Annotated in this window: 51 protein-coding genes and 2 tRNA genes (2 of these 53 only partly in view); 34 read left to right on the plus strand and 19 right to left on the minus strand. The window is 71.2% G+C overall.

The features are described 5' to 3' along the window. The 5 genes from msrA to ITJ68_RS07835 form a co-directional block, all read left to right on the plus strand. On the plus strand, positions 1-70 hold the 3' end of the coding sequence (msrA, locus tag ITJ68_RS07815) for a peptide-methionine (S)-S-oxide reductase MsrA (protein ID WP_194628988.1). The gene continues 458 nt to the left of window position 1, outside the view; 70 of the gene's 528 nt are visible here — the last part of the coding sequence; the start codon falls outside the window, past its left edge; the stop codon is at positions 68-70. Between the two features lie 37 nt (positions 71-107). Then, positions 108-344: a methyltransferase gene (locus ITJ68_RS07820; protein WP_194660671.1), complete on the plus strand. Its 237-nt coding sequence runs from the start codon at positions 108-110 to the stop codon at positions 342-344. Between the two features lie 120 nt (positions 345-464). Further along, positions 465-1,082, plus strand: coding sequence for a single-stranded DNA-binding protein (locus tag ITJ68_RS07825; RefSeq protein WP_194660672.1), 618 nt, complete (start codon positions 465-467; stop codon positions 1,080-1,082). A 52-nt stretch (positions 1,083-1,134) separates the two neighbouring features. Continuing rightward, positions 1,135-2,820 (plus strand): energy-dependent translational throttle protein EttA, encoded by a 1,686-nt coding sequence (gene ettA, locus ITJ68_RS07830; RefSeq protein WP_194660673.1) that lies wholly within the window; start codon positions 1,135-1,137, stop codon positions 2,818-2,820. 6 nt (positions 2,821-2,826) lie between these two features. Next, a complete protein-coding gene (locus tag ITJ68_RS07835) occupies positions 2,827-3,309 on the plus strand; it encodes an acyl-CoA thioesterase (RefSeq protein ID WP_194660674.1) in 483 nt (160 codons plus the stop codon). A gap of 13 nt (positions 3,310-3,322) precedes the next feature. Here ITJ68_RS07835 and ITJ68_RS07840 read toward each other — a convergent pair whose 3' ends face one another. Continuing rightward, positions 3,323-4,183 carry an acyl-CoA thioesterase gene (locus ITJ68_RS07840; protein WP_416354643.1) on the minus strand — a complete coding sequence of 287 codons (861 nt, stop codon included), beginning with the start codon at positions 4,181-4,183 and terminating at the stop codon, positions 3,323-3,325. A gap of 51 nt (positions 4,184-4,234) precedes the next feature. Here ITJ68_RS07840 and ITJ68_RS07845 point away from each other — a divergent pair, with 51 nt between their 5' ends. Next, the gene (locus ITJ68_RS07845) at positions 4,235-4,933 is read left to right on the plus strand and encodes a hypothetical protein (RefSeq protein ID WP_194660675.1); all 699 of its coding nucleotides are present in this window, start codon (positions 4,235-4,237) and stop codon (positions 4,931-4,933) included. A gap of 100 nt (positions 4,934-5,033) precedes the next feature. Then, positions 5,034-5,867, plus strand: a complete 834-nt coding sequence (locus ITJ68_RS07850) for an NAD-dependent epimerase/dehydratase family protein (RefSeq protein WP_194660676.1) — start codon at positions 5,034-5,036, stop codon at positions 5,865-5,867. 86 nt (positions 5,868-5,953) lie between these two features. Here ITJ68_RS07850 and ITJ68_RS07855 read toward each other — a convergent pair whose 3' ends face one another. The 3 genes from ITJ68_RS07855 to pepN form a co-directional block, all read right to left on the minus strand. After that, complete coding sequence (locus tag ITJ68_RS07855; protein ID WP_194660677.1) at positions 5,954-6,448, minus strand: globin; 495 nt, start codon at positions 6,446-6,448, stop codon at positions 5,954-5,956. Further along, on the minus strand, positions 6,445-7,515 hold the full coding sequence (locus tag ITJ68_RS07860; protein ID WP_194660678.1) for a mechanosensitive ion channel family protein: 1,071 nt from the start codon (positions 7,513-7,515) through the stop codon (positions 6,445-6,447). Before ITJ68_RS07860 ends, ITJ68_RS07855 begins: the two co-directional genes overlap by 4 nt. Positions 7,516-7,624: 109 nt before the next feature. After that, on the minus strand, positions 7,625-10,204 hold the full coding sequence (pepN, locus tag ITJ68_RS07865) for an aminopeptidase N (protein WP_194660679.1): 2,580 nt from the start codon (positions 10,202-10,204) through the stop codon (positions 7,625-7,627). Between the two features lie 207 nt (positions 10,205-10,411). Here pepN and ITJ68_RS07870 point away from each other — a divergent pair, with 207 nt between their 5' ends. After that, positions 10,412-10,978, plus strand: coding sequence for a disulfide bond formation protein DsbA (locus ITJ68_RS07870; RefSeq protein ID WP_228505141.1), 567 nt, complete (start codon positions 10,412-10,414; stop codon positions 10,976-10,978). 148 nt (positions 10,979-11,126) lie between these two features. Here the strand turns inward: ITJ68_RS07870 and ITJ68_RS07875 are convergent, their stop codons facing one another. Then, positions 11,127-11,654: a GNAT family N-acetyltransferase gene (locus ITJ68_RS07875; RefSeq protein ID WP_194660680.1), complete on the minus strand. Its 528-nt coding sequence runs from the start codon at positions 11,652-11,654 to the stop codon at positions 11,127-11,129. Here ITJ68_RS07875 and ITJ68_RS07880 point away from each other — a divergent pair. The 3 genes from ITJ68_RS07880 to ITJ68_RS07890 are packed head-to-tail and all read left to right on the plus strand — an operon-like array spanning position 11,653 to position 13,848. After that, a complete protein-coding gene (locus ITJ68_RS07880) occupies positions 11,653-12,369 on the plus strand; it encodes a helix-turn-helix domain-containing protein (protein WP_194660681.1) in 717 nt (238 codons plus the stop codon). The two genes, ITJ68_RS07875 and ITJ68_RS07880, sit on opposite strands and share 2 nt — an antisense overlap. A gap of 9 nt (positions 12,370-12,378) precedes the next feature. Further along, positions 12,379-12,867 carry a ribose-5-phosphate isomerase gene (locus ITJ68_RS07885; RefSeq protein ID WP_194660682.1) on the plus strand — a complete coding sequence of 163 codons (489 nt, stop codon included), beginning with the start codon at positions 12,379-12,381 and terminating at the stop codon, positions 12,865-12,867. 51 nt (positions 12,868-12,918) lie between these two features. Then, positions 12,919-13,848, plus strand: coding sequence for an Fpg/Nei family DNA glycosylase (locus tag ITJ68_RS07890; RefSeq protein WP_194660683.1), 930 nt, complete (start codon positions 12,919-12,921; stop codon positions 13,846-13,848). 9 nt (positions 13,849-13,857) lie between these two features. On the opposite strand, the gene ITJ68_RS07895 is transcribed toward ITJ68_RS07890, so the two are convergent. Beyond that, the gene (locus ITJ68_RS07895) at positions 13,858-15,327 is read right to left on the minus strand and encodes an amidohydrolase (protein ID WP_194660684.1); all 1,470 of its coding nucleotides are present in this window, start codon (positions 15,325-15,327) and stop codon (positions 13,858-13,860) included. Then, positions 15,324-16,001 (minus strand): FMN-binding negative transcriptional regulator, encoded by a 678-nt coding sequence (locus ITJ68_RS07900; RefSeq protein ID WP_194660685.1) that lies wholly within the window; start codon positions 15,999-16,001, stop codon positions 15,324-15,326. The genes ITJ68_RS07895 and ITJ68_RS07900 overlap by 4 nt, the downstream gene beginning before the upstream one ends. A gap of 183 nt (positions 16,002-16,184) precedes the next feature. Between ITJ68_RS07900 and ITJ68_RS07905 the strand changes: the two genes are divergently transcribed. The 9 genes from ITJ68_RS07905 to ITJ68_RS07945 all read left to right on the plus strand — a co-directional run bounded on the left by ITJ68_RS07905 (position 16,185) and on the right by ITJ68_RS07945 (position 25,459). Further along, complete coding sequence (locus ITJ68_RS07905) at positions 16,185-17,771, plus strand: peptide ABC transporter substrate-binding protein (protein WP_194660686.1); 1,587 nt, start codon at positions 16,185-16,187, stop codon at positions 17,769-17,771. Positions 17,772-17,778: 7 nt separating this feature from the next. Beyond that, a complete protein-coding gene (locus ITJ68_RS07910) occupies positions 17,779-19,182 on the plus strand; it encodes a M14 family zinc carboxypeptidase (protein ID WP_194660687.1) in 1,404 nt (467 codons plus the stop codon). Then, positions 19,182-20,123 (plus strand): ABC transporter permease, encoded by a 942-nt coding sequence (locus ITJ68_RS07915; RefSeq protein ID WP_194629019.1) that lies wholly within the window; start codon positions 19,182-19,184, stop codon positions 20,121-20,123. The genes ITJ68_RS07910 and ITJ68_RS07915 overlap by 1 nt, the downstream gene beginning before the upstream one ends. Then, positions 20,120-21,010, plus strand: coding sequence for an ABC transporter permease (locus ITJ68_RS07920; protein ID WP_194660688.1), 891 nt, complete (start codon positions 20,120-20,122; stop codon positions 21,008-21,010). The genes ITJ68_RS07915 and ITJ68_RS07920 overlap by 4 nt, the downstream gene beginning before the upstream one ends. Before the next feature lie 40 nt (positions 21,011-21,050). Beyond that, positions 21,051-22,466, plus strand: a complete 1,416-nt coding sequence (locus tag ITJ68_RS07925) for a serine hydrolase (protein WP_323743249.1) — start codon at positions 21,051-21,053, stop codon at positions 22,464-22,466. A 35-nt stretch (positions 22,467-22,501) separates the two neighbouring features. Further along, entirely contained in the window at positions 22,502-23,068 is a 567-nt protein-coding gene (locus ITJ68_RS07930; RefSeq protein WP_194660689.1) for a GbsR/MarR family transcriptional regulator, read from the plus strand. Continuing rightward, positions 23,065-24,729: a dipeptide ABC transporter ATP-binding protein gene (locus tag ITJ68_RS07935; RefSeq protein WP_194660690.1), complete on the plus strand. Its 1,665-nt coding sequence runs from the start codon at positions 23,065-23,067 to the stop codon at positions 24,727-24,729. The genes ITJ68_RS07930 and ITJ68_RS07935 overlap by 4 nt, the downstream gene beginning before the upstream one ends. A 137-nt stretch (positions 24,730-24,866) precedes the next feature. Continuing rightward, positions 24,867-25,190 carry a hypothetical protein gene (locus ITJ68_RS07940; protein ID WP_194660691.1) on the plus strand — a complete coding sequence of 108 codons (324 nt, stop codon included), beginning with the start codon at positions 24,867-24,869 and terminating at the stop codon, positions 25,188-25,190. Between the two features lie 116 nt (positions 25,191-25,306). Next, the gene (locus tag ITJ68_RS07945; protein ID WP_194660692.1) at positions 25,307-25,459 is read left to right on the plus strand and encodes a hypothetical protein; all 153 of its coding nucleotides are present in this window, start codon (positions 25,307-25,309) and stop codon (positions 25,457-25,459) included. Here the strand turns inward: ITJ68_RS07945 and ITJ68_RS07950 are convergent. The 3 genes from ITJ68_RS07950 to ITJ68_RS07960 are packed head-to-tail and all read right to left on the minus strand — an operon-like array spanning position 25,432 to position 28,450. Continuing rightward, positions 25,432-26,280 carry an EamA family transporter gene (locus ITJ68_RS07950; protein ID WP_194660693.1) on the minus strand — a complete coding sequence of 283 codons (849 nt, stop codon included), beginning with the start codon at positions 26,278-26,280 and terminating at the stop codon, positions 25,432-25,434. The genes ITJ68_RS07945 and ITJ68_RS07950 overlap by 28 nt on opposite strands. Beyond that, positions 26,277-26,939 carry a response regulator transcription factor gene (locus tag ITJ68_RS07955; RefSeq protein WP_194660694.1) on the minus strand — a complete coding sequence of 221 codons (663 nt, stop codon included), beginning with the start codon at positions 26,937-26,939 and terminating at the stop codon, positions 26,277-26,279. Before ITJ68_RS07955 ends, ITJ68_RS07950 begins: the two co-directional genes overlap by 4 nt. Before the next feature lie 53 nt (positions 26,940-26,992). Then, the gene (locus ITJ68_RS07960; RefSeq protein ID WP_194660695.1) at positions 26,993-28,450 is read right to left on the minus strand and encodes a sensor histidine kinase; all 1,458 of its coding nucleotides are present in this window, start codon (positions 28,448-28,450) and stop codon (positions 26,993-26,995) included. Positions 28,451-28,533: 83 nt separating this feature from the next. On the opposite strand from ITJ68_RS07960, the gene ITJ68_RS07965 reads away from it, so the two are divergent. Further along, positions 28,534-29,136, plus strand: coding sequence for a hypothetical protein (locus tag ITJ68_RS07965; protein ID WP_194660696.1), 603 nt, complete (start codon positions 28,534-28,536; stop codon positions 29,134-29,136). A 63-nt stretch (positions 29,137-29,199) separates the two neighbouring features. Beyond that, positions 29,200-30,078 (plus strand): AraC family transcriptional regulator, encoded by an 879-nt coding sequence (locus tag ITJ68_RS07970; RefSeq protein WP_194660697.1) that lies wholly within the window; start codon positions 29,200-29,202, stop codon positions 30,076-30,078. A gap of 399 nt (positions 30,079-30,477) precedes the next feature. Here the strand turns inward: ITJ68_RS07970 and ITJ68_RS07975 are convergent, their stop codons facing one another. Next, positions 30,478-31,509 (minus strand): LacI family DNA-binding transcriptional regulator, encoded by a 1,032-nt coding sequence (locus tag ITJ68_RS07975; protein WP_194660698.1) that lies wholly within the window; start codon positions 31,507-31,509, stop codon positions 30,478-30,480. 138 nt (positions 31,510-31,647) lie between these two features. On the opposite strand from ITJ68_RS07975, the gene ITJ68_RS07980 reads away from it, so the two are divergent. The 7 genes from ITJ68_RS07980 (at position 31,648) to ITJ68_RS08010 (ending at position 41,328) form a co-directional block, all read left to right on the plus strand. Further along, positions 31,648-32,940, plus strand: a complete 1,293-nt coding sequence (locus ITJ68_RS07980; protein ID WP_194660699.1) for an ABC transporter substrate-binding protein — start codon at positions 31,648-31,650, stop codon at positions 32,938-32,940. Positions 32,941-32,976: 36 nt separating this feature from the next. After that, positions 32,977-33,855 (plus strand): carbohydrate ABC transporter permease, encoded by an 879-nt coding sequence (locus ITJ68_RS07985; RefSeq protein ID WP_194660700.1) that lies wholly within the window; start codon positions 32,977-32,979, stop codon positions 33,853-33,855. Beyond that, positions 33,852-34,811 carry a carbohydrate ABC transporter permease gene (locus ITJ68_RS07990; RefSeq protein ID WP_228504857.1) on the plus strand — a complete coding sequence of 320 codons (960 nt, stop codon included), beginning with the start codon at positions 33,852-33,854 and terminating at the stop codon, positions 34,809-34,811. The genes ITJ68_RS07985 and ITJ68_RS07990 overlap by 4 nt, the downstream gene beginning before the upstream one ends. Beyond that, positions 34,811-36,184, plus strand: a complete 1,374-nt coding sequence (locus tag ITJ68_RS07995) for a glycoside hydrolase 5 family protein (RefSeq protein WP_194660701.1) — start codon at positions 34,811-34,813, stop codon at positions 36,182-36,184. Before ITJ68_RS07990 ends, ITJ68_RS07995 begins: the two co-directional genes overlap by 1 nt. Positions 36,185-36,208: 24 nt before the next feature. Further along, entirely contained in the window at positions 36,209-39,232 is a 3,024-nt protein-coding gene (locus ITJ68_RS08000) for an alpha-mannosidase (RefSeq protein ID WP_194660702.1), read from the plus strand. A 105-nt stretch (positions 39,233-39,337) separates the two neighbouring features. Beyond that, positions 39,338-40,318: an endo-beta-N-acetylglucosaminidase H gene (locus tag ITJ68_RS08005; RefSeq protein WP_228504858.1), complete on the plus strand. Its 981-nt coding sequence runs from the start codon at positions 39,338-39,340 to the stop codon at positions 40,316-40,318. A gap of 92 nt (positions 40,319-40,410) precedes the next feature. Further along, a complete protein-coding gene (locus ITJ68_RS08010; protein WP_194660703.1) occupies positions 40,411-41,328 on the plus strand; it encodes a hypothetical protein in 918 nt (305 codons plus the stop codon). A gap of 9 nt (positions 41,329-41,337) precedes the next feature. Here ITJ68_RS08010 and ITJ68_RS08015 read toward each other — a convergent pair whose 3' ends face one another. Then, the gene (locus ITJ68_RS08015; RefSeq protein ID WP_194660704.1) at positions 41,338-43,230 is read right to left on the minus strand and encodes a glycoside hydrolase family 2 protein; all 1,893 of its coding nucleotides are present in this window, start codon (positions 43,228-43,230) and stop codon (positions 41,338-41,340) included. 50 nt (positions 43,231-43,280) lie between these two features. Here ITJ68_RS08015 and ITJ68_RS08020 point away from each other — a divergent pair, with 50 nt between their 5' ends. Further along, positions 43,281-44,306 (plus strand): LacI family DNA-binding transcriptional regulator, encoded by a 1,026-nt coding sequence (locus tag ITJ68_RS08020; RefSeq protein ID WP_194660705.1) that lies wholly within the window; start codon positions 43,281-43,283, stop codon positions 44,304-44,306. Positions 44,307-44,435: 129 nt separating this feature from the next. Here the strand turns inward: ITJ68_RS08020 and ITJ68_RS08025 are convergent, their stop codons facing one another. The 6 genes from ITJ68_RS08025 to ITJ68_RS08050 form a co-directional block, all read right to left on the minus strand. Next, entirely contained in the window at positions 44,436-46,838 is a 2,403-nt protein-coding gene (locus ITJ68_RS08025; RefSeq protein ID WP_194660706.1) for a TIM-barrel domain-containing protein, read from the minus strand. Then, on the minus strand, positions 46,838-47,746 hold the full coding sequence (locus tag ITJ68_RS08030; protein ID WP_194660707.1) for a carbohydrate ABC transporter permease: 909 nt from the start codon (positions 47,744-47,746) through the stop codon (positions 46,838-46,840). The genes ITJ68_RS08025 and ITJ68_RS08030 overlap by 1 nt, the downstream gene beginning before the upstream one ends. Then, entirely contained in the window at positions 47,743-48,699 is a 957-nt protein-coding gene (locus tag ITJ68_RS08035) for a carbohydrate ABC transporter permease (protein ID WP_194660708.1), read from the minus strand. Before ITJ68_RS08035 ends, ITJ68_RS08030 begins: the two co-directional genes overlap by 4 nt. A gap of 32 nt (positions 48,700-48,731) precedes the next feature. Beyond that, the gene (locus ITJ68_RS08040; protein WP_194660709.1) at positions 48,732-50,042 is read right to left on the minus strand and encodes an ABC transporter substrate-binding protein; all 1,311 of its coding nucleotides are present in this window, start codon (positions 50,040-50,042) and stop codon (positions 48,732-48,734) included. A gap of 425 nt (positions 50,043-50,467) precedes the next feature. Next, a complete protein-coding gene (locus ITJ68_RS08045) occupies positions 50,468-50,875 on the minus strand; it encodes a DUF3566 domain-containing protein (RefSeq protein ID WP_194660710.1) in 408 nt (135 codons plus the stop codon). A gap of 212 nt (positions 50,876-51,087) precedes the next feature. After that, entirely contained in the window at positions 51,088-51,912 is an 825-nt protein-coding gene (locus tag ITJ68_RS08050) for an alpha/beta fold hydrolase (protein ID WP_194660711.1), read from the minus strand. A 208-nt stretch (positions 51,913-52,120) separates the two neighbouring features. On the opposite strand from ITJ68_RS08050, the gene ITJ68_RS08055 reads away from it, so the two are divergent. After that, a complete protein-coding gene (locus ITJ68_RS08055) occupies positions 52,121-53,347 on the plus strand; it encodes an endo-1,4-beta-xylanase (RefSeq protein WP_194660712.1) in 1,227 nt (408 codons plus the stop codon). Positions 53,348-53,437: 90 nt separating this feature from the next. Here ITJ68_RS08055 and ITJ68_RS08060 read toward each other — a convergent pair. Beyond that, a tRNA-Gly gene (locus ITJ68_RS08060) sits at positions 53,438-53,511 on the minus strand. Between the two features lie 49 nt (positions 53,512-53,560). On the opposite strand from ITJ68_RS08060, the gene ITJ68_RS08065 reads away from it, so the two are divergent. The 3 genes from ITJ68_RS08065 to tig all read left to right on the plus strand — a co-directional run. Further along, a complete protein-coding gene (locus ITJ68_RS08065) occupies positions 53,561-53,917 on the plus strand; it encodes a hypothetical protein (RefSeq protein ID WP_194660713.1) in 357 nt (118 codons plus the stop codon). A gap of 57 nt (positions 53,918-53,974) precedes the next feature. Continuing rightward, positions 53,975-54,051 (plus strand) — tRNA-Pro (locus ITJ68_RS08070). A 35-nt stretch (positions 54,052-54,086) separates the two neighbouring features. Beyond that, on the plus strand, positions 54,087-55,277 hold the 5' portion of the coding sequence (tig, locus tag ITJ68_RS08075; RefSeq protein WP_194660714.1) for a trigger factor. The gene runs 117 nt beyond the window's last position; only the first 1,191 of its 1,308 coding nucleotides appear in the window; the start codon lies at positions 54,087-54,089; its stop codon lies beyond the right edge, outside the window.

Below are 55,277 nucleotides of genomic sequence, written 5' to 3' on the forward strand. Positions count from 1 at the left end.
CCTCGCAGTCGCACTGCCGAAGGTGAACAAGGTCCGCAAGGCCTACAGTCAGTACATCCTGGCGTCCTGAACGACGGGCGTCGGGGCCACGAGGAGGTGGTCGAACGATGACGAACGACACGACGACGAACGACGCGACGACGCGTGACACCGCGACCTGGGTCGCAGTGGGGCCGGCGGGAGCGGTGGGCGCGATCCACCGCGCCGACGACGGCTTCCGGGTCGAGCTCTACGGACTCCGAGCGGGTCGGAGCGGGACGTACCCGTCCCTCGAGACCGCGAAGGGTGCCGTGCACAAGGCGCTCGGGCCGCTCGCGTCACGCCCGGAGTTCCACGCCCACTGATCGGTGATCCGGTCGGGAGGCCCGGGGGACTTCTCCTCCACAGGTCGCCTTCTCGGATCCCACTGCACACATCGAGCCCCGGCCCGCCACGGCGGACCGGGGCTCGATGACGATCGGTGCATGAACGACACCATCACCGTCTGCGGCATCGTCGCGACCGAGCCCCGCCACCTCGTCACCGAGACCGGCATCGCCATCACGAGCATGCGCCTGGCATCCCCGTCCCGACGCTGGGACCGCGCCAACGCCACCTGGACCAACGGACCGACGAACTGGTTCACCGTCACCGCGTTCCGTTCCCTCGCGGCGAACGTCCACAAGTCCGTCAAGAAGGGCGACCGGATCATCGTGACCGGCCGGGTCCGCATCCGGACGTGGGAACGGGACGGCCGCGGCGGCACGTCGGTGGAGATCGACGCCGAGGGCATCGGCCAGGACCTCGCGTGGGGCATCAGCAACTGGATCAAGGTCCCTCGGCACGCGTCCGAAGGGTCGGCGGCGCCCGGGGGCGGACCGTCCGTGGACCCGAAGACGGGGGAGGTCCACGAGCCGCACCACGACGACCCCCACGACGGAGACCACGAGCACGTCGACGAGCCGCGCGGGGACGACCAGCAGCACGGACCGGGGAGCCACGGGTCGGTCGGCGGCGCGGACGACGAGCTCCCCGACCCCGCGACCGCGGCCCGCGCGGCGGCGATGGTCCAGGGCGACGCTGAGCACCGCGATGCCGCCTGACGTGCTCGCCCCCGCACGGTCCGGCGATCGGGTCACTACACTTGGGCGAGATATGGCCGAGTACATCTATTCCATGGTCCGTGCCCGCAAGGCAGTGGGCGACAAGCTGATCCTCGACGACGTCACGATGTCGTTCCTCCCCGGCGCCAAGATCGGCGTCGTGGGGCCCAACGGTGCCGGCAAGTCCACGATCCTCAAGATCATGGCCGGTCTCGACCAGCCGTCGAACGGCGAGGCCAAGCTCACGCCCGGCTTCAGCGTCGGCATCCTGATGCAGGAGCCCGAGCTCGACGAGACGAAGACCGTCCTCGAGAACGTGCAGGAAGGCGTCGGTGAGATCCACGGCAAGCTGACCCGCTTCAACGAGATCTCCGCCCTGATGGCCGAGCCGGACGCCGACTTCGACACGCTGCTCGCCGAGATGGGCACCCTGCAGGAGGAGATCGACGCGGCAGACGCGTGGGACCTCGACTCGCAGCTCGAGCAGGCCATGGCCGCGCTCCAGTGCCCCCCGGGGGACGAGCTCGTCACGCACCTGTCCGGCGGTGAGAAGCGTCGCGTCGCACTCTGCAAGCTCCTGCTGCAGAAGCCCGACCTGCTCCTCCTCGACGAGCCCACCAACCACCTCGACGCCGAGAGCGTGCAGTGGCTCGAGCAGCACCTGCAGCAGTACCACGGTGCCGTCCTCGCCGTGACCCACGACCGGTACTTCCTGGACCACGTCGCCCAGTGGATCGCCGAGGTCGACCGCGGCCGTCTCTACCCGTACGAGGGCAACTACTCGACCTACCTCGAGAAGAAGCGCGCTCGTCTCGAGGTCCAGGGCAAGAAGGACGCCAAGCTCGCCAAGCGTCTGACCTCGGAGCTCGACTGGGTCCGGAGCAACACGAAGGGCCGCCAGGCGAAGTCCAAGGCCCGTCTCGCCCGGTACGAGGAGATGGTCACGGAGGCCGAGCGCACGCGCAAGCTCGACTTCGAGGAGATCGTCATCCCCGTCGGCCCGCGCCTGGGCTCGCAGGTCATCGACGCCGAGAAGCTGCACAAGCAGTTCGGCGACCGTGTCCTGATCGGCGACCTCTCGTTCACGCTGCCCCGCAACGGCATCGTCGGCGTCATCGGCCCGAACGGCGTCGGCAAGACCACGCTCTTCAAGACGATCGTCGGTCTCGAGCCCCTCGACGGCGGCACGCTGAAGATCGGTGAGACGGTCGACATCTCCTACGTCGACCAGAGCCGTGGCGGCATCGACCCGAACAAGAACCTGTGGGAGGTCGTCTCCGACGGTCTGGACTACATCCAGGTCGGCAAGACGGAGATCCCGTCCCGCGCGTACGTGTCGCAGTTCGGCTTCAAGGGCCCGGACCAGCAGAAGCGTGCCGGCATCCTCTCCGGTGGTGAGCGCAACCGTCTCAACCTGGCGCTGACGCTGAAGCAGGGCGGCAACCTCCTGCTCCTCGACGAACCGACCAACGACCTGGACGTCGAGACCCTCGGCAGCCTCGAGAACGCGCTGCTCGAGTACCCCGGCTGTGCCGTGGTCATCACGCACGACCGGTGGTTCCTCGACCGCATCGCGACGCACATCCTGGCGTGGGAAGGCCTCAACGAGGACGGCACGCCGAACTGGTACTGGTTCGAGGGCAACTTCGAGGCGTACGAGGAGAACAAGATCGAGCGCCTCGGTGCCGACGCGGCCAAGCCGGGCCGGGCCACCTACCGCAAGCTCACGCGGGACTGACCCCGCATGGCGCGGCTGCACACGCCGGTCCGCATCCGCTGGAGTGACATCGACGCCTACGGGCACGTGAACAACTCGGCGATGCTCCGGCTGCTCGAGGAGGCACGCGTGCTGGCGTTCTGGGCGCCGGATCCCGACGAGGTCGACGAGTCGGGGTCCGCGCCGCAGCCGGTCATCGACGGCCGACCCGGGTCCGGCACGATGACCGTCATCGCGGCGCAGCGGCTCGAGTACCTCGCGTCCACGCCGTACTACCGACGCCCGCTCGACATCCAGCTGTGGATCGGGCGGCTCGGTGGTGCGAGCCTCGACATCTCCTACGAGGTCTGGTCGCCCGTCGGGCAGGAACCTGCCGAGCTCTACACGCGGGCGACCACCACGCTCGTGATGGTCGACGCCGCGACGAACCGGCCGAGGCGTCTCACCGCGGACGAGCGGGCCGCGTGTGAGCAGTACGTCGAGCCTCCGGTGGTCTTCTCCCGGCCCTGAGCGGCCGCGGACCTCAGCGCCCGCGAGGCAGGCGCATCATGCCCTCCTGCGCGACGCTCGCCAGCAGACGCCCGTCGCGGGAGAACATCCGACCGAACGCCAGACCCCGGCCACCCTGCGCGCTCGGCGACTCCTGCGTGTACAGGATCCAGTCGTCCGCACGGCCGTCCCGGTGCCACCACATGGCGTGGTCGAGGCTCGCGCTCTTCACCCCGGGCGTTCCCCACGCCACCCCGTGCCGGCGCATGATCGGCTCGAGGATCGACAGGTCGCTCGCGTACGCCAGCACCGCGCGGTGCAGCGCCGGGTCGTCCGGCAGCGCACCCTGCACCCGGAACCACACGGCCTGGTGCGGGACGTGCTCGCCCTCGACGTCGACGAACAGCGGGCCGTCCACGTGGCGCAGGTCGATCGCCCGCTCGGCCCATGCCCGAGCGACGGGGTGGTCGATCGCCGACAGCACCGACGCGGCCGACGGCAGGGACTCCGGCTCAGGGACGTCCTCGGGGAACGGGTCCTGGTGCTCGACACCGTCGTCCTCGGTCTGGAACGACGCGATCATCGAGAAGATCGGCACGCCGTTCTGGTACGCCTGCGCCCGGCGGGTCGCGAAGGAGCGCCCGTCGTGGATGCGCTCGACCCCGAACGTGATGGGCACCTCGATGTCGCCGGGGCGCAGGAAGTACCCGTGGATCGAGTGGATGGCCCGCCCCTCGATCGTCGACTGTGCCGCGACGACGCACTGGGCGAGCACCTGGCCGCCGAACACGCGGCCGTTCGCCGACCAGTGGCTCGCACCCGTCAGGATCGTCTCACGCGTGCTCGCGCCCGTGTCCTCGAGTCGCAGGGTCTGCAGGAAGTCCGGTTCACCGATCACCACCCCTGCAGTCTACGAACGGCGGGGTCCCGGTAGGATCAGCACGACATGAGCACCTCGTTCACGCTGCCCGACGCCGCCTCGCTCGGGGACCTCCGCACGTACCTCGCACGTGCCGCCCGCGTCGAGGACGGCTCCGTCCGCCTGATCGCCGACTCCGGCGTGCTGGCCGTCTACACGGCGATCATGTACCCCCTCGGGCTGCTCGACGAGCTCCCCACGGTCCTCGGCCTCCGCACGTTCTCGCTGACCCAGCCCGTGACGATCGACGTCGTCGTGCCGCTCGCGTCGTTCCAGGAGCGCCTCCGGGTCCTCGGCGAGACGCAGGACGCCGAACACGCCGACGGGGCCGACCCCACCCGCGCCACCCCGATCGAGGTCGAGCTCCCGCACGAGGTCCACACGGTCACCTGGGCCGCCATCTCCCCGCCGCGCGGTGGCTGGGTCCCGCTGCCGGACGTCTCGCCGGAGCTCCTCCGCCGGGCCGCCAAGGCCGGGATCGCCGAGGTCGCGGACGCCGTCCCCACGAACTCGGGCGAAGCCGTCGTCCGCAAGGTCCGCTCCGAGGTCTGGGGCCGACCGGTGCCGGGCATCGAGCACCTGCCGGCAGCGGCTGGCTTCGCGGGGGAGAGCCTCGGGTTCCTCGGGCACGACCCGGTGCGCCTGTTCGAGACCGGCCCCTGGAGCCGTCTCACCACGTCCCGCGGCCACGTGCTCGTCAAGCGCCGCGCGTGGACCCTGAACTGAGCCGAACCACCGAGACGCACGTCCGGACCGAGACCGAGACCGAGACCCACGCCCGGCGTGCACCCACCGTGCTGACCGGCACGCGTGGTTGTCTGGACCGATGCACGTCTTCCTCACCGGTGCGTCCGGCTACATCGGCTCCTCCGTCCTCCGCGCCCTGATCAGCCACGGGCACCGCGTCACCGCGATCGTCCGCTCCGACGAGAAGGCCCAGGTCGTCCGCGAGGCCGGCGGCACTGCCCTCGTCGGCGACGTCACGGACACCGAGGTCGTCGAACGGCTCGTGCACGAGGCCGACGGCGTCGTCCACACCGCCAGTGCGGCCGAGGTCGACCCGGACTTCGTGCGCACGGTCCTCCGTGCGATCGAGGGCACCCCGAAGCCCTTCGTGCACACCGGCGGCATCTTCACCTTCGGCAACTCGACGGACATCTCCGAGCAGTCGCCGGTCTCCCCGCCGGCGCTCACCGCCTGGCGCGGCCCGAACGAGGCCCTCGTCCGGGCCAGCAGCGCGCGCACGACGATCGTCGCCCCGGGCATCGTGTACGGCCGAGGCGCCGGCATCCCGCAGATGTTCGTCGGGGACGGCGAGCACGAGGTGCGCCTGGTCGGCGACGGCTCGCAGCGCTGGACGACCGTGCACGTGGACGACCTCGCGGAGCTCTACGTCCTCGCGCTCGAACGGGGCGAGCAGGACGGGTACGTCCTCGCGGCGACCGGGGACAACCCCACGATGCGCGAGATCGCCGAGGCGGGGGCGCACGGGTCCCCGGTCGTCGCCGAGAGCGTCGACGCGTCCCGCGAGCGACTCGGCGCCGACTTCGCGGACGCCCTGCTCATGCACCAGGAGTGCTCGGGTGCGCACGCGCGCTCGGCCTACGGCTGGGCGCCGACGCGCCCCACGCTGCTGCAGGACCTGGCAGCGACCCACTGACGGACGGGAGGCCCGGTGCCAGCTGGCACCGAGCCTCCTGTCTGAACGGTGGTCGCGGCCGCAACGACGACCGCAACCACGACCGATCAGTCGAACGTGTTCGTCATCGCGTGGGCGGCGCGGTCCAGGTAGCCCCACAGCTCGGCCTCGTCGAGGGGCGCGAGCCCGAGCGACTCGACCGCGTCGCGCATGTGGAGCAGCCAGTGCTCGCGGGCCTCGGACGTGATGCGGAACGGGTTGTGCCGCATGCGGAGCCTGGGGTGGCCGCGTTCCTCGCTGTACGTGCCGGGGCCGCCCCAGTACTGCTGCAGGAACAGTGACAGGCGGCTGATCGCGCCCTCGAGGTCGTCCTGCGGGTACATCGGCCAGATGACGTCGTCGGTCTGCACGCCGTCGTAGAAGCGGCGCACCAACCGGTCGAACGTCGGGGCGCCGCCGATGCGGTCGAAGAACGACCCGGTCGCGGACGACCCGCCGAGCCCGACCCGCAGCGTGATCGGCTGGCCGGCAACAGGTACGCCACCGGCAGTGCCGACGGGCAACCCGCCGGGGGCACCGCTCGGGGAGGGCAGGTCGGTCATCGGTCGTCCTTCCGGGGCTGCGGCCGATCGGTGTCGATCGGCTGCCCGTACACGTTCGTCTTCCGAGAGCGACGGGGCTTCGTGGGCGGCACGGGCGTCGGCTGCGTCCGCACGGTCCGCAGTCCGTTGATCGAGGTGGCGTTCTCCCAGCCCTCCGGCATGATCATCGCCATCGCCGGCAGGGTCACGCCGAGCTCGTCGACCCCGCGCTTGAGCCGGATGCGGAGCTCGCGCCCGACGACGTCGAGCTCCGACGCACGGGTCTTCACGACGAGGCGGAACACCATGCCGTCCTCGCTGATCGACTGCAGGCCCCAGATCTCCGGCTTCTCGACGATGCGCTGGCGCCAGCGGGGCTCCTGCGACATCCGCACGGCGGCGGCGAGCAGGGCGTCCTGCACGGCGTCGATGTCGGTGTCGTACGGCACGGTGATGTCGACGAGCACCCGGGACCACCCCTGCGACAGGTTGCCCACGCGCAGGATCTGTCCGTTGGGGACGAACCAGAGGATGCCGTTCACGTCGCGGATCTGCATCACGCGCAGTCCGACGTTCTCGACGACCCCGGTGGCCGGCCCGGTGTCGACGACGTCACCGACGCCCGCCTGGTCCTCGAGGATCATGAAGACGCCGGAGAGCAGGTCCTTCACGATGGACTGCGCGCCGACGGCCAGTCCCGCCGCGACGAGCGACGCGCCACCGACGATCCCGACGGCAGCGCCCTGCCAGACCGCTGTCACGATGATGATCAACGCGATGACCACCACGACGACGGTGGCGAGGTTCTCGAGCACACTGCCGAGCGTCCGGGTGCGCTGGACGACCCGGGCGGTCTGGATCGGGGAGGCGATGAGCGCCTGGGTGTCGTCGGCGCCCTGGCGCTTCTTGACGCCGTTGACGATGCGGTTCACGACCTGGTTGATCATCCGACGGAGGATCAACCGGAGCAGGATCGCCGCGACGATCGTGATGACGATCGTGATCGGCGCTTGCCACACGTCGACGAACTGGGTGAATGCGTTGGACGCCCACTTGGAGACGTCGCTGTTGTCTGCAGCCGAGATCATGTCCGGTCGATGGTAAACGGACGGGGTGTGGCGTCCCTGGAGGAACACCACACCCCGTCCTGGTTCAGCGGGTCAGCCGGTCAGCGGTTCCGCGCTTTCGGGCTGGGACTCAGGCGTCCGCGGCCTGCACCCGCAGCGCACGCTCGGTGCCCGCGAGGTTCTCGGTCACGATGCGGCGGAGCGCCGGGGTCTCCGGGTGGGCTTCGAGCCACGCGGCCGCGGCGTCACGGAGTTCGACCGAGGCGAGCGGCGCCGGGTACAGCCCGGTGACGATCGTGTCGGCCATGTGGTAGCTCCGCTCGGCCCAGATGCGGGTCAGCACGTCGAAGTACCGGGGGACCAGGCCCTCGAGCACGACGGGCGCGTTGGTGTGCTGGAACCCGACCGTGATCTGGCGGACGATCGCGTTCGGCAGGGCGTCCGAGTCGACGAGCGACGAGAACGCGGCGAGCTTGCCCTCGGCGGTGGGGATCGTCGCGCGGGCACGTGCGGCCGCCTGTTCGCCCGACGCGGTGCGGTCGGCGGCGAGTTCGGCGTCCACCTCGGCGTCACCGGCAGCGCCCGCGAGGACCAGGCCCTCGAGGAGCTCCCACCGCAGGTCGGTGTCGATCTCGAGCCCGCTCAGCGTGACGGAACCGTCCCGCAGGCCGGAGAGCGTCGCGACGTGCTCCGGCGTCGAGGCGATCTGCGCGAAGAACTTCACGAACTGGAACTGGGCGTCCGAGCCGGCCTCGGCCGAGGAGGCGAGCTGCCAGAGCGTGTCGCCGACGGTGCGGACGGTCGTGTCGGACGTGGCCGGGGCGACGTAGTTCCGCGCGGTCAGCAGCAGCTGCGAGAGCGTGGTGCGGATCGTGGTGGACTCGGTCTCCGTAGCGATGTTGCCGAGGACCAGGCGGACGTAGTCGATTGCGGGGGACTCGGCGTCACGGGTGGCGTCCCACATCGCACCCCAGACGATCGAGCGGGCGAGCGGGTTCGCGATCGAGGCGAGGTGCTCGATCGCGGTGCGCCGGGACTGCTCGTCGAGGCGGATCTTGGCGTACGCCAGGTCGTCGTCGTTGAGCAGCACGAGGTCACCGCGGTGCGTGCCGACGAGCTCGGGGACCTCGGTGCGGGCGCCGTCGACGTCGATCTCGACGCGGGCGGCACGCTCGAGCTTGCCGCCCGCCGACGCGGTGTCCGCGCCGAACGGTGCCGAGCCGTCGGTGCTGAACGCATAGACGCCGATCGCCAGGCGGTGCGGTCGGAGCGTCGGGTAGTCGGATGGGGCTTCCTGCAGCACGGCGAAGGACGTGATGACGCCGTCGGCGTCGGTCTCGATCTCGGGGCGCAGGGTGTTCACGCCGGCGGTCTCGAGCCAGAGCTTCGACCACTCGCCGAGTTCACGACCGCTGGTGGCCTCGAGCTCCACGAGCAGGTCGGCCAGCTCGGTGTTGGAGTGGTGGTGCTTCTTGAAGTACGCGGAGACACCGGCGAAGAAGGCGTCGATGCCGACCCACGCGACGAGCTGCTTCAGGACGGAGCCGCCCTTGGCGTAGGTGATGCCGTCGAAGTTGACCTGGACGTCCTCGAGGTCGTTGATCGTCGCGACGATCGGGTGCGTCGAGGGGAGCTGGTCCTGGCGGTAGGCCCAGGACTTCTCCATCGCCTGGAACGTGGTCCAGGCCTCGGTCCACTCGGTGGCCTCTGCGGTGGCGATCGTCGACGCCCACTCCGCGAAGGACTCGTTGAGCCAGAGGTCGTTCCACCACTTCATCGTGACGAGGTCGCCGAACCACATGTGCGCGAGTTCGTGCAGGATCGTGACGACCCGACGCTCCTTGATGGCGTCCGTGACCTTCGAGCGGAACACGTAGGTCTCGGTGAAGGTCACCGCGCCGGCGTTCTCCATCGCGCCCGCGTTGAACTCGGGCACGAAGAGCTGGTCGTACTTCTCGAAGGGGTACGGGACGTCGAACTTGTCCTCGTAGTACGCGAAGCCCTTGCGGGTGGTCTCGAAGACGTAGTCCGCGTCGAGGTACTCGGCGAGCGACTTGCGGGCGAAGACCCCGAGCGGGATCGTGCGGCCGTCGCTGGAGGTCAACTCGCTGCGGACCACCTCGTACGGACCGGCGATGAGCGCGGTGATGTAGCTCGAGATCCGGGTGGTCGGCGGGAACGCCCACGTGGCGACGTCACCGTCGACGCGGGGCTCGGGCGTGGGGGAGTTCGAGACGACCTGCCAGCGCGACGGCGCGGTGACGGTGAAGGTGAACTCGGCCTTGAGGTCGGGCTGCTCGAACACGGCGAACATCCGGCGGGAGTCCGGGACCTCGAACTGGGAGTACAGGTAGACCTCGTCGTCGACGGGGTCGACGAAGCGGTGCAGGCCCTCGCCGGTGTTCGTGTAGAGCGCGTCGCTGACGACGACGAGCTCGTTGGTCTCCTGCAGGTCGGCGAGCTGGATGCGGACGCCGTCGTTGACCGCGGCGACGTCGAGCTCGGTGCCGTTCAGCGTGACCGAGTGCACGGTCCTGGTGATCGCGTCGATGAACGTCGACGCACCGGGCGTCGCGGTGAAGCGCACGCGGGTGGTGCTGCCGAAGGACTCGGCGCCGCGCGTGAGGTCGAGCTCGACGTCGTACGACTGGACGTCGACGATCGTGGCGCGTTCCTGGGCTTCGATTCGGGTGAGGTTCTCTCCGGGCACGGACGCTCCATCTTCGATGCGGGCACGGACGATCGATGTCCGCGCAGCTGTGTCCCACTTGCGCGTCGTGCACCCGCGGGACGTGTCGGAACCACCCTAGCGAGCGCGCGTACGCTCGCACCCGTGACCGAGACGACTGTGGACAAGACCGAGACGACCCGTACGGCTGTGGACTTCTGGTTCGACCCGAACTGCCCGTGGGCCTGGATGACGAGCCGGTGGGTGGAGGAAGTGGAGCGACACCGCGACCTCGACGTCACCTGGCACGTGATGAGCCTGTTCGTGCTGAACGAGCACCAGGACGTCCCGCCCGAGTACAAGGAACGCCTCGAGCAGGGGCAGGTCTACCCGCGCCTGGTCACGGCAGCGCGGCTCCGCCTCGGCGACCAGGTCGTCAAGCCCCTCTACGACGCCCTCGGGGAGCACATCCACCACCGCCAGGAGCACGACCCCGCCCAGGTGGTCCCCGCCGTCCTGGCGGAGCTCGGCCTCGACGCCGACCTCGCCGACGCAGCCTGGTCGGACGAGGCCGACGCCGCCACCCGTGCGAGCCACCGCGACGGCATCGAGCGCGTCGGCCAGGACGTCGGCACCCCGGTGATCGCCGTCGAGGGCACCGCGTTCTTCGGCCCCGTCATCTCCCCGGCGCCGAAGGGCCAGCAGGCACTCGACCTCTGGGACGGCATCGTCGCAGCAGCCCGGTACCCGGGCTTCTTCGAGCTCAAGCGCTCGCGCACGGTCGGTCCGATCTTCGACACGGCCACCACGGACTGACGGGAGGCCCGGCTCGGCTCCGCCCCGCGGCGCGCGTCCGGCGAGACTCGGCTCGGCGGACACCGCACGGGTTCCGGAGGCCGCAGGGTGTCCGCCGGGCCGAGACTCGGGCGCGCGGCGGCGGTGCGCGCGGCGGTGCCGCGCGGCGTCAGGCCAGGGGCAGGCGCATCAGGGTGAGGTCCCACCAGCGGTCGAACTTGCGCCCGACCTCGGGGAGCACGGCCGCGACCTCGAACCCGAGGCGCTCGTGCAGCGCGATCGACCCCGTGTTCGAGCTGCAGATGCCGGCCATCATCACGTGCAGGTCCTGCTCCCGGGCGTGGGCCACCAGTGCGCGCATGAGCGTCGACGCGATGCCACGGCCCCGGAACGCCGGCACCACGTACACGCTGTGCTCGACCGTGAACCGGTAGCCCTCGAGCGGCCGGAACGGTGCGTACGACACGTAACCGGCGACCGCCCCGTCGACCTCGGCCACGAAGACCGGCAGCCCGGCCGCCCGACGCTCGGCGAGCCACCCGTCGAACCACGTCCGCGGGTTCGGCCGGTCCTGCCAGACGGCCGTCGTGTGCAGGACCGCGTCGACGTGCAGCGCGTGGACGACGTCGAGGTCGTCCGGCTGGCAGTCCCGGACCGTGACCGCCCCCGGCTCACCCGTCGCATATGCTGTCGTCATGTCTCAGATCGTAGACGACTCGGCACCGGAAGCGGAACCCGACGCCGGAGCCGGACCGGAACCCGACGCCGGACTGGAACCCGCTACTGGAACCGGACCGGAACCCGCGGACGCCGCCGACCAGCGCCGCCTCGGGGCTCGGCTGCACGCGCTGCGGGACGACCGGCGGTGGAGTCTCACCGAGCTCGCCGAGGCGTCCGGCGTCTCCCGCGCGATGATCAACCGCGTCGAGCGCGGGGTGTCCAGTCCGACGGCCACCATCCTCGGGCGGCTGTCCGGCGCGTTCGGGCTCACGGTCTCCCAGCTGCTCGACGGGTCCCACGAGACGCACGCGCACGACGAGCCGGAGCCCGGCAGCCCCGACGACGCGACCGGCGTGCAGCGCGCCGCGACCGCCGACCACTGGACGGACCCCGAGACCGGGTACCGCCGTCGTCCGCTCGCCAGTGCGGACTTCCCCGTGGACGTGACCGAGGTGCGTCTCCCGGCCGGGGCTGCCGTGACCTACCCGGCGGCCGCGTACGCCTTCGTCCGGCACTGCATCTGGGTCGTCGACGGCGAGCTCCAGCTCGTCGTCGGCGGCGAGCCGGTCGTGCTCGCGGCCGGCGACCGGATCGAGCTCGGCGACCCCGCCGAGGTGACCTACCGGAACGACGGCGAGACCGCGTGCCGGTACGTGGTGGTGGTGGCGAGGGTCGCTCGCGGCCGGGAATAGGATCAGTCCATGCGCATCCACCTCGGAACGGACCACGCCGGCCTCGAGTTCGCCAAGACCCTCGCCTCGCACCTCGCCGAGGCCGGACACGAGGTCGTCGACCACGGTCCGACCGCGTACGACGCGCTCGACGACTACCCCTCGTTCTGCATCAACGCCGCACACGCGGTCGTCGCGGACCAGCGCGCGGGCGTCCAGGCGCTCGGCGTCGTCTTCGGCGGGTCGGGCAACGGCGAGGCGATGGCCGCGAACAAGGTCGAGGGCGTCCGGGCAGCGCTCGTGTGGAACGAGTCCACCGCGCTCCTGGCCCGGCAGCACAACGACGCCAACGTCATCTCGCTCGGTGCCCGCCAGCACACCGAGGCCGAGGTCATCGAATTCGTGGACCTGTTCATCGCCGAGCCGTTCTCCGGCGAGGAACGCCACGCCCGCCGCATCGCGCAGCTCGCCGAGTACGAGCAGACCGGCACCATCGCCGGCAAGCAGGTCGACGCGTAGCAGGCCGTCGGGGGACACCGACCGTCAGCGGCACCGGGTAGAACAGGACCCATGCCCGAGGGTCACTCCGTCCACCGAATCGCCAACCAGTTCACCCGGCACTTCGTCGGCAAGCGCTGCGAGGTCTCCAGCCCCCAGGGCCGCTTCGCCGCGGGGGCCGAGCAGCTCGACGGCAAGACGCTCGTCGCGGCGCGGGCCGTCGGCAAGCAGATGTTCCTCGAGTTCGAGGACGACCTGTTCCTCCGCGTCCACCTCGGCCTGTACGGCGCGTGGGACTTCGCCGGCGTGATCTCCACCGCCGAGGCCCTGTCGGACGACGACGACCGGGAGGAGTCGTTGTCCTCCATCGGCGCCCCGCGGCTCGCCCGCTACCGGATGGCCGAGCAGGAGAAGACCGAGGACCCGATCGAGGCCTTCCCGCCGGACCCCGTCGGCCAGGTGCGCGTGCGGCTGTTGACCGAGGACACCGTCGCCGACCTCCGCGGCCCGACGAAGTGCGTCGTGGAGACTCCGACCGAGGTCCAGCAGGCCCTCGACAAGCTCGGCCCAGACCCGATGAACGACGACGGCCCCGAGGCCGAGAAGGTCTTCGTGGAGAACGTCCGGAAGCGCAACGTCGCGATCGGGCAGCTCCTGATGGACCAGTCCGTGGTGAGCGGCATCGGCAACATCTACCGCGCTGAGCTGCTGTTCCGACAGCGCATCGACCCGTACAAGGTGGGCAAGAAGATCACCGTCAAGCAGGCCGAGGCGCTCTGGGCCGACTGGTCGAAGCTGCTGCACGACGGTGTCCGCGACGGTCTGATGATGACGATGGACGGCCTGTCCGCCGCCGACCACAAGAAGGCCCTGCGGTCCCGGAAGGACCGCCACTGGGTGTACCACCGTCAGGGTGAGCCCTGCCGGGTGTGCGGCACCGAGATCCGGATCGCGGACATGGCCGGCCGCAAGCTCTACTGGTGCCCGAAGGACCAGAAGTAGGGCCTGCCGTCACAGGTCCAGGTGCGTCCACCGCCCGGCGATCGCGGTGCCGAGCACTCGCATGGACCGCAGCGCGGCCGAGGACGCGGCGAGCGGGTCCGCCTCGGTGAGCACGAGGTCCGCGACGTCCCCGACAGCCACGGAGACCCGTCCGTCGGTCGACCCCCGCCAAGCGGCGAGCGCCGACATCCGCTCGGCGGGGTGCCACGGCTCGCGGCCGTCACGGTCCCGCCCGACGGCCGCGGCGAGCGACACCCACGGGTCGAGCGGCGCCACCGGGGCGTCCGACCCGAGGAGCACCTGGGCTCCCGCACGGACCAGGGACGCGAACGCGAAGGCCCGGTCGGTGTCGCCCGCCCAGTGCCGGTCGGCGATGTCCCGGTCGTCCATCGCGTGCTCCGGCTGCACCGACGCGGCGACGCCGAGGCGGGCGAACCGCTCGACGTCGGTGTCCACGAGCAGCTGGGCGTGTTCGATCGTGCCGCGGGCGCCGACGGCTTCGAAGACGTCGAGCGCCAGGGTGTTCGCCCGGTCGCCGATGGCGTGGACCGCCGGCGTGAGTCCGGCGTCGACGGCCCGGCGGGTGATCGCGACGAGGTCGTCGAAGGCCCAGGCGAGCGAGCCCGACCCGTCCACGAGCGCTGCCGTCCGCGTCCCGAGGGAGCCGTCGGTGATCACCTTGAACGGCCCCATCGTGAGCAGGCCGCGGGTGCCCTCGACGACGTCGCCGGTGCGGAGCCCGCGGGCGATGACGTCGGACAGCTCCGTCGCGTACACGCCAGACGCCACCCGGAGTGCGTCCGTCCCGCCGTGGATGCGGCGCACCCAGCGGTCCAGCCCGAAGCGCATCTCGAGGTCGACGACCCGGGTCACGCCGCGGGCGGCAGCGGCCTCGGCGGCGTCCGCGACGTAGCCGTCGAGCACGGCGTCCGGCACGGTGGAGAGCGCGCCGGTGACGTCGAACGCGTCCTGCTCGCGCAGGACGCCGTCCTCGCCGGCATCGAGCGGCCGTCCGAGGACCTGGCCGAAGTGGGCGAGTGCGCTGGTGCTGCACCAGACGGCGTGCAGGTCCGCGCTGATGACGACGGTCGGGAGGCTCGGTGCGGCCGCGTCGAGCAGCGCGCGTCGGGCGGGGCGCGGCCAGAGACCGTCCCGGTAGCCGTGGCCGACGAGGACCGGGTCCGCCACCCCGGTGCAGGCGACGTCGGCGAGGAGGTCGGCAGTCGCCTCGGCGGAGTCGCAGCCGGTGACGTCGACGCGCCGCCGGACGAGCGCCCACTGGTCGAAGTGCGTGTGGTGGTCGACGAGCCCGGGGCCGAGCCAGGCCCCGCCGGCGTCGACGACCTCGGTGTCGGGACCCGACGGTGCCAGCGTGCCGGCGGGGGTGATCGTGGTGACGACACCGTCGGCGACCAGCACGTCGGCCGGGGTGCCGGAGGTGCCCACGCGGCGGACGGAACGGAGCAGGACGGCGCTCATCGTGCCTCCCGTCCGGCGACCGTGACGGCGGGCGACTCGGCACCGACGCCGGGCCGGACCCGCTCCATCTCGTCGGCGAGCGCCGGCGAGGCGTAGGGCCCGTCGCCGCGCAGTCCCGCGATGACGTCGTCGACCACGGCCGGGGCCTTGTTCTGGGACAGCTTGGCGCGGGCGTCGAAGCGGGTGACCCGGATGCGGATGCCCACGGTGCCCTTCGCCATGCGCCTGGCGGTGTCCTCGTCGACCTGCAGGGAGACGGGGTCGGACATCACCCGTTCGAAGTGGTCGACGAGTTCGCCGAGGACGCGGAAGTTCTCCTCGTCGGACAGGATCTCCGGTGTCCCCCAGAGGTGCGCGGTGACGTGGTTCCACGTCGGGACGAACTGGGCTGCCGGGTACCAGGCGGGGGAGACGTAGCCGTGGGGGCCCTGCACGATGACGAGCACCTCGTGCTGCCCGAGTTCGTGGGCCTGTTCGTCGGGACGTCCGACGTGCGAGACGAGCACGAGCTGGTCGGGGTCCTCGTCGGGACCGGGTGCCTCGAGCACGAAGGGGTAGTGCGAGGCCACGAGTCCGGCGTCCGTGTGCGACACGATCGTCGCCCACGGGTTGTCGTCGACGAGCCGCTTCACCTCGGCGACGTCGGTCATCAGGAAGTGCGGTGTGTGGCGCATGTCCCGAGCGTGGCACACCGGCCCAGGCTCGCGCGACAGGTGTCGTTTCGCGGGTGTTTCTGCCTGGTAAAAGTTTCAGAGTCGATTGAAAGAAGCCTTGCGGTCGGGATTCGACCGGGCCTAGCTTTCCGGACAACGACGACCGGGCAGTGGACCGGACGCACCCGATCGAAGGAGTTGTCCATGCGACGCAGGACGATCGCCGCGCTCGCCGCGGCTGCCACGGTGGCCCTGGTCGCGACCGGCTGCTCGGCGAGCGGCACCGCCGACCCCGCCGCGGACGCGAGCCTGGTGTACGCCACCGGTGAGCCCGACCACCTGACGCCCGGGCGGCAGACGGTGGCCTTCGACCAGGTGATGAGCCTGTTCGCCCCGCTGACCCAGACGGACGCGAAGGGCGAACTCCACGACGTCGCCGCGAAGAGCGTCGAGAGCGACGACGCCACCACGTGGACGATCACGCTCCGCGACGGGTGGGAGTTCCAGAACGGCGAGGCCGTCACCCCCGAGAGCTACGTCAAGGCCTGGAACCACGTCGCCTACGGCCCGAACGCCTGGGAGAACAGCGGCCAGCTCGCGTCGATCGTCGGGTACTCGGACCTGAACCCGGCGAAGGGCACCCCGACGACGAAGGAGATGTCGGGGCTGAAGGTCACCGGCAAGGACACCTTCACGGTCACCCTGACCCACGCGGACAGTCAGTTCCCACTGCAGCTCAGCCAGGCGCAGACGGCGTTCTACCCGATGCCGTCCGCCGCGTACGACGACCTGAAGGCGTACGACAAGAAGCCGATCGGCAACGGCCCCTACAAGATGTCGAAGGCCTGGAAGGCGAACCAGGAGTTCACCGTCACGGCCTGGAAGGGCTACGAGGGCGCGAAGCCCGCGACCCCGAACGTCACCTTCCGCAGCTACTCCGACATGAACACCGCGTACACCGACGTCCTCGCCGGGAACGCCGACGTGCTCTTCCTGCCGACGGACAAGATGACGAGCGCGAAGGACGACTTCGGCGACCGGCTGCACTCCTTCGACGCCCCCGGCATCGACTACCTCGGCTTCCCGCTGTGGGACGAGCGCTACTCCGACCCCGACGTCCGCCGCGCGATCTCGATGTCGATCGACCGCGACCAGGTCAACAAGGCCATCTACGGCGGCCTGTACGACCCGGCGACCGCGCTCACCCCGCCGTCGATGTCCGGGACGAAGGAGGGCATCTGCGGCGAGGCCTGCGAGTTCGACCCGGCAGCGGCCAAGCAGCTCCTGGCGAAGGCCGGCGGGTTCGACGGCAGCATCGAGATCGTCTACCCGGGCGGCAACGGCCTCGACTCGCTCTACCAGGCGTACGCGAACCAGATCCGGCAGAACCTCGGGGTCGACGCCGAGGCGAAGGCCACCACCGACTGGGCCTCGTACTACTCCGAGCTGACGGACAAGACCGTCAAGGGCCCGCACTTCGGCCACTGGGGCGCGCTCTACATCAGCCAGCAGAACACCCTCCGCGCCCTGTTCACCACGGCTGGCGGCTGCGCACCCTGCACGGGCTACTACCAGGACGACGAGGTCGACTCGCTGCTCGCGAAGGCCGACTCCGCCGGCACCCAGGCCGAGGCGAACGAGTACTACACGAAGACGCAGGAGGCCGTGCTCGAGGACTTCCCGGTCGTCCCCACCTTCTTCGACAAGTACTCCTACGTCACCAGCGACAAGATCGCGGAGCTCCCCGCGGTCGCCGGCAGCCCGGTGGTCGCGAAGATCGCCGTGAAGTAGGGCCCGCATGGACAGCGACACCATCCTGCGGCTCGTCCGCGAGGTCCCCGACCACGACGGCTTCCCGCTCGTCGACGACCTGCACGCCCGGTTCGACGCGCTCGCCGCGGCCCACCCGGACCGGGTCACGGTCACCAGGATCGGCACCAGCCGCCTCGGCGAACCCCTGCACAGCTACCGCATCGGCACCGGGTCGCACGCCGCCGTCATCGTCGGCGGCGTGCACCCGAACGAACCGATCGGCTCGTGGACGGCGCTGCACCTCGCCGAGACGATGCTCGGCGACGACGCGGAGGCCACGGCGCTCGACGTCACCTGGCACATCGTCCCGACGATCGACCCGGACGGCATGCGGCTCAACGAGGCCTGGTTCCACGACCCGTACGACCGGGTCTTCTACTCGCGGCACTTCTACCGGCCGGCTCCGGACAGCCAGGTGGAGTGGACGTTCCCGAACAACCACAAGTCGGTGTACTTCGACCAGGTGCTGCCGGAGACGCTCGCGTTCATGCGGCTCATCGACGACACCGAACCGGAGCTGCTGGTGTCGTTGCACAACGGGGAGATGGGCGGCGTCTACTACTACCTCTCCGAGGACCTGCCCGACGTGATCGACGTGCTGCACGCGGTGCCCCGGGCGCTCGGGCTGCCGCTCGACACCGGGGAGCCGGAGTCGCCACACCTGCGAGAGCTCGCCCCGGCGGTGTTCGCGATGGACGGGGTGGAGGAGGTCCACGACTACCTCGAGGGCCTCGGTGTCGACCCCGCCGAGCACATCCACGGGGCGTCCAGCGCCGCGTGGGCCCTCCGTCACGGCGCACTGTGCATGGTGGCCGAGCTGCCGTACTGGAGCCACCCCGACGCCGACGACCAGACCCCGACCGACGAGTCCTACGCGGACCTGCTCCGGCGGTGCGCGGACGACCTCGGCGGCTCCGGGGCCGAGCTCCAGCGGGTCCTCGACGCCGCGTCGCCGATGCTGACGATCGAGACGCCCTTCCTGCAGGGCTCGCGGGCCTTCATCCCGATGCTCACCGCGACCCCGGAGACCGACCGTGCCCGGGCCGAGCGCGAACCGGCGGACCGGATGGCCACCGTCGCCGAGCGCTTCGGCTGCGAGGACCTGGTGCGCTGCTTCCGGCTCCGCTACGGCGGCATGCTGCTCCGCGCGCTCGAGGCGGAGACCACCGCCGGCACGGCGTCCGCGCCGCTCCGGCGGCTCCGCGACGACCTCGCGGAGCGGTACGCGCTCTGGCAGGCGGGCGCGGTGACCGACGCCGCGCCGATCCCGGTGGGGACGCTGGTGGGGGTGCAGTACGGGGCGATCCTCGCCTGCGCGAGCCACGTGGCGGACCCGGCACGCGCCTCCCGTCCGGCCATGGTCGCCACACAGCGGTCGGGAGGCGCGTGATGCGTCCGACGCTCGCCGTCGGCCGGCGACTCGGCGGCCTGGTCATCGTCTTCCTCGGGGTGACCTTCCTGATCTACGCGATGACCTTCGCGCTGCCCGGTGACCCGATCCGGGCGCTCGGCGGCGACCGGCCGCTCAGCGAGTCGGTCGTGCGGGCGCTCCGTGCCGAGTACCACCTGGACCAGCCGCTGTGGCTGCAGTACGTGCAGTACGTCGGCGGGCTGTTCCGCGGCGACTTCGGCACCGACTTCACCGGGCAGCCCGTCGCGGCACAGATGGCCTCGCGCTGGCCGGTGACGATCACGCTCGCCCTCACCGCGTGGGCGCTGGAGATCGTCCTGGGCATCGGGCTCGGGGTGTTGTCGGCGCTCAAGCGCGGCACGGTGCTCGACAAGACCGTCCTCGTCGGCACGATCGTCGTCGGAGCCGTCCCGGTCTTCGTGCTCGGCGTCGCCCTGCAGCTCGTGTTCTCGGTCCGGCTGCACTGGTTCCCCGTCGCGGGCGCCACCGCCGGCTGGCCGACCGCGTACGTGCTGCCCGCGTTCGTCATCGCGCTGTTCGGCCTGGCCGCGGTGTCCCGGCTCACCAGGACCTCGATGATCGAGACCCTCGACGCCGACTACGTCCGGACCGCCCGCGCGAAGGGCCTGACGCCCGGCCGGGTCGTCGGGGTGCACGTGATGCGCAACTCGCTCATCCCGACCGCGACGTACCTGGCGACCGACCTCGGCTACCTGATGGGCGGCACGGTGATCATCGAGGGCATCTTCAACCTGCCCGGCGTCGGGAACCTGCTGTTCCAGGGCATCCGCTCGCACGAGGGTGCCGTCGTCGTCGGGATCTCCACCGCCCTCATCCTGGTGTTCCTCGTCACGAGCGTGCTCGTCGACCTGCTGCACGCCGCCCTCGACCCGCGCGTCCGATCGGGAGCCGCCGCATGACCACCTCCGCCCTCGCCGCGACCGTCGACCCCGTCGTCGGGGTCAAGCGCCGCCCCCTCGCCGCCGCGGCCCGCACCCCGGGGTTCTGGGTGCCCGCGTCGGTCCTCGTCCTCGTGCTGGCGATCGCCGCGTTCCCGCAGCTGTTCGCCGGGCTGTTCGGCCACGGCGACCCCCGCGTCTGCGACCTCGGCCGGAGCGGGGACGGCTCCGCCGCCGGGCACCCGTTCGGCTTCGACCTGCAGGGCTGCGACGTGTACGCCAACGTCGTGTACGGCACCCGCTCGTCGATCGCCGTCGCGGTGCTCACCACCGTGCTCGCGGGCATGGTCGCCGTCGTCGTGGGGACCGTCGCGGGCATGGTCGGCGGCTGGGTCGACGCCGTGCTCGCCCGCCTGACCGACGTGTTCCTCGGCTTCCCGTTCCTGCTCGGCGCCGTCGTGGTGCTCAACAGCGTCGGGGAGCGGTCGGTGCTCACCGTGTCGCTCGTGCTCGCGCTGTTCGGGTGGCCGACGATGGCCCGGCTCGTCCGGTCGAGCGTCCGCGGGGTCCGGAACGCCGAGTTCGTCCTGGCCGCCCGCACGATGGGGCTCTCCACGTGGCGGATCACCACCCGGTACGTGCTGCCGTCGTCGATCTCGCCGCTGCTCGTCCTCGCCACGATCACCGTCGGCGGCGTCATCGTGTCCGAGTCGTCGCTGACCTACCTCGGCATCGGCCTCGAGAGCCCGGCGATCTCGTGGGGGCTGCAGCTCTCCGCCGCCACCAGCCAGTTCCTGCGCGCCCCGCACATGCTCGTCGCACCCGCGGCGTTCCTCGCCGTCACCGTGCTCGCCGTCATCGCGCTCGGTGACACCCTGCGGGCCGCACTCGACCCGCGTCGCCGCTGACGCCGGACTCGAACCCCCTGCTCTCCTGGAAGGAACCACCGTGACCGACACCGAGGCCACCCGCACCGCCTACCGCACGACGCTGCCCACCATCCGCGACTGGGTCGCGTACAAGGTCTGGCAGCTGCGGGTGCCCGGCGTGCAGGTCGCGATCGGGTACCAGGGCGAGGAGCTGTTCTCCGAGGCGTGGGGCCACGCCGACGTCGAGGCCGGCCGCCGCCTGACGACGAACGACCTGTTCCGCATCGCCTCGCACTCCAAGACCTTCACGTCGACGGCGCTGCTGCTCCTCGCCGAACGGGGCTCCCTGCGGCTCGACGACACCGTCGGCACCTACGTCCCCGCACTCGTCGAGGGCGGGTCGCCGATCGCCGACGCCATCGTCCGCGAGCTGATGGAGATGGGCGCCGGTGTGATCCGCGACGGCCACGACGGCGACTACTGGTCCCTCGCCCGGCCGTTCCCGGACGAGGACGAGCTCCTCGCGCTGGTGCTCGACCGCGGGCAGAAGGTGCCGACGGGCTCCTCGTTCAACTACTCCAACCTCGGGTACTCGCTCCTCGGGCTCGTCATCGCCGCGGCGTCCGGGCGGAGCTACAACGACTACGTGCGCCAGGAGATCGTCGAACCGCTCGGCCTGCGGAACACCGGGCCCGACTGGGACCCGTCGCGCGAGGACGACTTCGTGGTCGGCTACTCCGGCTTCCACGTCGCACGGCACCGGCAGCGCATCGCCCACGTCGACACCCGGGCGATGGCCGCGGCGACCGGCTTCCACGGCACCGCGTCCGACCTGGTCAAGTACTTCTCCGCGCACGTGCTCGGGCAGGGCGAGCTGCTGAGCGACCACTCCAAGCGCCTGGCGCAGCGGAAGTCGTGGAGCGCCTCCGACGAGGACCCGGCAGCCCGCGGCTACGGTGCCGGCTTCATCGTCGACCGGATCAACGGGCGCGAGGTCCGCGGCCACTCCGGCGGCTTCCCCGGCCACATCACCCAGTCGCTGTTCGACCCCGAGTCCGGCCTGGTCGTCTCCGTGATGACGAGCTCGGCCGCCGGCCCCGCGACGCTCCTCGCCACCGGGATCGTCAACCTGCTCGACGCCGCTGCCGACAGGGCAGCGCCCGGCGCCGTCGTCACCGAGGACGTCGCCGCGCGGTACACCGGCCGCTACGCCAACCCGTGGGGCGTCACCGACGTCGTCCGGGTCGGCGACCGGCTGCTCGCGATCGACCCCTCCGGCCTCGACCCGATGGAGTCGCCCACCCGGCTCGAGGTCGTCGACGCGGACACGCTCCGGATGACCCACGGCAACCGCTTCGGCTCCGTCGACGAGGACATCGTGTTCACCCGCGACGCCGACGGCACCGTCACCGGCATCCGCGGCAGCGGCGGCATGAGCGAGGAGCCGTGGGCGATCCCCGACGAGGCTCCGGAGGTCGCGGCCGGGCTCGCATAGCCTGGCGCGGACCACGGATCGACGAGGGGACCACCATGACCGAGCAGCAGCAGACCGTCACGACCGACGACCGCGTCCTGGACCCGGTGCGTCAGGCGTTCGTCGAGGAGTTCGCGCTGATGCTCGGCGACGGCGCGGGCATGCCCCTCACCGACGCCCGGGTGCTCGGCTACCTCATCATGACCCGCGCCCCGTACTCGTCCTCCGCCGACCTGCAGGCGGCCCTCGGCGCGAGTTCGGGGTCGGTGTCGATGGCGACCAGGCGGCTCGTCGACTCCGGGTTCGTCAAGCGCCACACGGTGCCGGGGGAGCGGAGCCACTACTTCCGCGCCGAGACCGACGTCTGGGGCAGCTGGCTGGCCAGCGAGCGGAAGTACCTCGACCGGCAGCGGGACATCATCGCCCGCGGGCTCGCCGTCGTCGAACAGGACGGCCACACCGGCCCCGGCGACGTGGACGCCCCCGTCCGCGAGCGCCTGCGCAACGGGCGCGACTACATGCAGTGGCTGCACGGCCACCACCGCAAGATGCTCGAGGACTGGGAGGCCTTCAAGGTCGCCCGCGACACGGGCGACGACGCACCAGGGACGGGAACCCCATGACCGAGCCGCGCGAGGACGTCCTCGTCGTCGACCACCTGACCGTCACGTTCGACGTCGAGGGCGAGGTGGTCCGCGCCGTCGACGACGCCTCCTTCACCGTCGGCCGCGGTGAGGTCGTCGCCGTCGTCGGGGAGTCCGGCTCCGGCAAGAGCATGACCGCGATGACCGCGATGGGCATCGCCCCCGACGGCGCCGTCGCCAGCGGCGCGATCCGCATCGGCGGCGTCGACGTGCTCAGCTCCGGCGAGCAGCACCTCCGCGAGGTCCGCGGCCGCACGGTCTCGATGATCTTCCAGGACCCCTCCGCTGCCCTGAACCCCGTCTTCACGATCGGGTTCCAGCTCGCCGAGGCCGTCCGCCGCGCCGACGCCTCCACCGACCGGGCGACGGTCAGGGCCCGGGCGCTCGAGCTCCTGCGGGCCGTCGAGGTCCCCGAGCCCGAACGCCGCCTGGGGCAGTACCCGCACGAGCTCTCCGGCGGGCAGTGCCAGCGCGTGATGATCGCGATGGCGCTCGCCGCCGACCCGGACCTGCTCATCGCCGACGAGCCCACGACCGCGCTCGACGTCACCGTGCAGGCGGAGGTGCTCGACGTGCTGCGGGCGCTCCGGGAGCGCACCGGCACCGCGATCCTGCTCATCACCCACGACATGGGCGTCGTCGCCGACATCGCCGACCGGGTCGTCGTGATGCGCCGCGGCCAGGTGGTCGAGTCCGGCACCGCCGTCGCCCTCTTCGCGGCGCCGACCGCGGACTACACGCGCGAGCTGCTCGCCGCGGTCCCGCGGCTGGGTTCCGGTGACGGCCGGGAGGCTCCGCTCGCCCCCGCCACGCCCCTCCCGTCGACCGTCCTCGACGTCCGCGACCTCGTGGTCGAGTACGGCGGCGCGCTGCGCCGGCGTTTCCGCGCGGTCGACCACGTGTCGTTCACCGTCGGCCGCGGCGAGATCGTCGGCCTGGTGGGGGAGTCCGGCAGCGGCAAGACCACGATCGGCCGCGCTGCGGTCGGCCTCGCTCCGATCACCGCCGGCTCGGTGTCGGTCGACGGCATCGACCTCGCCGGTGCCGGTCGTGCGGAGCGCCGGAGCATGCGGCGTCGCGTCGGCGTGGTGTTCCAGAACCCGCTGCGCTCCCTGAACCCCCGGTACACGGTGGGGCAGACCGTCGTCGAGCCCCTCCGGCAGATCCTCCGCCTGTCGGCCGCGGACACCGAGACCCGCGTCGAACGGCTCCTGTCGGACGTCGGGCTCGACGGCGGCTTCCGGGAGCGCTACCCGCACGAGCTCTCCGGCGGCCAACGGCAGCGCGTCGCGATCGCCCGCGCCGTGGCCCTCGACCCCGCGCTGCTCATCGCCGACGAACCCACGAGTGCCCTCGACGTGTCGGTGCAGGCCCGGGTGCTCGACGTCTTCCGCGAGCTGCAGGAGCGCCTCGGGTTCGCGTGCCTGTTCGTCACGCACGACCTCGCCGTCGTGGACACCCTGTGCGACCGCGTCGTCGTGCTGCACCAGGGGCGCGTCGCCGAACAGGGGACGTGTGACGCCATCCTCCGTGCGCCCGAGGACCCGTACACCCGACGGCTCATCCAGGCCGCCCCGGTCCCGGACCCCGAGGAGCAGGCGCTCCGCCGCGCCGCCCGCCTGGCCGCACTCGCCTCCTGACCCAGCGGCCCTGCCCCTCGCGCCTCCGGCGGGGTCCGCGGTCGGAGGCGACGTCGACACGCCGATCCGAGCCTCCAGCGTGTCCGCCGCGGCGCACCGGACTTGACGTCCGTTCGAACACACGTTCGAATGATCCGGTGGGACGGCGTCGCGAGAACCGGTGGCAGCCCCCGGAGCACCCGGAGGTCGAACGCCCGCACGCCTACACGCTCTCCGACGACGCCCGGGGGCCGGACGTCTGCCACGCGGTGACCCCGCTGCCGGTGTGGGCGTGGGTGCAGTTCCCGACGTTCCACGTCCGGGTGAAGGCCTTCGCGAAGAGCTGGACCCGCGATGCCGTGCTCGTGGAGTGGGCGCAGTTCGGGCAGCAGGCGCAGGCGTGGGTGTGGCGGTCTGCCGTCAAGCACCGGGTGCTGCGGGTCGACGCCGACCGCCGGGCGCGTGCACCGGACGCCGGATAGCGCACCCGGTTGACAGGGCTCCGGCGACGCGGGATCGTTCAAGCAGTCGGGGTCCACGAAGATTCTCGACGATCAAGACATCCGTCCCGCGAGTGTCCCGACCGGAAGGAAGCGCCGTGACCCGTCACGAGGTCCCGTCCTGGGTGGCACACGTGCTCACCCCGCCAGAAGTCATCGCCGCCTACGTCGAGCGCCGTGTCAACGACCCCGCGCTGCTCTCCGGCGACGCGCACGAGCCGACCTACGCCGACTTCCTCCGCGCCGAGTAGACCGTCACGCCGACGCTCGCCGCGGTGACGCACGCGAGCGCCACCACCTCCACGGGCGACAGGGCCTCGTGCAGCACGAGGAGCCCGGCGAGCGCCGCCACCGCGGGGCCGAGGCTCTGCAGCACGCCGAACACCCGTGTCGGCATCCGGCGCAGCGCGAGCATCTCGAGGGCGTAGGGCAGCACGCTCGACAGCACGGCGACGGCGCCGAACACGACGAGCAGCGTCGGGTCGGCCACGACGCCGTCGACCGCGGTGTGCAGGCCGAACGGCAGCGACACCACCATCGCGACGAGCATCGACACCGCCAGGCCGTCGACGCCCGGGATGAGCGAGCCCACGTGCCGGTTCATCACGATGTAGCCGGCCCAGCACGCGGCGGCGGCGACGGCGCAGGCCACGCCGCCGAGCTGGGTGACGGCGGAGGGGCCGACGCCGAGGAGCACGACACCGGCGAGCGCCAGCACCGCCCAGAGGACGTCACGCCACCGCCGGGTGTGCACGAGCGAGAGCGTGAGTGGTCCGAGGAACTCGATCGTCACGGCGACGCCGATGGGGATCGTCGCGAAGGCCAGGTAGATGAAGACGTTCATGCCGCCGAGGGCCAGTCCGAGCAGGACGGCGCCGGTCCACTGCGCGCGGTCCCAGTGCCGGACGCGGGGCCGGACCACCAGGGCGAGGACGAGGGCGCCGATCACCAGGCGGAGCGTCGCTGCGCCGACCGAGCCGACCTCGTCGAAGCGGGTCTTCGCGACGGCGGCGCCGAGCTGGACGGAGACGATCGCGGCGAACGCCAGGAGCGGCGCCGGGACACGGGTCATCCGAGGTAGGCGAGGACGGCGAGCACGCGGCGGTGGTCCTCGCCGGTGTCCTCGAGTCCGAGCTTGGCGAAGATGCTCGACACGTGCTTCTCGACCGCGCCGGTGCCGATGACGAGTGCGCGGGCGATGGCGACGTTCGTGCGGCCCTCGGCCATCAGCCCGAGGACGTCGCGCTCGCGGGGCGTGAGCGCGGCGAGTGGGTCGCGGCGACGGGTCATCAGCTGCGTCACGACCTCGGGGTCGAGCACGGTGCCGCCGGCGGCGATGCGGCGTACGGCGTCGTCGATCTCCTCGAGCCGGGTGACGCGGTCCTTGAGCAGGTAGCCGATGCCTGCCGTGCCGGACGCCAGGACGTCCTCGGCGTAGGTGGCCTCGACGTACTGCGACAGCAGGAGCACCCCGGTGCCCGGAGCCAGGCGGCGGGTCTCGACGGCGGCGCGGACGCCCTCGTCGGTGAACGTCGGCGGCATGCGGACGTCCATCACGACGACGTCGGGGGCGCCGTCCGGCAGGGTCGCGAGGAACGACGTCGCGTCGGCGTGCTGCCCGACGACGTCGATGCCGGCCTCGAGCAGGACGCGGGACAGGCCCTCGCGGATCAGGACGGCGTCGTCGACGACGACGGCCCGGATGCGTGCTGCATCCGGGCCGTCGGTCATGCTCCCCACCCTAGTGGGAGGGCACCGTCCTCATCGTGCGGAGGGCGCCGTCGTCATCGTGCTGCGGGCGTCGGGACCCCGTTCAGCGCGCCGAGCGGGATCCGGGCGGTGGCCTCGGTCGGTCCACCGGCGGGGCTCGACACCGTGAGCTCGCCGTCGAGGGACTGCATGCGGCCCATGAGGCCCTGGATGCCGTGCCCCTCACGGGTCGTCGCGCCGCCGACGCCGTCGTCCGTCACGCTGACCATGAGGTACCAGACCCCGGAGGCGTCGACGGAGAGCCCGAGGTACACGCCGGCCGTCGAGGCGCCGGCGTGCTTCGTCGTGTTCGTCAGGAGCTCGGACACCGTGAAGTACACGTTCCGCTGGATCTCGGTCGCGAGCTGCAGCCCGTCGGGCAGGCGGACGTCGAGACCGACGGGGATCGGGGTCCTGGCGACCAGGGCCTCGAGGGCGGCGACGAGCCCACGGTCGAGCAGGATCGGCGGGGCGAAGCCGCGGGACAGTGCGCGGAGCTCGTCGAGGGCGTCCTTGGCGTGCTCCGACGCCTCGGCGATGAGCTGCTTCGACGCCGCGGGGTCCTTGTCGAACGCCCGCTCGGCGGCCGCGAGGTCCATCCGCAGCCGGACGAGCCGCTGCTGGGGGCCGTCGTGCAGGTCCCGCTCGATCTGGCGGAGCGCCTGTCCCTCGGCGGTGACGGCACCGGCCCGGGAGGCCTGCAGCCCGGCCACGCGCTGCTCGAGCACCTCGGCGCGGAAGCCGCCGAGCAGCCCGAAGTCGATCCAGTAGTGCGCGGCCACCGACCCGCGGGACCACAGCGGGAGGAGCACGACCGAGGCCACCACGCTCACGACGCACGCCGCGAAGCCGAGGCCCCACGCCCAGCCCTGGTCCAGGCTGTTCACCATCAGCCACTGGTTCACCTGCCAGCCGTAGCGCAGGGCCGTGAAGCCGGCGACGAACGGGCCGAAGAAGCCGACGACGAGCAGCGCACCGGCACCGACCGTGACGAGGGCCGCCAGCGGGTAGACGACCGCCGCGTGCAGCAGGTACAGCCAGTAGTGCGGGTTCGCGACGGCCGAGCCGGTCCGCGTCCACCAGTTCTGCTGCCAGCGCGGGGTCCAGTCGACCGGACGGATCGGCCTGGGGTCCGCCCACGAGATGCGGAGGCGCTCGAACTGTCCGAGCCACCGCGCGACGAACAGCGCGATGAAGAACATCAGCAGCACGAACGGGTTGAACAGGTCACGGAACCCGCCGCCGAGGACCGCCGCGGGGAACGCGAAGTAGAGCGTGCAGAGCAGCACCGCCGTCAGCGCCATGTACCCGAAGTCCCGGGGGAACCGACGCCATGCCTCTCGGTAGAACTGCCGCGCGTTCGTCCCCGGCGGGGTGTCGTCGTCGCCGGTGCTCGTGCTGGGCAGGTCGGGCATGGGCGTGGTGGCTCCGGGGGGTACTGCGTCGTCCAACGGCACGGTGGTGGCCAGGTCGAGACGGTCGGTGTCGGTCATGGATCCAGCATCGCGAGGTCGGACGCTCTGCCCCATCCTGCCCCCTCCCGGACTCCGGGTGGGGTTAGCCCTACCCTGGGCGCATGGGGTCGACGACGACGAACCGGCAGGAACAGTGGACCGCGCTCGCCGGGGTGGTGGCAGCGCTCGCACCGGCGCTCGCGGGGGTGCTCGGTCTCCTGGTGTTCGCCGGGTGGTACCTGGAGCCACCGGTGCGCATCGTGGGGGCCGTGGTCGGCGGCGTCGCAGCGGTCGTGGTGGCCCTCGCCGCACGACGCCGACGGGACCGCGCCACACTCGGCTTCGCCGTGTCCGTCATGTGCTTCGCGCTCACCTGGCTCCCGCTCGGCAGCGCGTCCTTCGCGGTGGGCTCGATCCTCGCGCTCGCGGCCCAGGCCCTGGTCATCGCGTTCGGGGTGATGGTCCTGCGTCGGACCACGGGTGCCGCGCGAGTGGCAGGTTGGGTCGTCGCCAGTGCCGGAGCGGTCTGGCTCGTCGGTGGCCTGGCCATCTGGCTCGGCACGCTGCCCGGCGTCTCGCAGGAGGCACTGACCGTGCTCTTCACGCTCCCTGCCGCCGGCCAGGCTGTCGCGTTCCTGACCGCCGCCCTGCTGTTCGTCGGACCCCTGGTCCGCCCCGTCGGTGACGGCGCCCGGTACCTCTGGTCCACAGCCGAGGTCCGCTGACCCACGATCCACAGATCACCGCGTGGCCGTCCACGGGTCCCGCGCGCCGGTGACGCTGGGTGGATGGCTGATGCGCTCCGCGCCCTGATCGGTGCCGTCGGTCTCGACGTCACCCACACCGCCGAACTGGAGGCTGACCCGGGCTCCGCCTGGACCCTGCGGTTCCCGACGGATCGCGTCCACCACGTCTGGGTCGCCACCCGGTCCCAGCCGGTCTGGGTGGGCCGCGGCGAGGAGCGCGAGCGCCTGGAGCGGGGCACGGCCGCACTCCTCGTGCCCGGTGCAGCGGCCTGGGTCGGCACGGACCAGCACGCGCACCCGCCGCCGACCGTCACCGGCACGTGTCCGGACTGGGGCCTCGGCGTCGCGATGGTGCTGACGGGCGTGCACCACGGCACGGCCGCGTTCGGACCGCTCATGCCCGAGGCGCTCGCGCTCCCGGACTGCTGCACGACCGTGTGGCGCCCCGACGCCAGCGACGACCTCCGCCGCACGCTGGAGCACCTCGACGAGCAGGTGCACCGCCGCTGGCCCGGCCCGTACCAGGACGCCCTGGCGCGGATGCTCGTCCTCACCGTGCTCAGCGCCTGGCGTCCACCGGTCCTGCAGGACAACAGCCTGACGCGCGCGATCGACGCGATCGCCGACCTCGAGGCCACCACGACCCTGGCTGTCCCCGAACTCGCTGCCCTGACCCGGGTGTCACCGTCGACGCTCCTGCGCCGCTTCCGCGCCACCACCGGCCTGACTCCCGACGAGTTCGCCCGCTGGTTCCGGACGCTTCCCGTCCGCGCAGCACTGTCCGCGGGCATGCCCCATGACCGCGTCGCCGCCGACCACGGGTTCCCGTCCGTCGCCGCGATGCACCGTGTCATTCGGAGGGTCGAGCGGACGACCCCTCGCCTCAACCGATCACTCCCCGACGTCCCGATCCCACCTTGACCGGTTCTGCCGCCGCACCCGACGCTGCCGACCCGGCCGCCGCGCCCACCGCCACTGGTCTGTCCCGCGCGCATCTTCGCTCCGCACTGGACTTTCGTTTCCGCCGTGACGAATGCGGTTCGCGATCCCCGAGGATCGCCGACCAGATCGGTCACGATCGAAACGCGAAACGGTGCGGGGTGCGGGGAGCGGGGTGCGGGGAGCGGGGAGCGGGGAGCGGAGGGCGGAGTAGAGCAGGGACGGGGTGGCATGCCCCGATGTTCTGATTCCGCAATGACGGATCCGGTTCGGGGTTCCCGAGGATCGCCGACCGGATCCGTCACGACCGCAGAAGGAAACCGGTGGGTAGTGGGCGATAGGCGATAGGCGGTGGGCAGTGGGTGCTGGGTAGCGGAGGCGTCAGTGGGTGATGCGGCCCGTCGACTCGCGGACGCTCAAGGTGAGCAGCGGGCCGGGCAGCGACGGCAGCGGGTCGTCGGCGTCGATCTGCGCGCGCAGGAGGGTGGCGGCGCGCTGCCCGAGCTCGACGGTGTCGCGGGTGAGTGAGGTGATCGCGGGCCGCACCAACCGGATCATCGCGGAGTCGTCGAACGACACGATCGAGACGTCAGCGGGCACCCGCACGCCCATCTCGCTCGCGACGCCGAGGCCCGCGACCGCGAGCACGTCGTTGTCGAACACGATCGCGGTCGGGCGGACGCTGCGGGAGAGCAGGTCACGGGTGGCTGCGGCACCGTTCTCGGCGGAGTAGTCGGTCGGGATGGACTCGGCGGCCTCGAGCCCCTCGGCCGCGGCGAAGTCCCGCAGGCGGTCGATGCGCATCGCCGTGTGCTCGAACTCCGGGCGCCCGGCGACGTGGGCGATGCGCCGGTGCCCGAGGGCGTGCAGGTAGCGGAGCACCGTGGTGGTGGCGTCGGAGTCGTCGATCCAGACCGTGGGAGCGGCCCCCGGAGGGGACGGGTGCGACCCCACGACGACGGTGGGCATCCCGAGCTCGTCGAGCAGCCGGAGCCGGGCGTCGTCGTGCCGCGGGTCGATGACGATCACGCCGTCGACGCGGTGGCCGTTCCACCAGTCGCGGTAGGTCTGCAGCTCCTCGTCGGCGTCGCGGGCGACGAGCAGGGTCATGCCGACGTGGGTGCCGGCGAGCCCCAGCTGGATGCCGGAGATCAGGTCACCGAAGAACGACTCGGTGCCGAGCGTGCGGGCCGGACGGTTCAGCACGAAGCCGATCGACCCGGCCTTCGCACCCCCGAGCGCACGTGCCGCCGTGTGCGGTTGCCAGTCGAGTTCACGGGCCACGGCGCGGACGCGCTCCCGGGTCGCCGCGGACACCCCGGGGCGGTCGTTGAGGGCGAACGAGACGGCGCTGATGGACACGCCGGCCTTCGCGGCGATGTCGGCGATGGTCGTCCGGCGCTTGCTGGCCATGGGCTTGACTATAGCGCTTTAGTCGTCGATAGTCGGCGACACCACACGTCGTCCGGCCGTCGGGACTGAACCGGTTCAGCACTTCAGGACCCACGGCGACGCGCACGACCATCCGCACGCACGAAGGAGTCCGCAGCGATGAGAACCACCACACGTACGACGACGGGTCGCGCCGTCGCGGTCCTCGCGGGGGTCGCAGCAGCGGCACTCGCCCTCACCGGCTGCTCGGCCGGTGGCACCTCCTCGGGCAACGGCGGCGACGACGTCTCCGGGTCGATCACCCTGCAGACGTGGGCCCTCACGCCGACCTACACGGACTACCTCAACGGCGTCGTGAAGGCCTTCGAGAAGAAGTACCCGGACGCGAAGGTCAAGCTCGTCGACCAGCCCGGTGACGGCTACGCGGACAAGGTCCTCAGCCAGGCCTCGTCGAACTCGCTGCCGGACGTCATCAACCTGCCGCCGGACATCGCCCTGCCCCTCGCCAAGCGCGGGTTCCTGCAGGACGTCGCGAAGGACGACAGCAAGCTCTCGAGCACCTACGTCAAGGGCGCGCTCGCGGCCTACAACTACAAGGGCGTCGAGGGCACCTTCGGGTACCCCTGGTACCTCAACACCGACATCGACTACTGGAACAAGACGATGTTCACCAAGTGCGGTCTCGACCCGGCCAACCCGCCGAAGACGACCGACGAGCTGTTCACGCAGGCCGAGACCATGCACCAGAAGTGCTCGGACGACTACCTGATGAGCCGCAAGCCCGGCCTGAGCGACTTCTCGCTCGCCGGCGTGAAGATCATCAACGACAAGGGCACGAAGTTCACCTTCGCGGACTCGTCGAAGGCCGCCGACCTGATCAGCAAGTACGCCACGGCGTACAAGGACGGCCTCATGCCCTCCTCGGTCCTGAACACCGACTACCTCGGCAACTCGACCCTGTTCACGCAGGGCAAGGTCGCCTGGACCACCGGTGGGGCCACCGCCATCACCGACTTCGAGAAGAACAACCCGTCGCTCAAGGGCAACATCGTCGTCTCCCCGGCGCTGGACAACCCGCCGCTGTACGTGCAGGGCCTCAGCGTCTCGGCGAAGAGCAAGCACCTGGCCACGGCCGAGGCGCTCGCGTCCTTCATGACGAACGCGAAGAACCAGGAGGCCTTCGCGCACCTGGTGAACATCTTCCCGTCGACCACCTCGTCGCAGTCCGACCCGTTCTTCTCCAAGGACGACGGCACCGTCGAGGGCAAGGCCCGCGTGCTCGCCAACGACGCCCTGAAGACGGCGAAGAACCTCAACCCGGTCGAGGCCAACTCGGCCATGACCGACTTCCTCGACCAGCAGATCGCGCTGGCGATGAAGGGCGGCGTGAGCCCCGAGAAGGCGCTGCAGACGGCCCAGACCAAGATGAACACCCTGCTCGCCAACGGCTGATCCGGCCCCCGAAGAAGAGAGAGAGGGAGGATCGCCATGCGCGCCAACCGCTGGTTCACCCCGTGGCTGCTCGTCCTGCCGGCACTCGTCTGGCTCGTCGCGTTCAGCCTCTGGCCGTCGATCAACACCGTCCGGCTGTCGTTCACGAACGCCAGCCCGCTCGGTGGGATCAGCCGCTGGGTCGGTCTGCAGAACTTCCAGACCCTGCTCGCCGACCCGCAGGTGTGGGAGGCGCTGCTCAACAGCGTCATCTACATGGCGATCTGCCTGCCGCTCCTGACGGTCCTCCCGCTCCTCATGGCCGTGCTCGTGCAGCAGAAGCTGCCCGGCATCGCCTTCTTCCGCACGGCGTACTACACGCCGGTCATCGCCAGCGCGGTGGTCGTCGGGCTCATCTGGAACTGGATCCTCGACGACCGCGGCGTCATCAACGAGATGGCACAGTCGCTCGGCATCGTGCAGGGCAGCATCCCGTTCCTCACCGACCGGTGGCTGCTGCTGTTCAGCGCGATCAGCCTGACGGTCTGGAAGGGCCTCGGGTACTACATGATCATCTTCCTGGCGGCCCTCGGGAACGTCGGCAAGGAGCTGCACGAGGCCGCGGCACTCGACGGCGCCGGCTCGGCCCGCCGCTTCTGGTCGGTCACGATGCCCGGCGTCCGCGGCACCCTGACCCTCGTCGGCATCCTCGTGTGCGTGAGCGCGCTCCGGGTGTTCAGCGAGCTCTACATCCTGACGAACGGGACGGGCGGCCCCGGCGGCCAGGACAACTCCCTCGTCATGCTCATCCAGCAGTACGCACGGGGGTTCACCGGCAACCTCGGGTACGCGTCCGCGCTGAGCCTCCTGCTCTTCGCCGTGACGCTCATCCCGATGCTCGCCCTCGCGCGGATGAACAGCAAGGCGGACCGATGACGAACACGACGACCGAACCGGTCCTCGGCGGCAACGCCGGCACCGCCGCACCGACGCCGGACGTGACCGGCGCGACGGGCGGAGGGGGAGCCTCCCGGCCGCCCCGCAAGCGACGCCGCGTGGTCTGGGGCGTCATGTCCACCCGCGAGAAGGCGATCCGCTACGTCCTGCTCATCGTGGTGCTGTTCATCACGATCGGGCCGTTCCTCTGGCAGCTCTCCACCTCGCTGAAGGGCCCGGGGGAGGACATCTACACGGCGAACCCGTCGTTCATCCCGAGCCAACCGACGATCGGCAACTACCTCCGGGTGGGCGACGCGATCCCGGTGTTCGGCTACATCGGCAACTCGCTCATCGTCGCCGCGATCGACGTCCTCGGGAACATCGTGTTCGCGACCCTCGCCGGGTTCGCGCTCGCCCGGCTGCAGTGGCGCTTTCGCAAGGCCGTGCTCGGCCTGTTCCTCGCCACGCTCGTGCTCCCCGGCGAGGCGACGATCATCTCCCAGTTCGTCACCGTCAAGGACCTCGGCCTCGCCGACAACCTGGTCGGCGTCGCCCTGCCCGGCATGATCGCGGCGCTCAACGTGCTGCTCATGTTCAACGCGTTCCGGCAGATCCCCGATGAGATCGACCAGGCGGCGGTGATGGACGGCGCGAACGCCTGGCAGCGGCTGCGGTACATCTCGCTGCCCGCCGTCCAGGGCACGATCGCCGTCATCGCGATCTTCGCCTTCATCGGTGCGTGGGACGACTTCCTCTGGCCGCTCATCGTCCTGCAGTCCCCAAACAAGCTGACGCTGACCGTCGGGCTCGAGTACCTGCGCGGCACGTTCGGCACCGACCAGCGCCTGATCGCGGCCGGCACCATGATCGCGTTCATCCCGATCGCCGTGATCTTCGCCGTCCTGCAGCGCTTCTTCTTCAAGGGCGTCGAAGAGGGCGGTGTGAAGGGCTGATGCGGTTCGGCGTCAACTACACACCGTCGGTCGGCTGGTTCCACTCCTGGCTCGACTTCTCGGCGGACGACACCGCCCGGGACCTCGAGGCGATCGCGGGACTCGGCGCCGACCACGTGCGGGTCTTCCCGCTCTGGCCGGTCGTCCAGCCGAACCGGACGCTCATCCGGCCGCAGGCGCTCGCCGACGTCGCCCGGGTCGTCGACATCGCGGGCTCGTTCGGCCTCGACGTCAACGTCGACGCCCTGCAGGGCCACCTGTCGAGCTTCGACTTCCTGCCGTCCTGGCTCGACTCGTGGCACCGGCGCAACCTGTTCACCGACCCGGACGTCGTCGCGTCCACGGCCGCGTACGTCGAGGCCCTCGCCGCCGCGGTCGCGGACCGGCCGAACCTGCTCGGCATCACCATCGGCAACGAGGTCAACCAGTTCGCCCACGCCCCGCACCCGGCCCCGCACGCCATCACGGCGGAGCAGGGGCACGCGTGGGCAGCGGCGATGGTCGCCGCGGCACGGTCCGGGTTGGCGTCCGTCGGCCGGGAGGCCCGGCGCAGCTCCGACGCACCGGTCGCCCCCGGCAGCGGGGCCGCTCCAGGGCCGCTGGTCACCGTGGCCCAGTACGACGCCGCCTGGTACGACGACGCCCAGCCCTTCGGGCCGGAGCACGCGGCCGAGCACGGTGACGCCACCGTCACGCACTCGTGGGTGTTCAACGGCTCCGCGAAGGTGCACGGCGCCCTCGGAGCCGGGTCCGTGCGGCACGGGGAGTACCTGCTGCAGCTCGCCGCCGCCTGGAACCGTGACGCCGCCCGGCCGAACTGGCTGCAGGAGGTCGGCGCCCCGACCAACGTGGTCGACGTCGCCGACGCCCCGTCGTTCACCGAGCAGACCATCCGGCACGCCCTCGACGTGCAGCACCTGCTCGGCGTCACGTGGTGGTGCTCCCACGACGTGTCGCGGTCCCTCGCCGACTTCCCGGAGCTCGAGTACGACCTCGGCCTCCTGACGAACGACGGCCGGGTGAAGCCGACGGGGGAGCGATTCCGTGCCATGGCCACCGCGTTCGGCGACGGCGCGTACCGGGCTCCGGCCGGGCCGACCGTCGGGCTCGTCCTCGACGACGTCGCCCCGGACGGCGCACCCCTCGACGGTGTCCGCGCCGACTGCGCCCCCGGTGGACGCTTCGCCGCCGCGTGGCTCGCCGTCGCCGAGGAGCACGGCGTCGGCCCGCAGGTCGTCCTGCGCTCCCGCCTCGGCGACACGGACCTGTTGGCCGCCCGCGGGGTCACGAGCACGATGGACGTGCCGACCGACCGCGACGCGGACACCGCACACACCCCGATCTCGGTCGCGCACCCCGCGACCATGCCCTGACCCTCCCCAGCCCCGGAAGGCACCATGCACGACGACATCCCCCTCACCATCGGCCGCGCACGACGGGTCCTCGACGAGCGCATCACCCCGGCGGTGCACGCCACCGCGACCCCGCTCGACACCGCCTGGCACGAGCTGCCCGGTGAGCCGGTCGCCCCGGCCGAGGGGCTCGCGCTGACGTTCGAGCCGTACGAGGTCGGCACGCCGTGGGGCGCCGCGTGGGGCACGACCTGGTTCCGGCTCTCCGGCACCGTCCCGGTCGCCTGGGCCGGCCGCCGCGTCGAGGCCGTCATCGACCTCGGGTTCGACAAGAACATGCCGGGCTTCCAGTGCGAGGGCCTGGTGTACCTCGCCGACGGCTCCCCGGTGAAGTCGATCAACCCGCGCAACCAGTGGGTGCTCATCGCCGAGGAAGCCGTCGGCGGGGAGACCGTCGAGTTCTTCGTCGAGGCGGCGTCGAACCCCGTGCTGCTCGACTACCACCCCTTCCTCGTGACGCAGGAGGGCGACATCCAGACCTCGTCGTCGAAGCGGCTCTACACGTCGCGGCGGATGGACCTCGCCGTGTTCGAGTCCGCCGTGCACGAGCTCGCGCTCGACATCGACGTGCTGCTCGAGCTGCAGGAGGAGCTGCCCCAGGGCCCGCGCCGCATGCGCATCCTGCAGGCCCTCGACGACGCGCTCGACGCCCTCGACCTGCAGCACATCGCCGAGACGGCCCCCGACGCCCGCGCCGCGCTCGCCGAGGTGCTCGCCGCCCCCGCCGAGGCCTCCGCGCACCGGATCTCCGCCGTCGGCCACGCGCACATCGACTCCGCCTGGCTCTGGCCCGTGCGCGAGACGATCCGCAAGGTCGCGCGCACCACCTCGAGCATGACCGAGCTCATCGACCAGACCGACGACTTCCTCTACGGCATGTCCAGCGCGCAGCAGTACGCCTGGATCAAGGAGCACCGCCCCGAGGTCTACGCGAAGGTCAAGGCCGCCGTCGCCGCTGGTCGGTTCCTGCCGCTCGGCGGGATGTGGGTCGAGTCCGACACCGTGATGCCGACCGGCGAGAGCATCGTCCGGCAGTTCTCGCAGGGCCAGCGCTTCTTCGAGCGCGAGTTCGGCATCCGGCCGAAGGGCGTGTGGCTGCCCGACAGCTTCGGGTACTCGCCGGCGCTCCCGCAGCTGATGCGCCGTGCCGGGTTCGAGTGGTTCTTCACGCAGAAGATCTCCTGGAACCAGGTGAACAAGTTCCCGCACCACACGTTCCTCTGGGAGGGCATCGACGGGTCGCGGGTGTTCTCGCACTTCCCGTCGATGGACACCTACAACTCGCGGCTGTCCGGGTCCGAGGTCGCGAAGGCCTCGCGCCAGTTCCGCGAGAACCGTCTGGCGTCCGGTTCGATCGCCCCGGTCGGCTGGGGCGACGGCGGCGGCGGCACCACGCGCGAGATGACCGGCACGGCCGCACGCCTGGCGGACCTCGAGGGCAGCGCCCGCGTGACGTGGGAACACCCGGACGCGTTCTTCGACCGGGCGAAGTCCGAGCTGGAGCACCCGCCCGTGTGGGTCGGCGAGCTCTACCTCGAGCTGCACCGGGCCACCCTGACCAGCCAGCACCAGACCAAGCAGGGCAACCGCCGCAGCGAGCACCTGCTCGTCGAGGCCGAGCTCTGGGCAGCGACCGCCGCCGCCCGCACCGACTTCACGTACCCGTACGACGAGCTCGACGCGCTGTGGCAGCAGGTCCTGCTGCAGCAGTTCCACGACATCCTGCCGGGCACCTCGATCGCATGGGTGCACCGCGAGGCCGTCGAGCGGTACGCGGAGATCGCGGACCGCCTGGAGGCCCTCATCGCCTCCGCCCTGTCGGCCCTCGCTGGGAACGGGGACCGCACGATCGTCGTGAACCCGGCCCCGAGCCTCCAGGGCGGTGCCCTCGCGCAGAGCGCGGTCCTGACCTCCGACCTGCAGGCCACGACCCCGGTCACGCTGACCGAGGCCGACGGCGGGTTCGTGCTGACGAACGAGCTGGTGCGCGTCGTCGTCGACGCCCGCGGGCTCGTCACGAGCGCCGTGGACCTGGCCACCGGCCGCGAGGCGATCGCCCCGGGTCAGGTCGCGAACCTGCTGCAGCTGCACCAGGACTTCCCGAACATGTGGGACGCGTGGGACGTCGACCGCTACTACCGCAACCGGGTCGAGGACCTGGTGTCGGTGACGTCGATCGACTCGTCCGTCGATGCCGCCGGTGTCGCCCGGGTCGTCGTGTCCCGGGCCTTCGGCGAGTCGACCGTGACGCAGGAGATCGTGCTCGAGCCCGGGTCGCGGACGCTCGAGTTCGACCAGACGACCGACTGGCACGAGACCGAGAAGTTCCTCAAGGTGGCGTTCCCGCTCGACGTCCGCGCCGAGCACACCATCGCGGAGACCCAGTTCGGCGCGCAGAAGCGGGTGACCCACACGAACACCTCGTGGGAGGCCGCCAAGTTCGAGACCTCGATGCACCGCTACGTGCTCGTCGAGGAGCCCGGCTTCGGCGTCGCCCTGGTGAACGACTCGATCCACGGGTTCGACGTCACGCGCGACTCGGTCGACGGACACGTGACGACGACGCTCCGGCTCTCCCTGCTCCGGGCACCGCGGTTCCCCGACCCCGAGACCGACCAGGGCGTGCAGACGCACCGGTACGGGCTGGTCGTGGGGACGGACGTCATCGGTGCGACCACGGCCGGCATCCTGATGAACACGAGCGCGCGGACGGTCACGGGCGGGTCGGGCTTCGGGCCGCTCGTGCAGGCCTCCGGCGACGTGGTGGTGTCGAGCGTCAAGCTCGCCGACGACCGCTCGGGCGACCTGGTCGTGCGCGTGTACGAGCCGTCCGGACGCCGGGGCACCGGTGGCCTGGCGGTCGACGGGCCCTTCGGCGAGCCGGTCGAGGTGACCCTGCTCGAGGAGCGCGACCCGGCGCTGCCGGGCGTCGCGGCGGTCACCGACGGGGTGGCCGCGTTCCCGGTCGACGCGTTCGAGGTCAGGACCTTCCGCTTCCCGCGGATCTGAGACACCCGTCGTCGGGACCTCGGGTGTCCCGACGGCGGGTCCGCGGCGTCCGCCGTGGGCACGCGACGGCATCCGTCGTCGCACAACCGCTCGACGAGGAGTGACATGAAGAAGTCCATGAAGATCGGGATCGTCGCGGCACTCGTGGCGATGGTGGCGGTGCCGATGGTGCCGGCCGCCGCGTCGGCCACCCCCGCGGCGACGCAGGGCCACGGGCAGGGCCACGGGCACAGCGCTGGGCACGGACACGGCGCTGGGCACGGCCACGGGCGGCCGGGGCACGCCGCTCCGACGAAGTCGGGTCCGACGAGCATCGCGTACGTCGAGGTCAACAACGACGAGCTGGCGAACGTCGGCCGGTACACGTTGGCGAACGGCGCGAACGCGTTCGATGTGGCGATCATCTTCGCCGCGAACATCAACTACGAGGACGGCAAGGCCGTGCTCGTGGAGAACGAGAACGTGCAGCGCACGCTGGACCAGGCGGCGACGCAGATCCGGCCGCTGCAGGCCAAGGGCATCAAGGTCTCGCTCTCGGTGCTCGGGAACCACCAGGGTGCCGGGCTCGCCAACTTCACCTCGAAGGCCGCGGCGCGGGACTTCGCGGCGCAGGTCGCGGCGACGGTGAAGCAGTACGGGCTCGACGGCGTCGACCTCGACGACGAGTACTCGGACTACGGCGTCAACGGCACCCCGCAGCCGAACGAGCAGTCGATCGGCTGGCTCGTCTCGGCCCTGCGGGCGGACATGCCCGGCAAGCTGATCTCGTTCTACGACATCGGCCCGTCGTCCGACGCCCTGAAGACCGCGAACCCGTCGATCGGGAAGAAGCTCGACTACGCCTGGAACCCCTACTACGGCACCTACACGGCGCCGACGATCCCGGGCCTGCCGAAGTCGAAGATCTCCGCGGCGGCGGTCGACATCCAGAACACCCCGCAGGCGACGGCCGTGACGCTCGCGCAGCGCACGAAGGCCGACGGCTACGGCGTGTTCATGACGTACAACCTGCCGGGTGGGGACGAGAGCGCGTACGTGTCCTCGTTCACGAACGTGCTCTACGGCCAGGCGGCGGTCTACAAGTAGGACTTCCTCCCGCGCGGTGACGGATCCGGTTCGCTCCCCTCGGGGATCGCGGACCGGATTCGTCATGCTGCGAGCTGCAATACGGTGTCGGGATGGACACGGACCGCGGGCAGGACGACGGAGCGACGGACGCGGTGGCGTGGGCGCACGAGGTGCTCGCCGAGCAGGGGAACGCGGTGCTCGGGGTCGAGGAGGTGCACAGCCGAGCGTGGAGCACGGTCTGGCGGGTGCGCACGGACGCAGCCGCAGCCGCCGACGCCGTCGCTGGTGGTGCTGCGTCGGGCGACCTGTTCCTGAAGACCGCGCCCGCCGGGGTCTCGCCGGAGCCCGCGCTGCTGGAGGTCCTGGCCCTGCACGGGGTCCCGCACGTGCAGCGCCCCGTCGCCGTCGAGGGCGCCCACGTGCTGCTGCCGGACGGCGGACCGGTCGTCCGGACGGCACCCGACCGCGACGCCCGCTGGCTCGAGGTCATGCGGCACTACGCCGAGGTGCAGTGGGCGACCGAACCCGCGGCTGCCGAGGACCTGGTGCGCGCCGGCGTGCCCGACCTCCGGCTGCCCGTGCTGCCCGACGCTGCCGCCGAGGCCGTGACGCGCTGGGTGCCCGAGCGGCCCGAGTTCGTGTCCGTGCTGCGCGACCTGGCGGCCGAGCTCGACGAACTGCTGCCGATGGCGACCCTCGACCACGGCGACCTGCACGACGGCAACGCCTTCGCCGCCGGCGCGGTGCCGTTCGACTGGGGCGACGCCTGCGTGTCGCACCCGTTCCTCAGCCTGCTCGTCGCCGGGCAGCAGGAGGTACCGGGCGCGATGGCGGCCTACCTCGACACGTTCTTCGACGAGTCCGGCGCTGCCGAGGACCCGGACGTGCAGCACATCGTCGGCCTCGCGACCCGGCTGGCCGTCGTGCCGCGGGCGCTGAGCTGGCAGCGGGCGATCGACGCCGCCGGCGAGGCGATGCCGCCCGAGTACCAGGCGGCCCCCCGCGACTGGCTCCTCACCCTCGCGTGAGTCGCCCGGCTAGCGCCCCGTGACCGCGCGCCGGATCTGCTCGATCGGGACCTTCGGGGTGCGGTCGGCGTTCAGCAGGCCGTTGGTCTCCTGCATGGTGTCGGTCAGCTGCGTCCAGCAGGACCCGGCGAGGAACGAGCTCGCACGCACGGCGTCGTACAGCGCGGTGATGCGGGCGACCCAGTCGTCGCCGTCGGTGGCCGAGGTGTAGCCCCACCCGTCCTCGCGCTTCGACCCTGGCTGGTAGTCGACGCCCCCGAACTCGGTCAACATCACGGGCTGCCCCACGTCGGACGCCCCGCCGACGAACTGGAAGTGCCCGGACGGTGCGATGCCCGAGACCGCGGCCGTCCGTGCGGCGTCGTCGGCGTAGGTGGCGGCGAGGCGGGGGCCGTCGCCCTCGTAGTCGTGGATCGTGACGATGTCGGTGTGCTGCTGCTCCCACCCGTCGTTCGTGATCACCGGGCGGGACGGGTCGAGCGCCCGCGTCAGGTCGGTGAGGGCCCTGGCGTAGGCCTGCTGCGCGGGGTCGTCGACGACGTGCTGGATGCCCCACGACTCGTTGAACGGCACCCAGGTGGCGATCGACGGGTGCGAGGCGTCCCGCTCGACGACCGCGATCCACTCGGCCGTCAGCCGCTGGACGGCGACGGGGGAGAACTCGTAGGCGCCGGGGGCCTCGGCCCAGACGAGCAGCCCGAGTCGGTCGGCCCAGTACAGGAAGCGCGGGTCCTCCATCTTCTGGTGCACCCGGGCGGCCGTGAAGCCGAGGTCCTTGATGAGCTCGACCTCGCGGCGGTGGGCGAGCGGCTCCGGGGCGGCCAGGTGGGACTCGGGCCAGAACGCCTGGTCGAGCACGCTGCGGACGTCGTACGGGTGGTGGTTCAGCAGGAACCGGCCGCCGCCGACCCCGACGGTGCGGACGCCGAGGTAGCTCGTGACCGTGTCGAGTGCTCGGCCGTCAGCGTCGAGGAGCTCCAGGGTGGCGTCGACGAGCCGGGGTCGCTCGGGGGACCAGGTCAGCTCGTCCTCCGCCTGGCCGTTGCGCTGCCGGCCGATCGGCACCGTCACGTCGAGCGTCGGGTGGTGCGAGGCCGCGTCGAACTCGGTCGTGCCGAGGTCCTCGTCGCGCTCGTCGAACCGCAGTGCGACGCGCAGCCGGGCCCCGACGGGCGGACGCCCGCGGAGCCGGACGCTCAGGTCGACCGCGGTCGGCCCGGCCGGGGTCCAGCGGAGCGTGGCGACGGACGCGGTGGGCACGGCCTCGAGCCACACGGTCTGCCAGATGCCGGTGGTCCGGCGGTACCAGATCGCGTGGGCGTCCTGGTGCCAGTCCTGCTTGCCGCGGGGCTGGGTGAGGTCGTGCGGGTCGTCCTCGGCACGGACGACGAGCCGGTGCTCGGTGACCAGCGCGCCCGCACCCGTGCCGGCACCGGCGCCGTTGCCGCGCAGCACGTCGGTGACGTCGAACGTGAAGGGCGTGTGGCCGCCCTCGTGCTCGCCGACGAACTGGCCGTCGACCCACACCCGCGCTCGGTGGTCGACGGCGCCGAAGTGCAGCAGCAGCCGCGGGCGGTCCGTCCCGTGGCCGGCGGCGACGAGGTCCTCCGTGCGGATGGTCCTGGCGTACCAGACCACGGGGTGGAACCCGGTGTCGCCGATGCCCGACGCGGGGGACTCCGGCGGGAACGGCACGACGATGTCCCGCGCGTCGGGGAAGCCCTGCGCCCAGCCGGCGTCCGTGCCCGCGTCCTCGTCGTCGTGGCGGAAGTCCCACGTCCCGGTGAGGTCGGCCCAGGCGCCCCGCAGCAGCTGCGGCCGCGGGTGGGTGCCGTCCTGACGACTGGCGAGCGGGGGAGCGGCAGGGGCGGCGACGGCGACGTCGTCGATGACGGAACTCATGCCCGTAATTTACAGCGCTGTAAATCGCCCGTCAACGGTACGGTGACCCGATGGGCAAGGTCACGCTGCAGGACGTCGCCGACCACGCGGGCGTTTCGATGAAGACCGTGTCCAACGTGGTGCGGGGCTACCGGCACGTCAGCACGCCGATGCGCGACCGGGTGCAGGCCGCGGTCGACGAGCTCGGGTACCGGCCGAACGTGTCCGGCCGCAGCCTGGCGACCGGACGCTCGAACATGCTCGCGTTCGCGTTCCCCGACCTCCGCCGGCCGTACTTCGCCGAGCTCGCGCACGTGTTCTCCCGCGTCGCGGTGCAGCACGGCTACCAGCTGCTGCTCGAGGAGACCGGCGGTGCGGCGGACGGCGAGCGTTCGGCCGTCCGCGGGCGTGAGGCCGGCGTGGTCGACGGCGTCGTCATCCACCCGCAGATCATGACGCCGGCGGAGATCGACGCGATCCGCGGGGACACCGCCGTCGTGTTCCTCGGCGAGGACGTCCCGCCCGAACACGCCGACCAGGTCGCGATCGACAACGTCCGCGCCGCCGCCGAGGCCGTCGACCACCTCGTGGCTCTCGGTCGCCGCCGGATCGGGTTCCTCGGGCACGAGGTCGGTCCGGCCTCGCGCACCTCGGCGTTCCGGCTCGAGGGGTACCACCTCGGCCTCGAGCGTGCAGGCGTTCCCGTCGACGACCACCTGCTCGTCGCACGTGAGGTCGGCGACGCCCGCGGCGCCGAGGAGTCCTTCGGCCGGGCGCTCGACGACGGCCTGGTCATCGACGGCCTGGTCTGCCGCGACGACCTCGCCGCCGTCGGTGCCCTCCGCGCCATGCGGCTGCGCGGCCTCGAGGCCCCGCGCGACGTCGCCGTGGTCGGCTGGGACGCCATCGGGCTCGCCGCCAGCCTGGTCCCGAGCCTGACCTCGGTCGCACCGGACACCGTCGCGCTCGCGGAGACGGCCCTGACGCTGCTGTTCGAGCGGATGGACGGCCACGACGGCCCCGGGCGGACCGTGTCGGTCGGGCACCGTCTGCTCGTCGGCGAGAGCGCACCGTACCCGGACGGTTCCGTGGACTGACCGCCCGCCTGCCGGGCCCGCCACGGCACGTGGTCGGGCACCGACACGGCCAGGAGGCTCGGCACCGGCCCGCCCCGCCGCTCGCGGTCCGCAGCGTGCGGGGCGGGCCCGGGCCGAGCCTCCCGTCCGTCAGGCCGTGGGGTGGACGCTCCCCAGCAGCTCGACCAGGGCGGCGCGGAGCGGGTCGGGCAGGCCGACGGTCTCGAGCTCCGCGATCCGGTCCGCGCGCGGGGTGTCGCGGGCCAGCAGGGTCCACGCCTCGAGCTTCTCCGGGTTGCCGACCTGTGCGCGTTCCAGCACCTGGCGGACGGCGTCGCGGGCGTCGAGCCCGACCGTGGGCGTGCCGGCGAGCGTGACGGACGCCCCCGTGGCGGTGTCGGCCGTGACGTCGACCGAGAACCGGTCGTGCCCCTGGACGTCCACGTGCTGTCCGGGTGCCGGTGCCGCCAGGAACGTCACGCGCCAGTGCCGCGCCGTCGGGACGGCCGTGCGGTCGCCCTCGGCGGCGTCGATGCGGAACGTCGCCGTGTCCGCGTCCCAGGACAGCCTCGTGGTGCAGGTCGAAGCGGGGTCGCCCTCCCGGTCCTCGACCAGGGTGAACGAGCCCGAGGTGCCGGGGGCGACGAGCACCTCGAACGAGGTCGGGTTGACGGTGGCGTCGACCTCGTCCCCGGCGGCCAGGGGCAGCACGCCACCGGCGCGGAGCAGCACTGGGACGCCGTCGAGCCCGCGGTGCAGGTCCACCCAGCGGTCACCGGCGTACGTCGTGCCGGTGAAGACGTCCGTCCAGCTGCCCGGCGGCAGCCAGGCCCGGGCGCGTCCGAGCAGTGTCGACGGGTCGCGCGGCTCGACGATCGGCGCGACGACGAGCTCGCTGCCGAAGGCATAGACGTTCGGCGCGCGGTACGCCTCGTCGCGGTGCGGCTCGAGGTGGTAGAGCGGCCGGACGAGCGGGGTGCCAGCAGCGGCGCGGTGGTTCATCGTGTGCAGGTACGGCACCAGGCGGTGGCGGAAGCGCAGGGCGTCGCCCATCGCCGCGCGTGCCTCGGCCGGGAACGCCCACGGCTCCTTGCGGATGAACGGGTTGTTCGCGGAGTGCAGCCGCATGATCGGCGAGAACACCCCGAACTGCACCCAGCGGGTCGCGAGCTCGTCGTCGCGGACGCCGCGGGTGTGCCCGCCGACGTCGTGGCTCCACCAGCCGTAGCCGATGTTCGCGGCAGTCGCGGTGAACTCCGGCTGGAATGCGAGCGACGCCCACGACACCACGGCGTCGCCGGAGAACCCGACGGCGTAGCGGTGACTGCCCGGCCCGGCGTAGCGCGAGAACGTCATGCCCGCGCCGCCGTCGCGCGCGGAGTCCAGGTGGTGGAAGTGGTTCAACAGCCAGAGCGGGTCGACGCCGGGCAGGCTCGTCGTGCGGCCCTGCTGCCAGTCGATCCACCAGAAGTCGACGCCCTGCTCCTCGAGCGGACGGTGCAGCACGGCGAAGTACGCGCGGAGGAACGTCGGGTCGGTCGGGTCGAACGGGATCGGGGTCTCCGTCGCCGGGTCGATGCCCATCGCCTCGGCCATCGCGGGGTAGGCGTCCTCGAACGCCCGGACGCCGTCGGCGGGGTGCAGGTTCAGCGTCGTGCGCATCCCGCGGCGGTGCAGCTCCCCGAGGAACGCTGCCGGGTCCGGGATCAGCTCGGGCTCCCACGAGTACCCGGTCCAGCCGTTGCCGAAGCGCTCCGGCACGGAGTCCACGCGGTGCCAGTCCATGTCGATCACGGCGACGGAGAACGGCAGGGACTCCTCGGCGAACCGGTCCATCAGCGCCAGGTACTCGGTGTCCGAGTACGGGTGGTAGCGGCTCCACCAGTTGCCGAGCGCCCAGCGGGGGAGCAGCGACGGCGCCCCGGACAGGGCGTAGTACGCCTGGATGGCCGCGGTGTAGTCGCGCCCGTGGGCGAAGACCGTGACGTCCCGGCGGCCGGGCACGCGGGTGCCGATCCAGCCGTCGTCCTCGAACAGGAACGACTCGGAGTCGTCGAGCACGGTGATGCCGTCGCGCGCCAGGAGTCCCTGCTCGAAGGGCATCCGACCGTCGACGTCGTCGAGGGTCCTGCCCGTGCCGCCGAGGTCCCGCGCGGGCTGTCCCCAGCGCCAGCGGTTCGCGTCGGGTCCGAACGTCTCGACGACGAAGCCGCCGGGGGAGAACGCCTGGCCGTCGTAGCGGAGCCGGGCCCGTGCCGTGGTGACCTCGACCCCGCTGCCGACGCGGACGACGGTGTGCTCGGGGACGGGCAGGTCGCGGCGGAGGGTGAAGGTCGAGGCGCGGTCCTCGAATCCGCCGTCCTCGCTCCACTCGACGCGGAACAGGCCGTCGCCGAGGACCGTCACACGCCAGTGCTCGCCCGTGGTCACCGCCGCCGGGTCCGCGCGCGGGGCGGAGCCGGGGAAGGGGCGGATGACGTCGGCGGTCGCCGTCGTCTGGTCGGTCGCGTCGGTCTGGCTGGCCGCGTCGGCCTGGGTCGTCTGGTCGGTCATCAGTTCTTCACCGCTCCCTGGGTCACGCCGCTGATCACCCAGCGCTGGGCGAACAGGTAGACGATGATCGTCGGCGCCATCGCCATCAGGTACGAGGCGAAGGCGACGTTGTAGTTCGTGCCGAACTTGCTCTGGAAGATGTTCTGCACCACCGGCAGCGTCTGCAGGGTCGGGTCAGCGGTGATGAGCGACGGCAGCATGAAGTCGTTCCAGGACGCCAGGAACGCGAAGATGCCGACCGTGGCGTTCATCGGCGCGAGCAGCGGCAGGATGATCTGCCAGAAGATCTGCCACGTGCTCGCCCCGTCGATGCGGGCGCTCTCCTCGAGCTCGACCGGGATCGACCTGAGGTAGGCCGAGTACAGCAGCACCGAGAACGACAGCTGGAACATGGCGTGCAGGATGCCGACGCCGAACGGGTTGTCGAGCCCGATCTCGGCCGTCAGCTTGATCTGCGGGAGCGCGATCACCGGGAACGGCAGGAACATCGCGGCGAGCAGGTAGACGAACGACCAGCGGAAGAAGCGTCGGTGCCAGTTCCGGACGATCGCGTAGGACGCGAACGAGCTGAGCAGCAGGGTGGCCACCACGGTCAGTGCCGCGACCCCGAGCGAGACCGAGAACGACACGGGGAAGCGGGTGAGCTGCCACGCCTCGGCGAAGCTCGCCGGGTTGAACGGGTTCGGCAGGGACAGCGCGTTGCCGTCGACGGACTGCGCGCTCGTCTTGAACGCCATGGCGACCGTCACGAAGAGCGGGACGAGTACCGTCAAGGAGGCGATGGCCAGGACCGTGGTCAGGACCCAGTTGGTCCCGCCCAGGCGTCCGCGGCGCCGACGCGGTGGCTGGTCGGGTCCGGACGTCGTCGATGGGCGCTGGGCTGGGGTGCGGGTGTCGAGGGCGGTCATGCGAGTCGCAGGTTCCTTCCGCGGGTCGCCGCGAGCTGCAGCACGGAGATGAGGACGGTGATGATGAAGAAGACGGTCGCGTTGGCCATCTGGTAGGCGTAGTCGCCACCGGTGAAGCCGCTGAAGATCGTCATCGCGACGCTGCTGGTCGCGGTGCCGGGGCCACCGCCGGTCAGGCCGACGATGACGTCGTACGCCCCGAGGTAGCCCTTCACGCCGAGCACCGTGTTGATGACGATGAACCCGCTGATGAGCGGCAGGGTGATCGAGCGCAGCTGCTTCCACGCGCCGGCGCCGTCGAGGGCGCTGGCCTCGTACAGGTCCGTCGGGATCGAGGTGAGGCCGGCCGTGTAGACCAGGAGCGCCCCGGGCACGGTCTGCCAGGCGGAGACGATCACGATCGAGACCCAGGCGAGGTTCGGGTCACCGAGGATGCTCTGCTCGAGCGGTGCGAACCCGACCGAGGTCGCCAGGGCCGGCAGCGTGTTCGAGAACAGGTAGTTGAAGACGTAGGCGACGATGATGCCGGACACGACCATCGGGATGACGAACACCGAGCGGAGCCCGGCGGCGAACTTCACGCGCTTGGTGAGCGCGATGGCCAGCGAGAGCGCGATCACCTGCGTGACGATGACCGTCACGACGGCGAACCCGAGCGTGAACCCGTACGAGCCGAGGATCGACGGGTCGGACACCAGGGCGCGGTAGTTCTCCAGCCCCAGGAACTTCCACCGACCGAAGCCGAGGTAGTCCGTGAAGCTGTAGAAGATGCCGACGCATGCCGGTGCCACGACGAACGCCGTGAAGAGCACGAGCGTGGGGATGATGAACGCGTAGTACATGCGCTCGGTGCGGCGCATGGATCCGACGCGGTGGTGCACGCGCGTGGCCGCGGTGGCGGGGCCGGGCACGGGCTGGTCCGTGTCGGGGGACAGCGGGGTCTGCATGGTCATGAGGGCTCCTGGGGGTCTCGGTCGCTGCCGGGTCAGACAGTGGCGGACCGGCCGGCGAGGCGTCGCCAGTCATCGTCGAGCCGCTGCAGCATCGAGGTGAAGTCACCGCTCCGGATCGCCGACTGCAGGTAGTTGCCGAGGGGGATCGAGGTCGGGATGAAGGTGCCGGCGCCCTGGTAGAACGCGGCGTCGTCGACGTAGCGCTGCAGGCCGGCGAGTCGCTCGTCGGACTGCGGCGGGGCGTCCTTGGTCGTCGAGTAGGCCAGGTTGTCGCGGTTGTAGGCGTCGAGCACCTCGGGCTGCATGAGGAACTCGACGAGCTCCTCCGCCCGCTCGACGTTGGCGCTCGCCGTCGGGATCCACAGGCCGAGGTCGATGTTCACGCGCGCCTTGCGGTCGGCGGGGTCGTTCGTCACGGGGAGCGCGAACGTCCCGACCTCGAGCTTGTCGTCGATCAGTGCGATCTGTCCGAGCGCCCATGGCCCCTGCAGGTACATGGCCGCCTTGCCCTGCCCGAACGCCAGGTTGCCGTCGGCGTAGGACCGGGTCGCGTGGTCCGGGTTGAAGAACGTCGAGATGCGCTTCGCGCGCTCCATCGGCACCGCGAGGGTCTTCTCGAACGACACCTCGGAGTCGGGGCCGACGTCGGCGCCGATCGTCTTCATCTTCCGGAAGAAGGCGCCGGGCTCGACGAGGCTGCCGACCGAGTAGTCGAAGAGCCCTTGCCAGAGGGTCCACGTGTCGCGGTCGGTGGCGTAGATCGGGGTGATGCCGTCCTTCTGCAGGGCGGTGCACACGTCGACGAACTCGTTCCACGTCGTGGGGACGGGCAGGTCGTGCTCGGCGAAGATCCGCTTGTTGTAGATCACGCCGGCAGCCGCGAGCGAGTACGGCAGCACGCTCGTCTGGCCCTGGTAGGTGGCGTACTGCTGGCCGAGGGTCACGATGCTCGGGCGGATGCGGTCGGCCGACGGCAGGGCGCTGAGGTCCCGCAGCACGCCGCGCTCGACGTAGCGGGCGAGCTCGAGGTTGTCGTTGAAGCAGCCCACGTCCGACGGCTGCCCGCGCACGAACTGCGGGGCGATCGCCGTGGTGCTGTCGTGGACGACCCGGACGCCGGTGTTCTCGCGCTCGAAGCGGCGGAGGAGCTTGTCGAAGTAGGCGATGACCTCCTGCTTCTGCTCGTAGAAGCGGATCGTCGTCGCGCCGCCCGAGGCTGCTCCGCCGGGGGCCGCGCAGCCGGCGAGTGCCATCGTGCCGAGGGCGATGCCGCCCGCTGCGCTCGTGAGGAACCCGCGTCGACTGAGTGCGGTTCCGATGGTGCCTGTCCTGCTGCCGGCCATTGCTGCTCCCTCTGGCGCTCCGTCGCGCTGGACCATCTTTACAGCGCTGTAAACGCATGTCAACGATGTAATCCGGGAGGGTGTGCACGGTGCGCTCACGAGTCGGGCCGGGTCGGGCCGGGTGGGCGTGGCGAGCGGTCACGACACCCCGCTCAGGTCCACCGACGGGTCACGGACCGTCGGTCGGGGCGTCGCGGCGCGACGACCTCCGACCCCTCGGCGGCACGCACTCGGGGTGTCGTGACCACTCGGCTGGCCGGCACGGGCCGGACTGGAGGCACGGTGCGGGGCGGCACCGCGCCTCCAGTCCGGCGGGTGCGCGCGTGATGGGCTCGCTCCGCCGAGGGAGCAGGGATCGTCGGGTGCGGTCAGGCGACCCGACGATTCCTGCTCCCTCGATGAGGTTCGACCGTCGCGGCGTCGGGTCAGTCGTTGGCGAAGCCGACGTTCAGACCGCCGGTGACGAGCACGCTGAGGTTGTAGAGGATGCTCACCACGGCGCCGAGCACCGTCCCGACGACCACGTCGAGGATGCCGAGGACGCTCGCGAACCCGAGCACCTGGCCCAGCGAGACCTCGTCTTCGATGGAGTAGGCCTTCTGCTGCAGGACGTCCCGCAGCAGGGTGTCGACCCGGTCGAAGACACCGGTCTGGTCGAGCACCGCCCAGACCACGGCCACGGCGACGACGAGCACGATCGCCCCGGCCAGGCTGACGAGGAACGACAGCTTCACCACGGACCAGAAGTCGAGGTGCACCAGCCGGAGCCGGACCTGGCGGGTGCTGACGGGCTGTTTCGTCTTCTGCTGGAGCTTCTCGGCGACAGTGGTCATGGCTCGACTCGTCATCTCCGGCCTCGGCGGGCGCGGGGTCGGGGAACGGGGTTCCAGTCTGGGAAGGGACCGGGCCCAGTCGCATCGGTCGCGCGACGGACACGCTTCACCGCTGCGGATGACGTGTGGTGTCTGCCGGAGGTTCGGCAGCCGTCGCCGGGCCGTCTGCCGGAGGTGCGGCAGCCGTCGCCGGGCTGCCGCACCTCGGCGGGTCAGGCGCGGAGCCAGGCCAGGATGTCGGCGTTGATCGTGTCGGCCTCGGTCGTCGGCATGCCGTGCGGGAAGCCGGGGTAGGCCTTCAGGGTGCCGTTCTGCACGAGCTCGGCCGAGAGCGGGCCGGCGTCGGCGAAGGGCACGATCTGATCGTCCTCGCCGTGCATGACGAGGGTGGGCACGCTGATCTTCTTGAGGTCCTCGGTGAAGTCGGTCTGCGAGAACGCGACGATGCCGTCGTAGTGGGCCTTCGCGCCGCCCATCATCCCCTGGCGCCACCAGTTCTCGATGATCGCCTCCGAGGCCTCGACGCCCGGGCGGTTGTAGCCGTAGAACGGGCCGGAGGGCAGGGCGCGGTAGAAGTTCGACCTGTTCGCGGCGAGCTGCGCCTGCAGGTCGTCGAAGACGCTCTTGGGCAGGCCGCCGGGGTTGGCGTCGGTCTGCACCATGATCGGCGGCACGGCGCTGATCAGGACCGCTCGGGCGACTCGCTCCTCGCCGTACTGCGCGATATAGTGGGCGACCTCGCCTCCGCCGGTCGAGTGCCCGATGTGGATGGCGTCGTGCAGGTCGAGGTGTTCCGTCAGCGCCGCGAGGTCGGCGGCGTAGTGGTCCATGTCGTGCCCGTCCGACGTCTGGCTCGAGCGGCCGTGCCCGCGTCGGTCGTGCGCGATGACGCGGTACCCCTGGGCCAGGAAGAACAGCATCTGGGTGTCCCAGTCGTCGGCGGACAGTGGCCAGCCGTGGCTGAACACGACGGGCTGACCCGAGCCCCAGTCCTTGAAGAAGATGTCGGTGCCGTCGGTCGTGGTGATCGTGCCCATGAGAGCTCCTTTGTGTGCGACGCCGCCAGCACTGGCGGCTCCGGGTGGGAGGAGGCCTGGCGACGGTGGCTGCTCGCCGGGTCCGGTCTCAGTGTGGCGAACCTCGGGGCCGTCGACGGGAAAGTTGACACATTGTTCACGAACGGGCAGCCCGGTGCTATGTTGGCGCGCACAACAAAACCCGGACGACGACGTCGGAGGACGCGCGATGACGCACGGAACAGACCACCGCACCGGCACGACGACGCTCACGGTGGTGGACGGGGACGGCGCCCCGGTCCCCGGCGCCGACGTCACCGTGGAGCAGACCCGACATGCCTTCTCGTTCGGCAACATCGGGTTCGACTTCAACGGGCTCGCGAACGGTGAGCCCGGGGTCGGTGACGACCACCTCGCCGACCTCTACGCCGACGTCTTCAACGTGGCGACGCTGCCGTTCTACTGGGGGCGGTTCGAGCCGGAGCGCGGGCACCCGGACACCGGCCGGCTGCTGACCACGGCGCAGTGGTTCCGTGACCGCGGCATCGCCCTCAAGGGGCACCCGCTCGTCTGGCACACCGTCCAGCCCGACTGGCTGCTCGGGCTGCCGCTGGACGAGGTCGAGGCGTTGCAGCGCGCACGCATCCGCCGCGAGGTCAGCGAGTTCGCCGGGGTCATCGACACCTGGGACGCGATCAACGAGGTCGTGATCATGCCCGTGTTCGACAACGGTGACAACGCGATCACCCCGCTCGCCCGGGCTCGTGGCCGGATCCCGATGATCCGGATGGCGTTCGAGGAGGCCCGCGCGGCGAACCCGCACGCCACGCTCCTGCTCAACGACTTCGACCTGTCGAGCGCGTACGAGTGCCTGATCGAGGGCGTCCTCGAGGCCGGCGTGCAGCTCGACGCCATCGGGCTGCAGACCCACATGCACCAGGGCTACTGGGGCGAGGACACCATGCTCGCGATGGTCGACCGGTTCGCCCGGTACGGGCTGCCGCTGCACCTGACCGAGACGTCGCTCGTGTCCGGCGACCTCATGCCCGCGCACATCGTCGACCTCAACGACCACCAGGTGCCCTCGTGGCCGTCGACCCCCGAGGGTGAGGCGCGCCAGGCGGACGACGTCGAGCGGCACTACCGGAGCCTCGTGGCGCACCCGTCCGTCGAGGCGATCACGTACTGGGGGATCACCGACGCCGACGCGTGGCTCGGCGCCCCGATCGGGCTGGTCCGGGCTGACGGCACACCGAAGCCCGCGTACGACGCGCTGCGCCGCCTGGTGAAGGAGGAGTGGTGGCTCGCTCCCACCACGATGCGCACGGACGAGCGGGGCCAGGTGCAGGTGCGCGGGTTCCGGGGGGAGTACCGCGTCGACGTGCGTGGCGCGGCGACCGGCTTCACCGTCGGCGACGAGCAATCCGAGGTGCGAGTGACTCAAGAGAGGGGATGACGGGAATCGCTCATCGACGCAGCGCCAGTGGTCGTGATCTGGAGGGGATGGCGGGGATCGCTCATCGACGCAGCGCCAGTGGTCGTGATCTGGAGGGGATGACGGGAATCGAACCCGCGTAGCCAGTTTGGAAGACTGGGGCTCTACCATTGAGCTACATCCCCGCGCCTGCGCACGAGGCGCAGCCCCACCACTGTAGCGGACGAACGGCACGTGAGCGGACGACCAACACCGAAGCGGACGGCTCCCGGCAGCGTGGTCGTGCTCCCACCGGACGAGGCCTCCCAGCGCCGGATCCGACGCTCCCGGGTCCTCTCCTACGCCCTCGTCGTGCTCGCCGCCGTCGTGCTCTCGCTGCGCCCGGACGTCCTCGGCGACCCGCAGGCCCAGCCGTGGCACGCGCTCCTGCACGTGTGGCGGATCGTGCTCGGCCTGGTGCTGGCGCTCGCCGCACTCGGCGTGCAGATCGTCGTCGGCGTGCAGTGGCGCAAGGGACTCAGAGCTGTGGAGGACGACGAGCTTCCCACAGGCCGCGCGGCTCCCGGGGACGGCGGAGCACATCCCCGCTAGACTCATCGGCGTCGCATGCGCCCTACCGGTGTGCGCGAGCACCCTGGCCCAGTCAAACGGGGCGTAGCTCAGCTTGGTAGAGCGCCCGCTTTGGGAGCGGGAGGTCGCAGGTTCAACTCCTGTCGCCCCGACCAGGACACACCACCGCCAACCATCAGGAGAATCCCCCTTGGCCAACAGCACCGTCGACAAGGTGAGCGAGACCCGCGTCAAGCTCACGGTGAACGTGACGCCGGAAGAGCTCAAGCCGAGCCTCGACCACGCCTACAAGCACATCGCCGAGCAGATCAACATCCCCGGCTTCCGCAAGGGCAAGGTCCCGCCGGCGATCGTCGACCAGCGTGTCGGCCGCGGCGAGGTCCTGAACCACGCCGTCGGTGACGCGATCGACACCTTCTACCGCCAGGCGGTCGAAGAGCAGGAGCTGCGCATCCTCGGCCGTGCCGAGGCCGACGTCGCCGAGCTCCCGAACGTCAACGACTTCACCGGTGACCTCGTCCTCACCTTCGAGGTGGACGTCCGTCCCGAGTTCGACCTCCCCGACTACTCCTCCTACGAGCTGACCGTCGACGCGGTCGAGGTCTCCGACGACGAGATCGACGAAGAGCTGCAGAACCTCCGCACGCGCTTCGGCACCCTCGTCACGGTCGACCGTCCGGCCACCACCGGCGACTTCGCCCAGATCGACCTCACCGCCACCATCGGTGACGACGAGGTCGACTCGGCCACCGGCGTCTCCTACGAGCTCGGCTCCGGCGACCTGCTCGAGGGCATCGACGAGGCCCTCGAGTCCCTCACCGCCGGCGAGTCCACCACCTTCCAGTCCAAGCTCGTCGGTGGCGACCGCGAAGGCGAGATCGCCCAGATCGCCGTGACCGTCACCGCCGTCAAGGAGCGCGAGCTCCCCGACGCCGACGACGAGTTCGCCCAGATCGCCAGCCAGTTCGACACGATCGACGAGCTCAAGGCCGACCTGAAGGAGCAGATCGCGAAGTCCAAGACCTTTGGTCAGGGCTCCGCTGCGCGTGACCTGCTCGTCGAGAAGCTGCTCGAGGACGTCAACATCCCGATCTCGGAGAAGCTCATCGAGGACGAGGTCCACCGTCACCTCGAGCAGGAGAACCGTCTCGAGGACGACGAGCACCGCAAGGAGGTCGCCGAGTCCAGCGAGACCGCCTTCCGCTCGCAGATCCTGCTCGACTCCATCGCGGAGAAGGAGCAGATCCAGGTCTCGCAGGAAGAGCTGACGCAGTACCTCATCCAGGCCGCTGCGCAGTACGGCATGGAGCCGGGCGAGTTCATCAAGGTGATCGACCAGAACGGCCAGATCCCCGGCATGGTCGGCGAGGTCGCTCGCTCC

The organism is Curtobacterium sp. VKM Ac-1395, from assembly GCF_015350975.1.
In the GTDB taxonomy this organism is placed as follows: Bacteria; Actinomycetota; Actinomycetes; order Actinomycetales; family Microbacteriaceae; genus Curtobacterium.

What these genes read in the sequence shown, in the direction of transcription:
- ITJ68_RS07820 (WP_194660671.1), top strand. Translation starts at nt 108, where the DNA reads ATGACGAACGACACGACGACGAACGACGCGACGACGCGTGACACCGCG.
- ITJ68_RS07825 (WP_194660672.1), top strand. Translation starts at nt 465, where the DNA reads ATGAACGACACCATCACCGTCTGCGGCATCGTCGCGACCGAGCCCCGC.
- ettA (WP_194660673.1), top strand. Translation starts at nt 1,135, where the DNA reads ATGGCCGAGTACATCTATTCCATGGTCCGTGCCCGCAAGGCAGTGGGC.
- ITJ68_RS07835 (WP_194660674.1), top strand. Translation starts at nt 2,827, where the DNA reads ATGGCGCGGCTGCACACGCCGGTCCGCATCCGCTGGAGTGACATCGAC.
- ITJ68_RS07845 (WP_194660675.1), top strand. Translation starts at nt 4,235, where the DNA reads ATGAGCACCTCGTTCACGCTGCCCGACGCCGCCTCGCTCGGGGACCTC.
- ITJ68_RS07850 (WP_194660676.1), top strand. Translation starts at nt 5,034, where the DNA reads ATGCACGTCTTCCTCACCGGTGCGTCCGGCTACATCGGCTCCTCCGTC.
- ITJ68_RS07855 (WP_194660677.1), bottom strand. Translation starts at nt 6,448, where the DNA reads ATGACCGACCTGCCCTCCCCGAGCGGTGCCCCCGGCGGGTTGCCCGTC.
- ITJ68_RS07860 (WP_194660678.1), bottom strand. Translation starts at nt 7,515, where the DNA reads ATGATCTCGGCTGCAGACAACAGCGACGTCTCCAAGTGGGCGTCCAAC.
- ITJ68_RS07870 (WP_228505141.1), top strand. Translation starts at nt 10,412, where the DNA reads ATGACGAGCCGGTGGGTGGAGGAAGTGGAGCGACACCGCGACCTCGAC.
- ITJ68_RS07880 (WP_194660681.1), top strand. Translation starts at nt 11,653, where the DNA reads ATGTCTCAGATCGTAGACGACTCGGCACCGGAAGCGGAACCCGACGCC.
- ITJ68_RS07875 (WP_194660680.1), bottom strand. Translation starts at nt 11,654, where the DNA reads ATGACGACAGCATATGCGACGGGTGAGCCGGGGGCGGTCACGGTCCGG.
- ITJ68_RS07885 (WP_194660682.1), top strand. Translation starts at nt 12,379, where the DNA reads ATGCGCATCCACCTCGGAACGGACCACGCCGGCCTCGAGTTCGCCAAG.
- ITJ68_RS07890 (WP_194660683.1), top strand. Translation starts at nt 12,919, where the DNA reads ATGCCCGAGGGTCACTCCGTCCACCGAATCGCCAACCAGTTCACCCGG.
- ITJ68_RS07895 (WP_194660684.1), bottom strand. Translation starts at nt 15,327, where the DNA reads ATGAGCGCCGTCCTGCTCCGTTCCGTCCGCCGCGTGGGCACCTCCGGC.
- ITJ68_RS07900 (WP_194660685.1), bottom strand. Translation starts at nt 16,001, where the DNA reads ATGCGCCACACACCGCACTTCCTGATGACCGACGTCGCCGAGGTGAAG.
- ITJ68_RS07905 (WP_194660686.1), top strand. Translation starts at nt 16,185, where the DNA reads ATGCGACGCAGGACGATCGCCGCGCTCGCCGCGGCTGCCACGGTGGCC.
- ITJ68_RS07910 (WP_194660687.1), top strand. Translation starts at nt 17,779, where the DNA reads ATGGACAGCGACACCATCCTGCGGCTCGTCCGCGAGGTCCCCGACCAC.
- ITJ68_RS07915 (WP_194629019.1), top strand. Translation starts at nt 19,182, where the DNA reads ATGCGTCCGACGCTCGCCGTCGGCCGGCGACTCGGCGGCCTGGTCATC.
- ITJ68_RS07920 (WP_194660688.1), top strand. Translation starts at nt 20,120, where the DNA reads ATGACCACCTCCGCCCTCGCCGCGACCGTCGACCCCGTCGTCGGGGTC.
- ITJ68_RS07930 (WP_194660689.1), top strand. Translation starts at nt 22,502, where the DNA reads ATGACCGAGCAGCAGCAGACCGTCACGACCGACGACCGCGTCCTGGAC.
- ITJ68_RS07935 (WP_194660690.1), top strand. Translation starts at nt 23,065, where the DNA reads ATGACCGAGCCGCGCGAGGACGTCCTCGTCGTCGACCACCTGACCGTC.
- ITJ68_RS07950 (WP_194660693.1), bottom strand. Translation starts at nt 26,280, where the DNA reads ATGACCCGTGTCCCGGCGCCGCTCCTGGCGTTCGCCGCGATCGTCTCC.
- ITJ68_RS07955 (WP_194660694.1), bottom strand. Translation starts at nt 26,939, where the DNA reads ATGACCGACGGCCCGGATGCAGCACGCATCCGGGCCGTCGTCGTCGAC.
- ITJ68_RS07960 (WP_194660695.1), bottom strand. Translation starts at nt 28,450, where the DNA reads ATGACCGACACCGACCGTCTCGACCTGGCCACCACCGTGCCGTTGGAC.
- ITJ68_RS07965 (WP_194660696.1), top strand. Translation starts at nt 28,534, where the DNA reads ATGGGGTCGACGACGACGAACCGGCAGGAACAGTGGACCGCGCTCGCC.
- ITJ68_RS07970 (WP_194660697.1), top strand. Translation starts at nt 29,200, where the DNA reads ATGGCTGATGCGCTCCGCGCCCTGATCGGTGCCGTCGGTCTCGACGTC.
- ITJ68_RS07975 (WP_194660698.1), bottom strand. Translation starts at nt 31,509, where the DNA reads ATGGCCAGCAAGCGCCGGACGACCATCGCCGACATCGCCGCGAAGGCC.
- ITJ68_RS07980 (WP_194660699.1), top strand. Translation starts at nt 31,648, where the DNA reads ATGAGAACCACCACACGTACGACGACGGGTCGCGCCGTCGCGGTCCTC.
- ITJ68_RS07985 (WP_194660700.1), top strand. Translation starts at nt 32,977, where the DNA reads ATGCGCGCCAACCGCTGGTTCACCCCGTGGCTGCTCGTCCTGCCGGCA.
- ITJ68_RS07990 (WP_228504857.1), top strand. Translation starts at nt 33,852, where the DNA reads ATGACGAACACGACGACCGAACCGGTCCTCGGCGGCAACGCCGGCACC.
- ITJ68_RS07995 (WP_194660701.1), top strand. Translation starts at nt 34,811, where the DNA reads ATGCGGTTCGGCGTCAACTACACACCGTCGGTCGGCTGGTTCCACTCC.
- ITJ68_RS08000 (WP_194660702.1), top strand. Translation starts at nt 36,209, where the DNA reads ATGCACGACGACATCCCCCTCACCATCGGCCGCGCACGACGGGTCCTC.
- ITJ68_RS08005 (WP_228504858.1), top strand. Translation starts at nt 39,338, where the DNA reads ATGAAGAAGTCCATGAAGATCGGGATCGTCGCGGCACTCGTGGCGATG.
- ITJ68_RS08010 (WP_194660703.1), top strand. Translation starts at nt 40,411, where the DNA reads ATGGACACGGACCGCGGGCAGGACGACGGAGCGACGGACGCGGTGGCG.
- ITJ68_RS08015 (WP_194660704.1), bottom strand. Translation starts at nt 43,230, where the DNA reads ATGAGTTCCGTCATCGACGACGTCGCCGTCGCCGCCCCTGCCGCTCCC.
- ITJ68_RS08020 (WP_194660705.1), top strand. Translation starts at nt 43,281, where the DNA reads ATGGGCAAGGTCACGCTGCAGGACGTCGCCGACCACGCGGGCGTTTCG.
- ITJ68_RS08025 (WP_194660706.1), bottom strand. Translation starts at nt 46,838, where the DNA reads ATGACCGACCAGACGACCCAGGCCGACGCGGCCAGCCAGACCGACGCG.
- ITJ68_RS08030 (WP_194660707.1), bottom strand. Translation starts at nt 47,746, where the DNA reads ATGACCGCCCTCGACACCCGCACCCCAGCCCAGCGCCCATCGACGACG.
- ITJ68_RS08035 (WP_194660708.1), bottom strand. Translation starts at nt 48,699, where the DNA reads ATGACCATGCAGACCCCGCTGTCCCCCGACACGGACCAGCCCGTGCCC.
- ITJ68_RS08040 (WP_194660709.1), bottom strand. Translation starts at nt 50,042, where the DNA reads ATGGCCGGCAGCAGGACAGGCACCATCGGAACCGCACTCAGTCGACGC.
- ITJ68_RS08045 (WP_194660710.1), bottom strand. Translation starts at nt 50,875, where the DNA reads ATGACCACTGTCGCCGAGAAGCTCCAGCAGAAGACGAAACAGCCCGTC.
- ITJ68_RS08050 (WP_194660711.1), bottom strand. Translation starts at nt 51,912, where the DNA reads ATGGGCACGATCACCACGACCGACGGCACCGACATCTTCTTCAAGGAC.
- ITJ68_RS08055 (WP_194660712.1), top strand. Translation starts at nt 52,121, where the DNA reads ATGACGCACGGAACAGACCACCGCACCGGCACGACGACGCTCACGGTG.